The 57,541-nt window shown below is 65.2% G+C and carries 50 protein-coding genes (1 of these 50 cut by a window edge); 23 read left to right on the plus strand and 27 right to left on the minus strand.

Features of this window, described 5'->3' with window-relative positions; genetic code table 11:
- Together ACIBJI_RS16215 and ACIBJI_RS16220 are read right to left on the minus strand one after the other, a co-directional pair.
- A protein-coding gene (locus tag ACIBJI_RS16215) for a nuclear transport factor 2 family protein (RefSeq protein WP_364343358.1) crosses the window boundary here: on the minus strand, positions 1-165 show its beginning. Its footprint begins 312 nt before the window's first position; the window shows 165 of its 477 coding nt (coding positions 1-165); its start codon is at positions 163-165; the stop codon falls past the left edge of the window.
- Positions 166-209: 44 nt separating this feature from the next.
- Positions 210-542, minus strand: a complete 333-nt coding sequence (locus ACIBJI_RS16220) for a hypothetical protein (RefSeq protein ID WP_364343355.1) — start codon at positions 540-542, stop codon at positions 210-212.
- A gap of 160 nt (positions 543-702) precedes the next feature.
- Between ACIBJI_RS16220 and ACIBJI_RS16225 the strand changes: the two genes are divergently transcribed.
- Positions 703-954: a three-helix bundle dimerization domain-containing protein gene (locus tag ACIBJI_RS16225; protein ID WP_364343352.1), complete on the plus strand. Its 252-nt coding sequence runs from the start codon at positions 703-705 to the stop codon at positions 952-954.
- On the opposite strand, the gene ACIBJI_RS16230 is transcribed toward ACIBJI_RS16225, so the two are convergent.
- The 5 genes from ACIBJI_RS16230 to ACIBJI_RS16250 all read right to left on the minus strand — a co-directional run bounded on the left by ACIBJI_RS16230 (position 951) and on the right by ACIBJI_RS16250 (position 5,843).
- Positions 951-1,913: an NAD(P)H-dependent flavin oxidoreductase gene (locus ACIBJI_RS16230; protein WP_396955454.1), complete on the minus strand. Its 963-nt coding sequence runs from the start codon at positions 1,911-1,913 to the stop codon at positions 951-953. The genes ACIBJI_RS16225 and ACIBJI_RS16230 overlap by 4 nt on opposite strands.
- Positions 1,914-1,982: 69 nt before the next feature.
- A complete protein-coding gene (locus ACIBJI_RS16235; protein ID WP_364343346.1) occupies positions 1,983-2,870 on the minus strand; it encodes a VOC family protein in 888 nt (295 codons plus the stop codon).
- Between the two features lie 7 nt (positions 2,871-2,877).
- Positions 2,878-3,882 (minus strand): ferredoxin--NADP reductase, encoded by a 1,005-nt coding sequence (locus ACIBJI_RS16240; RefSeq protein WP_364343343.1) that lies wholly within the window; start codon positions 3,880-3,882, stop codon positions 2,878-2,880.
- A gap of 235 nt (positions 3,883-4,117) precedes the next feature.
- Entirely contained in the window at positions 4,118-5,251 is a 1,134-nt protein-coding gene (locus ACIBJI_RS16245) for a Rieske 2Fe-2S domain-containing protein (RefSeq protein ID WP_397084680.1), read from the minus strand.
- 115 nt (positions 5,252-5,366) lie between these two features.
- Complete coding sequence (locus tag ACIBJI_RS16250) at positions 5,367-5,843, minus strand: flavin reductase family protein (RefSeq protein ID WP_397084682.1); 477 nt, start codon at positions 5,841-5,843, stop codon at positions 5,367-5,369.
- A 241-nt stretch (positions 5,844-6,084) separates the two neighbouring features.
- Between ACIBJI_RS16250 and ACIBJI_RS16255 the strand changes: the two genes are divergently transcribed.
- Complete coding sequence (locus tag ACIBJI_RS16255) at positions 6,085-6,927, plus strand: IclR family transcriptional regulator (protein ID WP_364343335.1); 843 nt, start codon at positions 6,085-6,087, stop codon at positions 6,925-6,927.
- Between the two features lie 142 nt (positions 6,928-7,069).
- Here ACIBJI_RS16255 and hemC read toward each other — a convergent pair whose 3' ends face one another.
- Positions 7,070-7,999, minus strand: coding sequence for a hydroxymethylbilane synthase (gene hemC, locus ACIBJI_RS16260; RefSeq protein WP_364343332.1), 930 nt, complete (start codon positions 7,997-7,999; stop codon positions 7,070-7,072).
- A 100-nt stretch (positions 8,000-8,099) separates the two neighbouring features.
- Between hemC and ACIBJI_RS16265 the strand changes: the two genes are divergently transcribed.
- The 3 genes from ACIBJI_RS16265 to ACIBJI_RS16275 all read left to right on the plus strand — a co-directional run bounded on the left by ACIBJI_RS16265 (position 8,100) and on the right by ACIBJI_RS16275 (position 11,145).
- Positions 8,100-8,732 (plus strand): PadR family transcriptional regulator, encoded by a 633-nt coding sequence (locus ACIBJI_RS16265; RefSeq protein ID WP_397084684.1) that lies wholly within the window; start codon positions 8,100-8,102, stop codon positions 8,730-8,732.
- Positions 8,733-8,792: 60 nt separating this feature from the next.
- Positions 8,793-10,046, plus strand: a complete 1,254-nt coding sequence (locus ACIBJI_RS16270; protein ID WP_397084686.1) for a bifunctional 3,4-dihydroxy-2-butanone-4-phosphate synthase/GTP cyclohydrolase II — start codon at positions 8,793-8,795, stop codon at positions 10,044-10,046.
- 157 nt (positions 10,047-10,203) lie between these two features.
- Positions 10,204-11,145: an expansin EXLX1 family cellulose-binding protein gene (locus tag ACIBJI_RS16275; RefSeq protein WP_397084688.1), complete on the plus strand. Its 942-nt coding sequence runs from the start codon at positions 10,204-10,206 to the stop codon at positions 11,143-11,145.
- On the opposite strand, the gene ACIBJI_RS16280 is transcribed toward ACIBJI_RS16275, so the two are convergent.
- The gene (locus ACIBJI_RS16280) at positions 11,142-12,833 is read right to left on the minus strand and encodes an FAD-binding dehydrogenase (protein ID WP_364343320.1); all 1,692 of its coding nucleotides are present in this window, start codon (positions 12,831-12,833) and stop codon (positions 11,142-11,144) included. The genes ACIBJI_RS16275 and ACIBJI_RS16280 overlap by 4 nt on opposite strands.
- Positions 12,830-13,498, minus strand: coding sequence for a TetR/AcrR family transcriptional regulator (locus ACIBJI_RS16285; RefSeq protein ID WP_364343317.1), 669 nt, complete (start codon positions 13,496-13,498; stop codon positions 12,830-12,832). The genes ACIBJI_RS16280 and ACIBJI_RS16285 overlap by 4 nt, the downstream gene beginning before the upstream one ends.
- 134 nt (positions 13,499-13,632) lie before the next feature.
- Between ACIBJI_RS16285 and ACIBJI_RS16290 the strand changes: the two genes are divergently transcribed.
- The 5 genes from ACIBJI_RS16290 (at position 13,633) to ACIBJI_RS16310 (ending at position 20,594) form a co-directional block, all read left to right on the plus strand.
- Positions 13,633-14,682 carry a zinc-binding alcohol dehydrogenase family protein gene (locus ACIBJI_RS16290; protein ID WP_397084690.1) on the plus strand — a complete coding sequence of 350 codons (1,050 nt, stop codon included), beginning with the start codon at positions 13,633-13,635 and terminating at the stop codon, positions 14,680-14,682.
- Positions 14,683-14,865: 183 nt separating this feature from the next.
- A complete protein-coding gene (locus ACIBJI_RS16295) occupies positions 14,866-15,525 on the plus strand; it encodes a cutinase family protein (RefSeq protein WP_364343312.1) in 660 nt (219 codons plus the stop codon).
- 98 nt (positions 15,526-15,623) lie between these two features.
- Entirely contained in the window at positions 15,624-17,324 is a 1,701-nt protein-coding gene (locus ACIBJI_RS16300; protein ID WP_364343309.1) for a 5'-nucleotidase C-terminal domain-containing protein, read from the plus strand.
- Positions 17,325-17,629: 305 nt separating this feature from the next.
- The gene (locus tag ACIBJI_RS16305) at positions 17,630-19,663 is read left to right on the plus strand and encodes an SDR family oxidoreductase (RefSeq protein WP_396955455.1); all 2,034 of its coding nucleotides are present in this window, start codon (positions 17,630-17,632) and stop codon (positions 19,661-19,663) included.
- 223 nt (positions 19,664-19,886) lie between these two features.
- Positions 19,887-20,594, plus strand: a complete 708-nt coding sequence (locus ACIBJI_RS16310) for a GAF and ANTAR domain-containing protein (RefSeq protein WP_364343303.1) — start codon at positions 19,887-19,889, stop codon at positions 20,592-20,594.
- A gap of 1 nt (position 20,595) precedes the next feature.
- Here ACIBJI_RS16310 and ACIBJI_RS16315 read toward each other — a convergent pair whose 3' ends face one another.
- Positions 20,596-21,357 (minus strand): GAF and ANTAR domain-containing protein, encoded by a 762-nt coding sequence (locus tag ACIBJI_RS16315; RefSeq protein ID WP_397084692.1) that lies wholly within the window; start codon positions 21,355-21,357, stop codon positions 20,596-20,598.
- Positions 21,358-21,684: 327 nt separating this feature from the next.
- Here ACIBJI_RS16315 and ACIBJI_RS16320 point away from each other — a divergent pair, with 327 nt between their 5' ends.
- Together ACIBJI_RS16320 and ACIBJI_RS16325 are read left to right on the plus strand one after the other, a co-directional pair.
- The gene (locus ACIBJI_RS16320; protein ID WP_396955457.1) at positions 21,685-22,404 is read left to right on the plus strand and encodes a GAF and ANTAR domain-containing protein; all 720 of its coding nucleotides are present in this window, start codon (positions 21,685-21,687) and stop codon (positions 22,402-22,404) included.
- Between the two features lie 198 nt (positions 22,405-22,602).
- Entirely contained in the window at positions 22,603-23,265 is a 663-nt protein-coding gene (locus ACIBJI_RS16325) for a sigma-70 family RNA polymerase sigma factor (RefSeq protein WP_364343295.1), read from the plus strand.
- A 322-nt stretch (positions 23,266-23,587) separates the two neighbouring features.
- Here the strand turns inward: ACIBJI_RS16325 and ACIBJI_RS16330 are convergent, their stop codons facing one another.
- Positions 23,588-25,396, minus strand: a complete 1,809-nt coding sequence (locus ACIBJI_RS16330; protein ID WP_397084694.1) for an FAD-dependent oxidoreductase — start codon at positions 25,394-25,396, stop codon at positions 23,588-23,590.
- Positions 25,397-25,472: 76 nt separating this feature from the next.
- Between ACIBJI_RS16330 and ACIBJI_RS16335 the strand changes: the two genes are divergently transcribed.
- From ACIBJI_RS16335 to ACIBJI_RS16355, 5 genes are all read left to right on the plus strand, one after another.
- On the plus strand, positions 25,473-26,132 hold the full coding sequence (locus ACIBJI_RS16335) for a TetR/AcrR family transcriptional regulator (protein ID WP_364343289.1): 660 nt from the start codon (positions 25,473-25,475) through the stop codon (positions 26,130-26,132).
- Between the two features lie 214 nt (positions 26,133-26,346).
- Positions 26,347-26,520, plus strand: a complete 174-nt coding sequence (locus tag ACIBJI_RS16340; protein WP_397084746.1) for a polysaccharide pyruvyl transferase family protein — start codon at positions 26,347-26,349, stop codon at positions 26,518-26,520.
- A 183-nt stretch (positions 26,521-26,703) separates the two neighbouring features.
- Positions 26,704-26,895: a hypothetical protein gene (locus ACIBJI_RS16345; RefSeq protein WP_397084696.1), complete on the plus strand. Its 192-nt coding sequence runs from the start codon at positions 26,704-26,706 to the stop codon at positions 26,893-26,895.
- A 153-nt stretch (positions 26,896-27,048) separates the two neighbouring features.
- Complete coding sequence (trpB, locus tag ACIBJI_RS16350; RefSeq protein WP_364343280.1) at positions 27,049-28,284, plus strand: tryptophan synthase subunit beta; 1,236 nt, start codon at positions 27,049-27,051, stop codon at positions 28,282-28,284.
- 39 nt (positions 28,285-28,323) lie between these two features.
- Entirely contained in the window at positions 28,324-29,490 is a 1,167-nt protein-coding gene (locus ACIBJI_RS16355; protein WP_364343277.1) for a hypothetical protein, read from the plus strand.
- Here the strand turns inward: ACIBJI_RS16355 and ACIBJI_RS16360 are convergent.
- From ACIBJI_RS16360 to ACIBJI_RS16370, 3 genes are read right to left on the minus strand one after another with little or no spacing between them, the layout of a single operon-like run.
- Complete coding sequence (locus ACIBJI_RS16360) at positions 29,449-33,708, minus strand: aminotransferase class I/II-fold pyridoxal phosphate-dependent enzyme (RefSeq protein ID WP_364343274.1); 4,260 nt, start codon at positions 33,706-33,708, stop codon at positions 29,449-29,451. The two genes, ACIBJI_RS16355 and ACIBJI_RS16360, sit on opposite strands and share 42 nt — an antisense overlap.
- Entirely contained in the window at positions 33,705-33,971 is a 267-nt protein-coding gene (locus tag ACIBJI_RS16365) for an acyl carrier protein (protein WP_364343271.1), read from the minus strand. Before ACIBJI_RS16365 ends, ACIBJI_RS16360 begins: the two co-directional genes overlap by 4 nt.
- Positions 33,972-33,998: 27 nt before the next feature.
- Positions 33,999-35,669, minus strand: coding sequence for a fatty acyl-AMP ligase (locus tag ACIBJI_RS16370; protein WP_364343268.1), 1,671 nt, complete (start codon positions 35,667-35,669; stop codon positions 33,999-34,001).
- Between the two features lie 251 nt (positions 35,670-35,920).
- On the opposite strand from ACIBJI_RS16370, the gene ACIBJI_RS16375 reads away from it, so the two are divergent.
- Positions 35,921-36,094 (plus strand): sugar transferase, encoded by a 174-nt coding sequence (locus ACIBJI_RS16375; RefSeq protein ID WP_397084748.1) that lies wholly within the window; start codon positions 35,921-35,923, stop codon positions 36,092-36,094.
- A gap of 149 nt (positions 36,095-36,243) precedes the next feature.
- Here ACIBJI_RS16375 and ACIBJI_RS16380 read toward each other — a convergent pair whose 3' ends face one another.
- Together ACIBJI_RS16380 and ACIBJI_RS16385 are read right to left on the minus strand one after the other, a co-directional pair.
- Positions 36,244-36,906 (minus strand): biliverdin-producing heme oxygenase, encoded by a 663-nt coding sequence (locus tag ACIBJI_RS16380; RefSeq protein ID WP_364343265.1) that lies wholly within the window; start codon positions 36,904-36,906, stop codon positions 36,244-36,246.
- Between the two features lie 91 nt (positions 36,907-36,997).
- Positions 36,998-38,542, minus strand: coding sequence for a threonine/serine exporter family protein (locus ACIBJI_RS16385; RefSeq protein ID WP_364343262.1), 1,545 nt, complete (start codon positions 38,540-38,542; stop codon positions 36,998-37,000).
- A 147-nt stretch (positions 38,543-38,689) separates the two neighbouring features.
- Here ACIBJI_RS16385 and ACIBJI_RS16390 point away from each other — a divergent pair, with 147 nt between their 5' ends.
- On the plus strand, positions 38,690-39,544 hold the full coding sequence (locus tag ACIBJI_RS16390) for a TIGR03619 family F420-dependent LLM class oxidoreductase (RefSeq protein WP_364343260.1): 855 nt from the start codon (positions 38,690-38,692) through the stop codon (positions 39,542-39,544).
- A 27-nt stretch (positions 39,545-39,571) separates the two neighbouring features.
- On the opposite strand, the gene ACIBJI_RS16395 is transcribed toward ACIBJI_RS16390, so the two are convergent.
- The 3 genes from ACIBJI_RS16395 to ACIBJI_RS16405 all read right to left on the minus strand — a co-directional run bounded on the left by ACIBJI_RS16395 (position 39,572) and on the right by ACIBJI_RS16405 (position 45,265).
- The gene (locus tag ACIBJI_RS16395) at positions 39,572-41,494 is read right to left on the minus strand and encodes a VWA domain-containing protein (RefSeq protein WP_397084698.1); all 1,923 of its coding nucleotides are present in this window, start codon (positions 41,492-41,494) and stop codon (positions 39,572-39,574) included.
- A gap of 112 nt (positions 41,495-41,606) precedes the next feature.
- Complete coding sequence (locus tag ACIBJI_RS16400; RefSeq protein WP_397084700.1) at positions 41,607-43,343, minus strand: ABC transporter ATP-binding protein; 1,737 nt, start codon at positions 43,341-43,343, stop codon at positions 41,607-41,609.
- Positions 43,340-45,265 carry an ABC transporter ATP-binding protein gene (locus tag ACIBJI_RS16405; protein WP_397084702.1) on the minus strand — a complete coding sequence of 642 codons (1,926 nt, stop codon included), beginning with the start codon at positions 45,263-45,265 and terminating at the stop codon, positions 43,340-43,342. The genes ACIBJI_RS16400 and ACIBJI_RS16405 overlap by 4 nt, the downstream gene beginning before the upstream one ends.
- Positions 45,266-45,342: 77 nt before the next feature.
- Here ACIBJI_RS16405 and ACIBJI_RS16410 point away from each other — a divergent pair, with 77 nt between their 5' ends.
- Positions 45,343-46,113 (plus strand): AraC family transcriptional regulator, encoded by a 771-nt coding sequence (locus tag ACIBJI_RS16410; protein WP_364343248.1) that lies wholly within the window; start codon positions 45,343-45,345, stop codon positions 46,111-46,113.
- Positions 46,114-46,225: 112 nt separating this feature from the next.
- Here ACIBJI_RS16410 and ACIBJI_RS16415 read toward each other — a convergent pair whose 3' ends face one another.
- The 3 genes from ACIBJI_RS16415 to ACIBJI_RS16425 are packed head-to-tail and all read right to left on the minus strand — an operon-like array spanning position 46,226 to position 49,427.
- Positions 46,226-47,863 carry an ABC transporter permease gene (locus ACIBJI_RS16415; protein ID WP_397084704.1) on the minus strand — a complete coding sequence of 546 codons (1,638 nt, stop codon included), beginning with the start codon at positions 47,861-47,863 and terminating at the stop codon, positions 46,226-46,228.
- A complete protein-coding gene (locus tag ACIBJI_RS16420) occupies positions 47,860-48,792 on the minus strand; it encodes an ATP-binding cassette domain-containing protein (RefSeq protein ID WP_397084706.1) in 933 nt (310 codons plus the stop codon). Before ACIBJI_RS16420 ends, ACIBJI_RS16415 begins: the two co-directional genes overlap by 4 nt.
- Positions 48,792-49,427, minus strand: coding sequence for a TetR family transcriptional regulator (locus tag ACIBJI_RS16425; RefSeq protein WP_364343239.1), 636 nt, complete (start codon positions 49,425-49,427; stop codon positions 48,792-48,794). Before ACIBJI_RS16425 ends, ACIBJI_RS16420 begins: the two co-directional genes overlap by 1 nt.
- Before the next feature lie 230 nt (positions 49,428-49,657).
- Between ACIBJI_RS16425 and ACIBJI_RS16430 the strand changes: the two genes are divergently transcribed.
- Positions 49,658-51,616 carry an acyl-CoA dehydrogenase gene (locus tag ACIBJI_RS16430; protein WP_364343236.1) on the plus strand — a complete coding sequence of 653 codons (1,959 nt, stop codon included), beginning with the start codon at positions 49,658-49,660 and terminating at the stop codon, positions 51,614-51,616.
- Here the strand turns inward: ACIBJI_RS16430 and ACIBJI_RS16435 are convergent.
- Positions 51,613-52,251, minus strand: a complete 639-nt coding sequence (locus ACIBJI_RS16435; RefSeq protein ID WP_397084708.1) for a phosphatase PAP2 family protein — start codon at positions 52,249-52,251, stop codon at positions 51,613-51,615. The two genes, ACIBJI_RS16430 and ACIBJI_RS16435, sit on opposite strands and share 4 nt — an antisense overlap.
- Positions 52,252-52,342: 91 nt before the next feature.
- Between ACIBJI_RS16435 and ACIBJI_RS16440 the strand changes: the two genes are divergently transcribed.
- Positions 52,343-52,570, plus strand: coding sequence for a LuxR C-terminal-related transcriptional regulator (locus tag ACIBJI_RS16440; protein WP_397084750.1), 228 nt, complete (start codon positions 52,343-52,345; stop codon positions 52,568-52,570).
- Here the strand turns inward: ACIBJI_RS16440 and ACIBJI_RS16445 are convergent.
- The 3 genes from ACIBJI_RS16445 to ACIBJI_RS16455 all read right to left on the minus strand — a co-directional run bounded on the left by ACIBJI_RS16445 (position 52,555) and on the right by ACIBJI_RS16455 (position 56,687).
- The gene (locus tag ACIBJI_RS16445) at positions 52,555-53,457 is read right to left on the minus strand and encodes a nuclease-related domain-containing protein (RefSeq protein ID WP_397084710.1); all 903 of its coding nucleotides are present in this window, start codon (positions 53,455-53,457) and stop codon (positions 52,555-52,557) included. The two genes, ACIBJI_RS16440 and ACIBJI_RS16445, sit on opposite strands and share 16 nt — an antisense overlap.
- A 90-nt stretch (positions 53,458-53,547) precedes the next feature.
- Positions 53,548-54,939: a DUF2252 domain-containing protein gene (locus ACIBJI_RS16450; RefSeq protein ID WP_397084712.1), complete on the minus strand. Its 1,392-nt coding sequence runs from the start codon at positions 54,937-54,939 to the stop codon at positions 53,548-53,550.
- 53 nt (positions 54,940-54,992) lie between these two features.
- On the minus strand, positions 54,993-56,687 hold the full coding sequence (locus tag ACIBJI_RS16455) for a GMC family oxidoreductase (RefSeq protein WP_364343224.1): 1,695 nt from the start codon (positions 56,685-56,687) through the stop codon (positions 54,993-54,995).
- 263 nt (positions 56,688-56,950) lie between these two features.
- Here ACIBJI_RS16455 and ACIBJI_RS16460 point away from each other — a divergent pair, with 263 nt between their 5' ends.
- On the plus strand, positions 56,951-57,520 hold the full coding sequence (locus ACIBJI_RS16460; protein WP_364343849.1) for a CDP-alcohol phosphatidyltransferase family protein: 570 nt from the start codon (positions 56,951-56,953) through the stop codon (positions 57,518-57,520).
- Positions 57,521-57,541: the final 21 nt, after the last annotated feature.

Raw genomic sequence — 57,541 nt, forward strand, 5'->3', positions numbered from 1 at the left:
GTCGCGGCCGTCGAGGGTGAGCGGTTCACCGAGGGCGTGGGTGCCGTAGCGACCGGCGACGTCGACGGCGAGGGTATCCCCGAAGTCGTCCCATTGTTTGAGATCGAGGGTCCGGAAATAGCGGTACTTGAGCTGGCGGACGGCTTCGATGGCGGCGAGATCCATCCGTTCAGCTTGGCATTTACCGAGCCCTCAGACAAGAACCTGTTCTACTTTGCTCGGGCTTCGGCGGCATGATTCGCCAACGCGTCGAGTACGGCGATCCGGCTGGCGGGTACCTCGATATCCATCGCAATCGCATCAGGGGCCGCGGCGACGAAGCTGAAGTCGAAGAATCCGCAACAGGAGCTCTCGCGGGCGGCGAGGTCGCGAGCTGTGTCTTCGTGGGCTGCGGCCAGTTCCAGCCGTAGGCGGGTCGGCGCGATGCGTTCGATTCGACGCAGTGCGGCCGCGAAGAGATCGGTGAATTCGGCCACGCGCAACGGCTGCTCGGTCGTGGGCAATGTGCACGCATCGGGCACCCAGAGCAGGTTCTCGCTCATTCCGGCCACCTTCGTAAGTCTGTTGGCATATATCGAAAGGGTAGTCCCGGGTGCGTCCAAAGTCCCGGGTGTTCGTCGCCGACGCATCGGGTACTCGATCGACTGGACACGGCTTTCGACCGCCGTCCTCGCACTGGAAGTCCCCGACCAGGAGTCCGCAATGACCGAAGGTCCAGTTACGCACCCGCCCCTCCACGAACCGTCCCTCGATCAACAGTTCGCACTGAGGGCCGCCGCGCGCCGCCTGGAACGCGAATTCGAAAGCACCCGCGACGAAGCCATCGAACGATGGCTGTACTCCGCTTATGACTACCTCGCGGACCACGCCACCATCGACAACTTCCTGCCCCTACTCGCCGAGCGCTACACCCGTGAACTGCTCCGCGCCTCGACCGAGGAACACGCGGACTAGTCGCATTGCGCCGCCGCTCGCCGCAAGACCTGTTCGGCGTCGGTGCTGATACGCCGCACCAGATCAGCGGCGGATTCGAGACTGTCGATGAGGTCGACATTCTCACCCGCCCAGATCGGCGCACAGTCGAGATCGGCCTGCTCGGCAGCCGCCCGATAGCGTTGCCGGGCAAGGGGATCAGCCGCGAGTTCGGCCTCCCGTCCGGCCCATTCGTCGAGGAAACGGTTGCGCAGTGTGCGTGCGGTGTATTCGGCGGGCCACGGGGATTCGCGGGCGATATCGATAATGCGATTGCGTTCGGTATCGCCGCCACGTGCGGCGATGATGGCCTTGGCCTCTTCGGCCGAGAGCAGGGATTCGTGTGTCGCCTCGAAGCGAGTGCCGATCAGCGCGCCCGCCGCACCGAGTACGAGTGCGGCCGCGAGTCCGCGTCCATCGGCTATCCCACCTGCGGCCAGCACCGGCGTACCCGCTGCCAGATCAACGACCGCGGGTACGAAGGGCAGCGTCGCACGCCCACCGCCGTGCCCGCCCGCCTCCGCACCCTGGGCGATCAGCACATCGGCCCCGGCCTCCAGGGCACGCGCTGCCTCGTCGGTGGTGGTGACCTGGACCAGCAGCGGAATCCCGGATTCCCGGACCACGGCGGCAAACGGAGTGGGATCGCCGAACGACAGCAGGATCGCATGCGGTCGGCGCTGCACCGTCCTGCGCACCGTATCGATATCGATGGCCCAGCTCAACAAGCCGATGCCCCAAGGCTTTTCGGTGCGAGCGGTAAGCAACGCACATTCCTGATCCAGCAGCTTCTCATCCCCGCCGCCGCCACCGATGAGGCCGAGTCCACCGGCCTCGGAGACCGCTGCGGCCAGTTCGCCGCCCGCGACGCCACCCATCGGTGCGAGGACTACGGGATGCTCGATGTCGAGCAGGTCGGTGAACTCGGTGCGCAATGCCATCGCCAAACCCCTTCCGTCGTTATCGACGATAGTCAGGGGTTTCAGGCCGCGAGTCGTCGCATGTGCTTGTCAGTCTCGATTCCAGTCGTGACCCCAATAGCTATCGGCGGTCATTTCCTCCGCGGTATAGGTGTTCTCGTCGACCAGCACGCCCTCAGTACCGAATTCGAGATCCCAGCCACCGGGGGTGCGGACATAGAAGGAGATCATCTTGTCGTTGGTATGGCGGCCCAGCGTCGAGGACAGGTGATAACCGGCCTTGTTCACCCGATCGAGTGCGCGGCCGACATCGTCGAGACTGTCGACCTCGACCATGACGTGCACCAGCCCCGAGCCCGCCTTACCGCCGGAGGGGATCAGCGCCAGGCTGTGGTGGCGCTGATTCACGCCGAGGAAGCGGATGCGCACCGGACCGTATTCGGGCGGTGCGGGGAGCCGGAACGCACCGCGCGGCAGGAATCCGAGCACGTCGGTATAGAAATGGAAGGCCCCGTCGAGATCGGGGACCGGCAGCACCGCGTGGCCGAGGCCGAGTCCCGTAGTGACGAAACGGTTTCCGTATTCGCCGACGACCGGGCTATGGTCCAGGACCGGGCCGTGGAAGATTTCGACGCTGGTGCCCGCGGGATCGCGGAAGGTGAATGCCGCCTCTACGCTGCGGGCATCTGCCTCCGTCACGGTTAGCGCGGTGACCTCGATTCCGGCCTTCTCCACAGCTTCGCGTGCCGCGGCGAGCGCGCGATGGTCGCGGACCTCCCAGCCGATGGCGAGCACCTGATCGGTGTCGCCGGGCACCAGGACCAATCGTGCGACGTGCTCATCCATGCGCAGATAGATGGCGTCCGGATCCGGACCCGCGCCCTCGGCGAAACCGATCACATCGAAAGCGAAGGTGCGCCAGGCGCCCGGATCGCTGACCGCCACCCGCACATAACCGAGCGAGCTGATGATTGCCATATTCTCCTCATTCATAGGTGACCCGGACCGCATCAGTGACCGGCACCGCCTGGCAGGCCAGTACATAACCGTCGGCCAGGTCTTCGCGTGCCAGAACTTCGTTACTCAGCAACTTCACTTCACCCTCGACGACACGACAGACACAGGCGCTGCAGGCGCCTTCGCGACAGGAGTACGGAGCTGCCATCCCGCGCGCTAGCAGCACGTCGAGTAGTACGGTATTGCGCGGCCAGGCGAATTCTCTTGTGGCGCCGTCGAGCTCGATTTCGACCAGGGCAGCGTCGTCGGTGTCCTCGACCTCGGTTTCGGCGAAGGGATCACCGCAGATCGAGACGAATTTCTCGACGTGCACCCGGGATATGCCCAGGTTGTCGGCGGCTGTGACGACAGCATCCATGAAAGGCGCGGGGCCGCAGATGAATAGCTCGCGACTGATCCACGGTGTGATCAGGGTGGTCAGTGTGGGCACCGACGGTAAGCCCTGAACAGCCTCCAACCAATGCAGCACAACGAGCCGGTTCGGGTGCTCGGCGGTCAATGACTTCAGTTCACCTGCGAAGATCACCGATTCCTCGTCGCGATTGGCGTAGATCAGCGTGCACCGTCCAGCGCCCTGCGCTAGTACCGATTTCAGGATGGACAGCATCGGCGTTATCCCACTGCCCGCAGCCAGCAGCAGCAGATCGGCGTCGAGTGAATCGGGTGTGAAAATTCCCGCGGGCGGCAAGCTGTCGATCGTCATGCCGGGAACAGCGTTGTCGCACAACCAGTTCGATGCGTATCCGCCCACCGTCCGCTTGACGGTGACCTCGAGTCGGCCCTCATGCGGCGCACTGGACAGTGAGTAGGAGCGCGCCACCGAACCCGTTTGTTCGCTGGGTATCCGCAGTGTCAGAAACTGGCCGGGCCGATAGGGAAATGGTCGCTCCGGTTCGGCGACCAACTCCAGTGCGACCGCATCCCGGGTTTCGGCGGTTACTCGAACAACTCGAAGCGTCACCGCCGCGCTCACAACAAATCCCCATCACGGGTAGTCAACCCGACTTCGCCTGCGGTGACCGCTTTTTCGATACTGTCGCGCAATGCCGCGCACCCGCGCACCGGACCGCCGCCCGTGTGGGTGAACTCGGCACACCCCGCGCGAGCGGCGGAACTCCACTGCACACTGATGTGCGCGGGGCTGAATTTGACCACCGACACCTGATTTCGGCAGGTATGGCAGGTGATGCAATCCATTACAGATCCGTTCAGGCGTCCGCGCGCTGCGCGGCCAGATTCTCGGCGACCTCGGACTCCCACGCCGTGACCGCACGCGTGGTGTCGACCTCGAATTCGAAACGGTCGGTCATCTTCGACTCCACTTCGGCGATATCGGTGTAGAACTGCTCGTACCAGCGCCGCAGCTGATAGACCGGCCCGTCCTCCTCGCACAGCAGCGGATTATCGATGCGGGTCTTGCGTTCCCAGATCGCCACATCCTGCTCGAAACCGCGCCCGAGACCATCGGCGAAGCGCACCGCCATCGCATCGGCCTCTTCCGGCGACAGGCCGGGCAGCTTCTTCACGATCGCGCCGTACTGCAGCACGAATTTGGTGGGCGAAACCGGGTAGTGGCAGTTGATGAGCACGGATTCGACCGTCTGCCCGCTGGATTCGTTGACGAGGTAATCGATCATGTAGGAGGGGCCGTAGTAGTGCGCCTCCGAATGCAGCGTGTTCTCCGCGCCCGCCTCCTTGGCCAATTCGCCCTGCACATCCGCGCGTCCGATCGAGGTCATGTACTGACTGGCGATATGGCCCTCGAAGACATTTTTGAAGTAGGTCGGAAAGGCGAAGTGCACGTAGAAGAAGTGCGCCATATCCACCACATTGTCGATGACCTCACGGCAGTTCGCGCCCTCGATGGTGATCTGGTTCCAGGTCCAGTCGCTCCACTGGTCACTGAACGCGCCCTCGATGCGGGGGATGGTGATATCCGCCGGCGGCGGGTTGCCTTCGGGATCGTTCCAGACGAACAGCTGCCGATTCTGCTCCAATGTAATCCACGATTTGGTGCGGGCCAGCGGAGGTACACGACGCGCGTAAGGGATTGCGGCACAACGACCATTGCCGCGCCATCGCCAATCGTGGAACGGGCAGGCGATGGTATCGCCCTTGATAATGCCGTCGCCGAGGTTGCCGCCCATATGCCGGCAATAGGCATCGAGCACATTGAGCGTGCCGTCCGCGCTCGCGAAGACGACCAGTTCGGTGCCGAAGATTTCGACGGTGTGCGGTTTGCCGTCGCGGAAGCTGTCGGCAAGGCCGACGCAGTGCCAACCGCGGGCATACCGGGTGGGCGGGGCGCCGGTGTCGATCACGCGCACCTGATCGTCGGTCATTGTTCCTCCACGTTCGTCGGGCTGTCATTTCGATGGTTCGGCGCGCCGATGAGCGCGCAAAGGTGTTGTCTCACTGGTCGGGAGACTGGGTTGATTGTTCGGTCGCTGCGCTCGCTCATGCAGTGGTGAGGCGCTCGAATCCGGAGCGATAGAACAGCAGCGGATCGGCATCGCGGCCCGCGCCGAGTGCGGTGACATGGCCGATGACGATGGTGTGATCGCCGCCGTCGAGCTCCCCGCCGAGCTCGCAATCGATCCATGCGATGGATCCGTCGAGCAGCGGTGAACCGTTGGGGGAGCGGCTCCAGTCGAGACCGTCGAATTTGTCGGGACCGCTGCGTCCGAGCTGTCTGCACACCTGCTCCTGATCGGCGGCGAGCACATTCACGCAGAACTTGCTCGCCGCGCGGATCCGCGGCCACGTGGTGGAGGTCCGCGCCGGGAACAGCGCTACCGCAGGCGGATCCAGCGACAGTGCGGAGAAGGACTGGCAGGCGAACCCGACGGGTTGCGCACCGTCCAGGGCGGTGATCGCGGTGACTCCGGTGGCGAATCGGCCGAGGACGGCCTTGAAGTCGAGCACGACGGCCATGGCGCTCCTAGTTTCTACTAGAAATATTCCGTTTCGCCATGAAGGTAAGCGGCGCGCGCGGTGCGCTGTCAATGACCGGTTCCGGCTACCGAGAAGATCCGTAGCGATCTCCGTAGTTTCCGGGATTCGACGTCGTGCGCCTGACGGCACTGTGATTGGGGACACAAGAAGGTATGCCGAAAACGGACATGCCTAATCGAAATACTTCTAAGCTGTATGGGCTACACAATGGAGGTGCGCCATGACGGTCGAGGTGCTGACCGGTCCGGGATCCGACGAGCTGTTATCGGGTCCGGGGCGTCCGACCGCCCGGCCCGCGCAGCCGCCGGTTTCGATGATCGAGCGAATGACGCTGATCCTAGACGCTTTCGACGGTTCGACGCCGACTCTGACGCTGCTCGGATTGGCCGAGCGAACCGGCCTGCCGCGGTCCACGGTGCACCGCATCCTGGACCAGATGATCCGGCTGCGCTGGTTGGCGCACGCACCCGGCGGCTACCGCCTCGGCCTGCGTCCGCTGGAACTCGGTGGACTCGCCGCCGATCATCATGAGATTCGCGACGCGGTGAGTCCGCTGCTGCACGAGCTGTGTCAGCGGACCGGCATGGTGGGCCACCTCGGCGTGCTCGACGGACGCGAGGTGCTGTACCTGGACAAGGCCGGTGGTCGCTATACCGCCAGCATTCCGACTCGCCTCGGCGGCCGGATGCCCGCGCACAGTACGGCCCTGGGCAAGGCGCTGCTGGCCTCGCTGGAGCCGAGCATTATCGAGACCTCCTACCGAGACCGGTTGCCGCAGTTGACGCCACGCACCATTTGCGACCGGGCGGAGCTGCACCGCGAGTTGACGCGGATCCGGCATCGGCAGGGAATCGCGGTGGACAACGAGGAGTCGGTGACCGGGATCTGCTGCGTCGCGGTGCCGATTCGCGGGCGCGGCGCAGCGGTGGGTGCCCTGTCGCTATCCGGTCAAATCGGCGGGGACCGAACGGCCTTGGATACCGCGCGTTTGGCGCGAGTGCTGGTCGAAGCCGCACACGAGGCGGCCCGCGCCCTCTTCCCCCGTCACGCTCGGTGGCGGTGATTCGAGTCTGCTGCGTGGCGTCGTGGTCGGGGCGAGACGGGGATTGCCGCGCACGGTTTTGCGCGCCACGCATGAATTGACCGGGCAAATTGGTGCGCGTCGTGTGAAGTTGTGCGCCGGGCCTGCCTGCTTCCGAGAAAGCTCAGTGGGGGATGGAGTCGATGATGGCGCGGGCGCCCTGGCGGAGTAGGTCCGCGCCGACGAAGAAGCCGAGGGCGCTCGGGTCCTCCGGGACGCCCCAGTGTTTGGCGTCCAGCCACTGGCTGCCGTCGAGGTTGAAGACCTTGCCGTGCAACGTGAGTCGACCGGTGGGGTCGGTCGTCGCGTGTCCGGCGATCGGGGAGTTGCAGTGGCCTTGCAGTGCGTGCAGCATTGCGCGTTCGGCGTCCGCATGACGATGGGTGGCCGGATCGTCCAGGCGCGCACCGAGATCGAGCAGTTGGGTGTCGTCGGCGCGGCACTGCAGTGCGATCACGCCAGCCCCGATCGGCGGGCACATGGTGTCCAGGTCGAGGGTTTCGGTGATCCGGTGCGCCTGGTCGACGCGGTGCAGACCGGACACGGCCGCGATCAGCACATCGATATGGCCCTCTTCGAGGCGCGCCAATCGGGTGTTGACGTTGCCGCGCAACGGTTTCACCGCAAGATGCGGATAGTGCAGCCGCAGCTGCGCGGTCCGGCGCACCGAGCTTGTGCCGACGACGGTGCCCTCGGGGAGTTCGGCGAGTGGTGCGCCGGTACGGGTGATCACCGCATCGTGCACATCCTCGCGCGGCAGATAACCGGCGAACGCGAGTCCTTCCGGCACCGGAATATCACCGGGAATGTCCTTGAGGCAGTGCACCGCCAGGTCGGCCTCGTCATCGAGCAGTGCCCGATCGATCTCCTTGACGAAGGCGCCCTTACCACCGAGCTTGGACAGATCGCCCATCCAACGATCGCCTGCCGTGGTTACCTTGACCAGCTCGCTCTCGACGCCGAGCCCGGCCAGCAGTCCGGCGACCTGTTCGGCCTGAGCCAAGGCCATCGGGCTGGATCGGGTGCCGATCCGAATAATGCGCGTGCGCGACATGCGGCGAGACTACTCCCGGCGCCCGCGCCCCGATAACCGGGGCGTGTCCTACTGAGCGGGACTTTGCACCCGAAATATGCCTAAGCGGTATAGTCCCATCGTGACCGAAGCGAAGTCTGCGGCGAGCGCCGAAGTCCCCGACCTGCCGACTACGAGTTGGGCCGTGCTCGGCATGCTCTCGCACGCCGATGAACTCTCCGGCTATGACCTGAAGAAATGGGCCGACTGGAGCCTGCAATTCTTCTATTGGAGTCCATCGTTCAGCCAGATCTACGCCGAGCTGAAACGCCTCGAGAAGCACGGTTACGCGACCTCGCGCACCGTGCTGCAGGACGACGGCGTGCGCGGTAAGCGCATGTACGCCATCACCGAGAGTGGTCGCGCGGCCGCGGCGCAGTGGGTGAACCACGCACCCGTGGAGGCGCCGATACTCAAACACAGCGTCATGCTGCGGGTCTGGCTGGGCCATCTCGCCGAACCGGACCGGTTGCGCGAAATTCTCTCCGAGCACATCGGATACGCGGAGCGGATGCGCAAACTGGCCGAGGTCGATGCCGAGGGCGCCGACAAGAACCCGAATTGGGCCTATCCGGGCGCGGTATTGCGCTGGTGCATACGGCATTACGAGGCCGAACGCGATTTCGCCGAGGAACTGCTCGCCGACGTGGACAGACTCGCGACCAAGACCGCTGCGAAGAAGTCCGCGAAGGGTAAAGGACGTCGCGCTTCCTAGTCCCGCTCACTGAGCGGGATGGCGCTTGCTATGACTAATAGTAATACTTCTACTAGTCGTATGCGCACCGAATTCGCACAGCAGCGTTCGCTGGACACGATCGAGACGGCGCTGGCCGCTCTCGCCGCGGGCGGCATGGTCGTGGTCGTAGATGATGAAGATCGGGAGAACGAGGGCGATCTGGTAATCGCCGCCGCACTGGCGACGCCCGAAGCCATCGCCTTCATGGTCCGGCATACAAGCGGCGTGCTGTGCGCGCCGCTGCCCGGCGCAGACCTGGATCGGCTCCAACTGCCACCGATGACACCGATCAACGAGGACCCCAAGGGCACCGCTTACACGGTGTCGGTGGATGCGGCTTCCGGTGTGACGACCGGGATTTCGGCTGCGGACCGCGCCCATACCGTGCGCACGCTGGCGGATCCGCGTACCACTCCGGGCGAGCTGACCAGGCCCGGCCACGTCTTCCCGCTGCGCGCACATCCCAGCGGTGTGCTCGGTCGCGCGGGCCACACCGAGGCCGCCGTCGACCTGACTCGGCTGGCCGGGCTGCGCCCGGCAGGTGTCATCGCCGAGGTCGTGAACGACGACGGCTCGATGGCCCGGCTGCCGCAACTGCTCGACTTCGCCGAAACTCATGGGCTACAGATCATCTCGATCGCCGATCTGATCGCCTACCGCCGCCGCGCCGAACACACCCTGACGAGGGTTGTGGAGACCCGCTTGCCGACCCGGTACGGCGAATTCCGGGTCATCGGCTACTGCGACGAGATCTCCGGAACCGAAACCCTCGCACTGGTTTTCGGTGCGCCCGGCGGCGAGTCCGTGCTGACGAGGCTGCATTCGGAATGCCTCACCGGTGACGCCCTCGGTTCGCTGCGCTGCGACTGCGGCGACCAACTCGACGCCGCATTGCGTGCCGTTGCCGAGGAGGGCAGTGGCGTGGTGGTCTACCTGCGCGGACAAGAGGGCCGGGGCATCGGATTATTGAACAAATTGCGTGCGTACGAATTACAGGATCGCGGCGCCGATACCGTTGAAGCGAATCTCGCACTCGGGTTGCCGGTCGATGCCCGCAGGTATGCGGCGGGTGCGCAGGTATTCGCCGATCTCGGTATCCGGTCGGTGCGGTTGCTCAGCAACAACCCCGCCAAACAGGCGGACCTCGAACAGTATGGGGTCACGGTGGTGCGGCGGCTGCCGCTGCAGGCGACGCCGACCGAACACAACATCCGCTACCTGCGCGCCAAGCGCGACCGGATGGATCATCAACTCTCGGGTGTGGACGCCGAACCGGCAAGGGCCACCTCGTAGTAACGGATCTTTTCCGATCTTCGTCGCCGAATGCTGGCTATTTGCCATGAGATTGCCGACACGTGCATGTTTCACTACGGAGATTTTTCGTTCGAGTCATACGTCGCGGGTCGGCCTGCTTTCCTGATGGGGTCAGGATGGAGAGTCCGCGAGTTGGGTGAGCCGGAAGTCGGGGACAGCGGTGCACCGAATACCGATCCAACAGCAGCACTTCCGCTCCGGGTGGCTGTGGTCGTCCGTCGGCGTAATAGTGACCGCGGTGGCGGTCGCGATCTGGGCCGCGAGACCCGAGCAGCAGTCGTCCTGCGAGGCGACACATGCGGTGCCGGATCCCGGAACCGGCACCTCGCGAATGATGGTGGCCAGCAGTAGTACCGGTATCGCCAACTGGCATACGGTGGACGCGTCGCCACCCACGCGCCCGGGCGAGGCACGGTACTACGCATTCGGCCCCGGCGTCGCGTGTTCATTCACCGGACTGCCGACGAACGGCTTCTACGTGGGCGTCTCTACTCAGGAGTATGGGCTGGCCGATCTGTGCGGTGCGTATCTCGATGTGCACGGCCCGCGCGGCGACGTCCGGGTGCTCATCGCCGACCGCTGCCCGGGATGTGCTCCGGGACAACTGGATTTGAGTACCACGGCCTTCGAACAGATCGCGAATCGGTCCGACGGCGTCGCACAGATCCGCTATACCGTGGTCCGTGATCCGCAGCCCGCACCCGAGCTGATCTACGAGCTGAAGCCCGACTCCTCGGCCTCCTGGCTGGCCATGCTGGTGACCGGATCGGGAAATCCCATCCAGCGCATCGCATTACGGTCCGCGGCGGGCGGCCCGTGGCATGAACTCGACCGCGGCATGGACAACTACTGGACAATCAGCGGCGCCGGGCCAGGACCGTTCTCGGCACAGGTGACCGATGTACACGGGAATCAGGTGAAGATCTCGGGGATCTCCCTGCAGCAGGGCCCGCGATACACCGGAATGCGCCTCTACGCCGAGCCTGCCCCGGAACCGCTGCCCACGCCGATGCCGGAGATCGCGACCACGACACCGCAGCCGCTGTCCCGCGTCGCCGCGACGGGCTGTGCGAACTAACTCGGTTTCGTCGCGATGGCCCGTCCCGCGGCACGGCCGGAGAAAATGCAGCCACCGAGGAAGGTGCCCTCCAGCGCGTTGTAGCCGTGCACGCCGCCGCCGCCGAATCCGGCGACCTCGCCCGCGGCATACAGTCCGGGCAGCGGTGTGCCGTCCGGCCGCATCACCTGCGAATCCAGATTGGTCTGCAGTCCGCCGAGCGTCTTGCGGGTCAAGATATTGAGCCGCACCGCGATCAGCGGCCCGTTCGCCGGATCCAGGATGCGATGCGGTTTGGCCACGCGACCCGCCTTATCGCCGAAGTACTGGCGCGCGTTGTTGATCGCCATCAGCTGCGCGTCCTTGGAGTACTTATTGGCGATATCCCGGTCGCGGGCGACGATCTGTCGCTCCAGCTCGTCGAAGTCCAGCTGCGGGCCGCGCGCGATCTTGTTCATGCCATCGACCAACTCACGCAAGGTATTCGCGACCACGAAGTCGACCCCGTGCTGTTTGAACGCCTCGACCGGACCGGGCGCACCCTTGGCCACCCGGCTCTTGAGGGTGAGCTTGAGATCCTTACCGGTGATATCCGGATTCTGCTCCGAGCCCGAGAGGGCGAACTCCTTCTCGATGATCGACTGGGTGAGTACGAACCAGGAGTAGTCGTAGCCGGTGGCCAGAATCTCCTTCATGGTCGAATTGGTGTCGAAGCCTGGGAAACACGGTGCCGGCAAACGCTTTCCATTGGCGTCGAACCACAGCGAGGACGGACCGGGAATGATCCGGATGGCATGATCGGGCCAGATCGGATTCCAGTTGTTGATGCCCTCGGTGTAGTGCCACATGCGATCGCGATTGACGATGGCGCCGCCCGCTGCCTCGGATATGCCGAGCATCCGCCCGTCCACATGCGCGGGCACACCGGAGATCATGGTCTCCGGTGCCGGACCGAGTCGCTCGGTAGGCCAGTTCCGGCGGATCAGCTCATGATTGTGGCCGATGCCACCGGAGGTGACGATCACCGCCTTGGCGCGAAATTCGAAGTCGCCGACCACATTTCGCGACGAAGCCCGACCGCGTTCCAGATCGGTCGGCTCGAGTACGCTGCCGCGCACGCCGACCACCGCGCCGTCCTCGACGATCAACTCGTCGACCCGATGCCGGAAACTGAAGCCGACCAGTCCGCGACGCTCACCCTCGAGCACCGGCTCCTGGAACACTCGCACCACCTCGGGCCCGGTACCCCAGGTGAGGTGGAAGCGCGGCACCGAATTGCCGTGCCCATCGGCGAAGGCGCCACCGCGCTCGGCCCAACCGACCAGCGGTGTCACCCGTAAACCCAACTCGCGCAAGTAATCCCGCTTCTCAGTGGTCGCGAAGCGCACATAGGCTCGCGCCCACTGGCGGGCCCAGTAGTCCTGGTCCTCGCGATCGAAGCCCGCCGAACCGAACCAATCCTGCAGTGCCAGTTCGTAGGAGTCCTTGATGCCGAGGCGGCGCTGCTCCGGACTGTCCACGAAGAACAGTCCGCCGAGCGACCAAAAGGCCTGGCCGCCGAGGTTATTGCGATTCTCCTGGTCGAGCACATGTACCTTGCGGCCCGCCTTGACCAATTCGTGGGTCGCCACGAGTCCGGCCAGGCCCGCACCGACGACGATGACATCTGCCTCTTGGGTGAATTCGCGGCTCGGGTCGGTCATGATCATCCTTCGGTTTCGGTGCTGTAGGCCAGCACGATGTGGCAGAAAAGGTCGGTGCGTCGGCTGCGCACTGTGCGGCTGCGGGGTTCCATCAGCACCTGAACGGCGGTGCCGTCGTGTGCCGCGACCAGCGCCTGACCCAGTGCGACGGGATCGGCCACCGTCCGGCCGACGCGGGCCAGTGCGTCGACGATCGTCGGCATCAGTGCAGCGACGATCGCTTCCTCACGTCCGGCCATCACCTGCCGCAGGCCGGGAGTGCGCAGCGCGTGTGAGGTGAATTCGGCGGTGATGCGGAACCAGTCCTCGTCGATCGGCACAGCGCGGTCCAAGCGCTCGATCACGGCGCGGATATCGGCGACGCCGTCGAACGAGAAGCCGTCGAGGGTCGCGCGGATACCGGCGATCATGGCGGCCGATCGCTGCTCCCACATGGCAAGAAACAACTCGTCTAGCGAGGTGAAGTTGGAGTAGAAGGCGCCACGGGTGAACCCGGCCCGCTCACAGACCCGTTCCACCGAGGCGCGGCCGAAGCCCTCCTCGGCGAACACCTGGTACGCGGCGGTGAGTAGGCGTTTGCGGGTCTCGGTGCGACGGCGGGTCACCCGGCGCACCGAGACCTCCGTATCGGTGGTCGATGCCAACGCGCACCTCCTCGTGCTCCCGGCCATTTCGATACAGCTATGTATTCAATACAGAAATGTATCAGAAGGGCCGACTCACCTTTGGCGGAACGGGTGAACGAGCGTGGTCGGCGGGGATAATCCGAAGAGACCGTTCTCCCTGTCGGTGAGGAGTGATCGGCATGAATGTGAGTGCGGCGACCACGGGCATGATCGGCTGGCGGGTGCGACGGCCTGGGTCGATCGATGGCGGACCGCTCGACTTCGTCCGCGAGGCGGTGCCCGAACCCCAGGCCGGTGAACTCCTGGTGCGAGTGCTGGCCTGCGGAGTCTGTCGCACCGACCTGCATGTTGCCGAAGGGGATCTGCCGGTGCATCGGCCCGGTGTGGTGCCGGGGCATGAGGTGGTGGGGGAGGTGGTAGCGCAAGGGTTGGGATCGGCTGGGGCACCGGACTCTTCGGCACCCGAGTTCGCGGTCGGTGATCGCGTCGGCATCGCCTGGTTGCGCCACACCTGCGGCAGCTGCCGGTACTGTCTGCGCGGCGCGGAGAATCTCTGCCCGAATTCGGAGTACACCGGCTGGGACGCGGACGGCGGCTACGCCGAATATGCCACTGTCCCAGCGGCTTACGCCCACCGGCTGCCCGATGGATACAGCGATATGGAAACCGCGCCGCTGCTGTGCGCCGGGATCATCGGCTATCGGGCGCTGCAGCGTGCCGATCTGCCAACGGGTGGACGGCTCGGGATCTACGGCTTCGGCGGCAGCGCGCACATCGCCGCGCAGGTGGCGCTCGCGCGCGGTGCCGAGGTGCATGTAATGACCAGGGATCCGGCCGCGCGCGAGTTGGCCGCGGACCTCGGCGCCGCCTCGGTGCAGGGTGCGGCGGATCGGCCTCCGGTGCAATTGGATTCGGCGATCTTGTTCGCGCCGATCGGCGAGCTGGTGCTACCCGCGCTGGAAGCGCTCGATCGCGGCGGCGTCCTCGCCATCGCGGGCATCCATCTCAGCGATATCCCGGTACTGAACTACCAGCGGCATCTGTTCCAGGAGCGCGAGATTCGCTCGGTGACTGCCAATACCCGCGCCGACGCGCGCGAATTCCTCGCGCTGGCGGGCGAACACCGTATACATGTGACCACAACGGGGTACTCCCTCGGTACGGCAGGTCGAGCCCTCGCGGATCTCGCACACGGACGTTTCACCGGCGCAGCGGTTCTCATCCCGTAGGCGCCCGAATCGTCGTGCGCTGGACCGGATTCCAGGACACGATTCAGCGCTGAACCGGTCTCGCTTCAGCTGAGTTGCTTGACGCAACTCTCTACCTTCCCTACCTTCGCGAATGTAGCCGAGTGACACTTGTCGCTGACAAGCGTCACTCGGCTTCTCACAACGGCGTGAGAGGTGATCACGATGGAAATCCGGAAGGTAAGAAAATTCGAGAAGTGGCGGCTGGCACCGGTATTCGCTGTGCTATTGCTCGTCGCTACGGCGGGGGTGGTGACCAGCATCGGCGCGCAGGCACGGGCGGACTGTGCCGCGGTCGATGTGGTGGTCGCCAGAGGCACCGGGGAACCCGGCTGGCTCGGCTCCGTCGTCGGCGACCCGCTGTATGACACGCTGCTCCAAGCACTTCCGGTGAGCAGCAGCGCTTACCGGGTGGACTATCCCGCGGACCTGCTCGACCCCACTTCGCTCAGCCGCGGCACCCAGGACATGACCGACCATGTCATTCGGCAGTCGCAAATGTGCCCGGATCAGCAGTTCATCCTGGTCGGCTACTCGCAGGGCGCGGCCGTAGTACACGGTGTCGTCGGCACCGGCATCGTGACCGCGCTGCCCGGGATCTACGTGCTCCCCGGCGATCTCGAATGGAAGGTGTCCGCAGTTCTGCTGTTCGGTGATCCCCTCCGCCTGATCGGCTGGGGGGTCCCCGGCAACTACGCCTGGAAGACCGCCGATTACTGCACCGGCGGTGATCCGATCTGTGGTGGCGGCATCGACCCGAGCCAGCACACGAACTACGGCTGGGCGTTCTGGCCGGCCGCGGATTTCGCGGCGGGCCGGGTGTAACCGGGAAATCCGCGCGGCGGGGTCGAGCACCGACCCCGCCGCCGGTGTGTTCGCACGAGATTCATGCCGATGGCACCCGGGCGTGGGACAGTCTGAATATGACAGCGCAGCGTCGCATCGGCATGATCATTGCGGGACTCATGAGCATCGCCCTGGTTGCGGGCTGCGGTAGCGCATCCGACAGCGGTCGACCGACCGCCTCGACGGCGCCGGGAGTGATCCCGCTCATCTCGACCGACGATCTGCGCGGCGCGCAGACGGATGAGGTACATCTGTTCGGGCTCAACGATTTACACGGCAATCTGCAGCCACCCGCGGGTTCCACCGGCAAGATCGCCGGATACGACGCGGGCGGCGCCGCCTACCTCGCCACCCATCTGGCACGGTTGAAGAAGGCGTATCCGGCCAGTGCCGTGGTGTCCGCCGGGGACAATATCGGCGCGAGCCCCCTGGTCTCCGGACTCTTCCACGACGAGCCGACCATTACCTTCTTGAATTCGATCGGACTGGCCGCTTCCTCGGTGGGCAATCACGAGTTCGATAACGGCGTCATCGAATTGGCGCGACTACAGCAGGGTGGGTGCTCGCCCGCCGGATGCTCGCCCGGCACGCCGTTCACCGGTGCGAAGTTCCCGTTCCTGGCCGCCAATGTCACCGATGCGGGCGGTAAATTGCCGCCGACGCTGCGGCCGTGGACGATACTCGAGCTCGGCGGACACAAGATCGGTGTCATCGGCACGGTGACACCCGAGACAGCGAGCATTGTTTTCCCGGAAGGCATTCGGGGCTACACCTTCGGCGATGAGGTCGCGGCGATCAATCGCTATGTCCCCGAGGTGAAGTCGGCGGGCGCGCAGACCGTGGTGGCGCTGCTACACGACGGCGGGGTGCAGCAGCCGGCCCAGAATGCGGTGGTCGACTACAACGGTTGCGCGAACATCTCCGCCGAGGTCACCGCCTTGGCGACGGGTGTCGATCCCGCGGTGCGGGTGCTGTTCACCGGACATTCGCACCAGCCGTATGTCTGCACCATCGACGGCAAGGTGGTCACCCAGGCCGCCTCCTACGGTCGGCTGATCACCGATGTCGCCCTGCGCTTCGGCGCCGACGGTGTGCAGGCATCGGCGGTCAACCGGGTGGTCACCAGGGAGGTCACGCCGGACGCGGCCACCACCTCGCTGATCGACTTCTATGCCGCGCAGGCCGAGCCACGCGCGCAGCGGCCGGTCGGCATCGCGGCGGCGTCGCTGCCGCACGAACCGGCGGGCTCCGGTGAATCGCCGCTCGGTGATGTCATTGCCGACTCGATGCTCTCGGTCACCGCGGTGGCGCCCGCTGCGGCGGTCGCGGCCTTCATGAATCCGGGCGGTGTGCGCACCGACCTGAAGGCCGGTCGGATCAGCTATGGCGATATCTACAGCGTGCAGCCGTTCGGCAATCAGGTCGTCACCCTCACCATGACCGGCAGTCAGATCCTGCGCCTGCTCGAACAGCAATGGAGCAATGGCAAGGCGACCGTGCTCTCACCAGCCGGGCTGACCTATACCTACGTCGAGTCGAGTCCGAAGGGTAGCAAGGTCGTCGCCGACAGCGTGCGCATCGGCGGCCAACCCCTCAACCCGGTCGCCACCTACCGCATCACCACCAACAGCTTCCTGGCTTCGGGCGGTGACGGTTTCACGGTCTTCACCGAGGGTGCCGACAAGACGGTCGGGCCCATCGATCTTGATGCTTTCGAGACCTATCTGAAGGGGCGCCCACCGCTGGAATCCCCGTCCGCCCGCACCGAGAAGCGCTGAGCCGGTGCGCAAACGCGGTGTCCTGATTAAGGTTTCGCGTTCGAGCATTATCTGAAAACTGTTGTAACACACAATATTAGCGGCACCCATTGGTGACCATTCACACATCGCTCTGGGCTGCCGTTCGCTTGCCCGCAACTAGCTGCGCCCATTAAAGTTACCGACCAGTAGGGCAATGGTGTTCCCTGCTTTGGCTCAGCAACTACTTGGCTGTAAGCCGAATCAATGATGTCCGCATTCACTGCTGCATGTCGGGCGCGCTTGTGTGACAACTCAATTCGAGTGCGACAGCAGGAGGAAATGCGATGACGACTTTCATCGTGACGGGTGGAACCGGATTCTTGGGCCGACGGGTGGTTCAGGAACTCCTGGCAGCCGATTCCGAAGCCATTGTGCATGTGCTGGTTCGCACCGCATCGGTGGCGAAATTCAGTGAACTCACCGCGGGCTGGGAGGGTGGCGCACGCGCCTTTCCGATGCTCGGTGATCTGACCGCCGAAGGCCTCGGTCTGATCGAGGACGCACCCAAGGCCGACCATGTGATCCACCTCGGTGCGGTCTACGACATGACCGCCGACGAGCAGACCGCGCACGCGGCCAATGTCGCTGGCACTCGCTCGGTGCTGGAGCTGGCCCGCGAATTGGGCGCGGTGCTGCACCACGTCTCCTCGGTGGCCGTCGCCGGTGACCACAAGGGCAAATTCTTCGAGGAGGATTTCGACCTGGGGCAGCAGCTGACTTCGCCGTACCACCGGACCAAATTCGCCGCGGAGAAGCTGGTCCGCGAATCCAAAGGGGTGCGCTGGCGGGTGTACCGGCCCGCGATCGTGGTCGGCGATTCGCGTACCGGTGAGATGGACAAGATCGATGGTCCGTACTACTTCTTCCCGGCCATCTCGCGCCTGGGCGCGCTGCCTGCCGAACTGCCGATGCTGCTGCCGGATCTCGGCGCGACCAATATCGTGCCGGTCGACTATGTGGCAGGTGCGATGGTCGAGCTGGTGCGCCGCAAGGGTCTCGACGGGCGCACATTCCACCTGGTCAACCCGGAACCGCAGCCGTTCGGCGAGATCTATGGTGCGCTCGCGGCCGCCGCGGGTGCGCCGACCGGAATCGGCACGGTGCCCGGCAGCGGGTTCGCGCTGAACGGTCTCGCCCACCTCCCGGGTGTCTCCACCGTTCGCGATTTCCTGTTGGAGCAGTTGGGAATTCCGGCCGAGGTCGCACCGCACACCTCGTTCGCCGCGGAATTCGTCTCCGACTCCACCCGGGCGCAGCTGCGCGGGACGGGTCTGGCGGTGCCGTCGTTCGACAGCTACGCCGAGCGCCTGTGGCGGTACTGGGCCGAGAACCTGGACCCGAACCGGGGTCGGCCCGGCGATAGCGGCGACCCGCTGGACGGCCGCGTCGTACTGATCACCGGGGCTTCCTCCGGTATCGGACTGGCCACCGCCCATGCCGTCGCGCAGCGCGGTGCGATCGTGCTGATGGTGGCGCGCGGTGTGGACGATTTGCAAGCCGCGGCGGAGTCGGTGCGGGCCGAAGGTGGTGTCGCTCATGCCTATCCGTGCGATATCACCGATTCCGACGGAGTCGAAGATTTGGTCGCCGCGGTGCTCGCCGATCACGGTCATGTCGATTATCTGGTGAACAATGCGGGACGGTCGATCCGTCGTTCGGTGGTCAATTCCACCGACCGCATGCACGATTTCGAGCGGACCATGGCGGTAAATTACTTCGGCGCGGTGCGACTCATTCTCGCACTGCTGCCATCGATGCGGGCACGGCGTTTCGGACATATCGTGAACATCTCCTCGATCGCCGTGCAGACCAAGGTGCCGCGCTTCGCGGCATATGTGGCGAGTAAATCCGCGCTGGACAACTTCAGCGAGATTGCTGCGGTCGAAAATCGGGATGCGGGAATCACTTTCACCTCGGTACGCATGCCATTGGTGCGCACCCCGATGATCGCGCCGACCGATCTCTACCGCTCGCTTCCGGTGCCGGATCCCGACCGCGCCGCCGGCATCGTGGTGCGCGCCATCGAGGATCGCCCGCACCGCATCGACACACCGGTCGGCACCTTCGCCCAGGCGGTCGAACTGCTGATGCCGTCGGTCAAGCGGACGATCATGCACCAGGGGTTCCGCTGGTTCGGTGAATCGCATGCGGCACAGGGGAAGCAGACCGTGGCGTCCGACGCGGTCGAGGAGGCGCAGGCGGATCAGGACTCCGGTCGCACCGCGCTGTCCTATCTCGCGCCTGTGGTCCTGCCGCTGATGGCATTGCCCAGCCCGGCCGCGCGGGTCACCCGGGTAATCCCCGGCCTGCACTGGTGATGGATCCCATGATGGGCTGACCCCCGCACCGACCTGGCTGCCGCGACTGTGGGACGTTCGGCCCTGGTGTGGACGATCGGTGTTTCGTATTCTTGCGGTGCCGACCCGCCGTATTTCCCGCGGCGTAGTTGCGGTCCAGTGCCGGGGTCGTGACGAATCCTTGGACAAGGGGACCGTCGACCTCATGGCGGGGATAACGGTCGTGAGAGTTCGTAGGAATGGTGTGGGGCAGTTCGATCAATTGACCGACGAATTTTTGTCGGCCCTCGAGTTTCTGACGAAGCTGTCGGCCGAAGGCGGTGGGATGACCGCCCTGTGCGGCGCCTGTGTGCGGGTGCTGCCGGTGCAGCGTGCCGCGATCCTGATCCAGGAGCGCGAAGCCGGGCTGCAGCTGTGGGCCACAAGTGATTCGGTGGCGGCGCGGGTGGAGGCGGTGCAGGTCACCGCGGGGCAGGGGCCGGCCGTGGACGCCGTCGTCGCCGGTGTACCGGTGCTGGTGGCCGATCTGGCCGAAACCGATGTGCGGTGGCCGGGTTTCGCCGATGAGTTGAACCGGGTCGCGGTGGCGGGTTCGATGGTCGCGGTGCCCTTGCAGTTGGGTGTGGTGCGGTTCGGCGTGCTCGATCTGTATCGGGCCGAACCGGGCAAGCCGGAACCGTATGTGATTTCGGCGGGACTGCATATCGCCGATCTGGTCATCGCGCAGTTGGTGGCCGGATCGGCGAAATCCGCGCATGCCGCCGCGCAATGGTGGGATCAGCCGCTGACCAGTCGCACGATCCACCAGGCGGCCGGAATCGTGCTCGCGCAGTTGGATATCGGGGCTCCCGACGCCTATGCGCGGCTGCGCGCCTATGCCTTCGCGCACGGGTTGTCGCTGGCCGAGGTCGCGGTGCTGGTCGTGGAAAATCGTATCCGCTTCGATACCTGACTCACTCCGCCGCATCGGCACGCAGATCGATCCGCCCCTCGACGATGTCACCGGCGATATCGGTGAGCCGCCGTCCGGTGGCGCGGGCGTATTCGCGCATGATTTGGAATGCGCGATCCATATCCTGGTCGCCGCGCTCGGCGAGCACACCCTTGGCCTGCTCAATGGCTACGCGCGTGTTCAGCGCGGTCGGCAACTGCGCCTGGATCGTCGCGTCCTGCGCGCGCAGCACGTGCTGCGCGATGCCGATGGCCGCGATATCGGCGAGGATCTGCCCGATGCGCAGATCCAGCTGTCCGAGCGCGGCTGCCGAGCCTGCAAGTCCGGTGAGCGCACCGATGCTGTCGCGGTGCAGCCGCAGCGGCACGGCATAGGTGCACAGATATCCCGCGGCCGCTGCCGCATGTGCGAACTCCGGCCACAGCGCCCCGTCGGCACGCAGATCGGGAGCCGATACGGCGGTCCTGCTCCGATAGGCATCCAGGCTCGGCCCCTCGTGCTGTAACAAACCGAGCAGTCGGGCCGACTCGTTTGTTGAGGCCAGTACCTGTAGCTCACCACGTTGGTCGGCTAGCAACAATCCGGCATCAGTCGCGCCAGTGACTTCGGTACAGGCCTCCAGTAGCTGCTGACATAGTTCGACAACGTCGAAATCGCTAGCCAGCGAGTCGACCGCGCGCACAAGTGATCGTAATAACTGGATCGAATCCGGCAGCGGCTCGGATGATCGGTCGCGCTGCCGATCGTCGAACGGAGGCACCATTGCAGTCTCCCGGTCGCGGTGATTGCTATCGCCGCAATGCGGCACATTTTGACGGCGAGCATTCAGCGAAAATAAGCCTCACCGGGTACATCTTTGTGGCACGGTCAGGTCGAGTCTGTCGTCCATCGTGGCATCCGAATAGTAGTCATGTCGACCACTATCGGATGGCGGCCAACGGAATCCGATGAGTAGCTGGACAATTCAAAGGAGCAAGGTGGTGTCGAAATTGTGGTGTGCGACTTCGCTTAGCCATACCATGGGAATGTCAGCAAGTGCGGCGCGGGACTTGAGGGGACGACCGACTTTCGCGCGTGCGGGGTGATGCGAGTGTCTGACAATGAGGTGCTGGTGGCCGCGGCAGCGCGGCTGGCCGAGCTGCTACCTGCGATCGGCGACACAGCAGAGATGGTGCGCCAACTGATGAACAGCGCGATTGTCGCGCTCGACTTGGTCGGCTGCACCGTCATGCTGATGCCGGACGAGGCGCTCACGCCCGATGAGCGCTCCCGGATGGCCGCCGCGGCTCCGGAGGAGCTGACGGCCATGGAACTCTGTCAGCATCGCAGTGAACGGGGTCCGAGCGTGGACGCGTTCCGGTCCGGCAAACCCATCGCGATCGACGATATCGGTCGATATGGCGAGCGCTGGCCGGAGTTCGCCGCCGAGGCGGTCCGGCACGGGCTGTCCTCGCTGGCCGAGATTCCGATGCGGGTCGGTGAGACCACGGTCGGCGCGCTGGGCCTGTACGGTCCGAGCCCACGGGTCTGGACCGATCAGGATCTTTCGGTGGGCGGACTGTTGGCGAGCATGGCGACCGGCCACATCGTCAATTCCAACGTGCTGCGCGAGCAGCAGCGTTTGACCGCGCAGCTGCAACATGCGCTGGATTCGCGGATCGTCATCGAACAGGCCAAGGGTGTTATCGCCAATGCCAGGCGCACCACGCCGGAGGTGGCGTTCGAACTGATCCGCACGCATGCACGCAAGAATCGGGTCGCGGTACATGCGGTGGCGAAGGGGATCGTCGAACTCGGCCTGCGGGTCTGAGTAAATCCATTACCGCGCGAAAGTACATGATCATTTGCGCGCGGCGCGGTAATGTGAAAGTTGGACTATCGGCCCCTGTCCCCGGCCGGATTCCGTTCTCCGCCAGTGCCGTCCATGCCCTCGACGGTCCGCTTCGACGCAGCTTCATACGTCCAAATCAACCTGCTTGTCGCATCACTTGTTTGTCTGGGGGCAATCGTGATCCTGCTCGTTTCATCTCGGTCCGAACGCATTCCACATCGGCCCGAACGAATTCCAACCACGCTGCGGCCCGTTCCGTGTCAGTTTCGTGATCCGATTGATATCGAATCCCATGATGTCGATGCCGAATTGGTACATCGCATAGCCGACGGCGATCAAGATGCGTTCGCGCAGTTCTATCGCCGCACCCGCGGTCTGGTCTACCAGCGCGTGCTGGCGATCGTCCGTGACCGTGGGTACGCCGAAGAGACCTGTCACGACGTCTACCTCGAGGTGTGGCGCTGCGCGATCCGGTTCGACGAGCACCGCGGTTCGGTGCTCACGTGGCTGCGCATGCTGGCCCATCGTCAGGCCGTGGACCGGGTCCGGCACGAACGCGCCACCGTGGACCACAATCACTCCTGGGGCAGTCGCGATTATCAGCCTCCCACCGATGTGGTGGCCGAGGAGGCGGTGCGTCACGACGAGAGGGACGCCCTGCGCCGCAGCCTCACCCATCTGACCGAACTCCAGCACGAATCCATCGCGCTCGCGTACTACTCCGGACTCAGCTATCCCGAGGTGGCGGCGCGTCTCGGCGTCGGTCTCCCCACGGTCAAATCCCGGATCCGGGCCGGACTCGAACACCTGAAGACCGACCTGTCCGAACCCCTCGACTAGCGCCTGGTCGGACCGCCCGTGCCGACGGTGGACGACGCCGTGCACGTCGGTACCCATCATGATCGAATCCTGCAGATGACCATCGCTGGCGATGGTCCAGGGCTGATCATGTGTTTGCCCGAGCGTCGGCAGGTCTGCGCGGGTCGGTCCACCTCGGCGGTGTCGCCGCGAGCCGGCAGCGTCCAACTGCCGCCGTCCTCGGTGCGTGCGGTGAGCCGATTGTCGTGGTCCGCGGATCGACCGAGCACGACGCGATCCAGCAGCTCCCGCAGAACGGGTCGAGATCAACCCCGTGCGGGGCGAATGACCAGGCTGTTGTCGGTCAGCCGAGGTCGAACAGATTGGGCTGACCGGCCTTATAGCGAGCGGCATCCATTCGCCGGAACGGTTCGAAAGCGGGAATCGAATCGCGCGTGAAGAGTTGGACGCGAGCGGCGGGGGAGTCGGATGCGTCGAGGAGTGCGTTCACCGCGGTGCGACCCGCCTCGTTCGCGCCCTCCATGGTCGCCAGATCGAAGTTGGTCCGCACGTAGTCGGCGGCCAGGAACAGGTTCGGGATCTGCGTGTGCGCGGTCGGTCGATCGGCCCACGATCCGATCGTATTCACAAGCAGCGGTTCGTCATTCGTATTCTGCCCGTCCGCCCATTCGACGCCCGGATCGAGCATCCACTCGCCGACGATGCCGTCCTTCAACTGGATTCGGCCGTCGTCGTTGAGCGCGGCGGTCATCTGCGCCCAGGTCTCCTGGTAGATCTCGTCGCGGGTGCATTCCTTGGCGGTCTTGCCGAAAAGAATGCCCGGGGTATCCCAGTCGGCGATATCGATGGTGAGGCCGTCGACGATCGATCCGTCACCGTATTTCGCGGCGTAATCCACATCCCAGAACGCGCGCTGGGTATAGGAGGTCAGCCGCCACGGTGCGTCGAGGTAGATGTTGTATCCCTTGCCGAGATCCAGCTTTTCGGTGACGAACATCTGCATGCCGTTCATCCAGTCGACGGTTAGCGCATCCATTCGACCGAGCGCCGGATCCAGCTCGCGGATCTCCGGTGACCACAGCCGTCGCGCGCGGTCGGTCGGCACCGCGCAGACATACCAATCCGCGTCGAACACCTCGCTGCTGCCATTGGGGCGCCGAATGCGCGCACCGCCGATGCGACCGTCGGCCACCACGAATTCCTCTAGCGCGTGGCCGGGCCGCAATTGCACACCCATGCCCTCGAGCAGCCCGATCCACGGATCCAGCCAGGCCTCATTGGTTGGTCCGTTGAGCACCTCGTAGACCTTCGGGCCGCCGGTCAGTTCCTGCAGCAGCGCGATGAAGAAGCCCTCCATCATATTGCCCATGGTCCTGGTGCTGGCCACATATTCCTTGGCGGCTACCAGAGCTCGGGTCAGGCCGGTGGCGGCCAGCGCCTGGAACTGTGCGGATCTGCTTGCCGCGCCGACATAATCCCACCAGCTGACATGCTCCCACTGGCCGAAGCGACGCTCCTCGCTCGAGGTCAGATACGTGACCACCCGTCCGGCCATATACATGGCCTCCGGCAGTGGAACGAGATTGTTCTTCATGAACACCTCGACCAGGATGCGCTGCAATCCTTCCGGTGTGAGCGCCTGGGTGGGGTCGAAATAGAACCCGAACATCAGCGGGAAGCCGTCGGGCAGATCGCCCGAGCGCGGATAGCGTGGATCGCTCACCGAGAATGGAATCAGGTTGTCGTACACCGACTTTCGGGTGCCCGGCAGTGGAATGCGACGCATCGTGTCGTGCACATGGCGATAGAACGAGGTGAAACCGCGCGCGCCGTGCTCGCCCGGCAGTGGTGCGCGGCCGCCGATCCCGGTGCCCGGCAGCGGAATCGTGCGGGATTTGCCGCCGAGTTCCTTGCGATCGAAAACGGTTACCGCGTAGCCGCGTTCGGCGAGTTCATGCGCTGCGGTAAGCCCACCGATGCCCGCGCCGAGCACCGCGACGGTATTGCGCGCCGGGCTATTTCGGCGTCGCGGCGTCGGCTGGGCCGCCGCGATTCCGGTCGGTGTCGCCCATCCCGCGGTGCTCGTCACCGCAGCCGCGCCACGTAGCAGCGAGCGTCTGCTGAGCTGGTTGTCCCGATGCTGAGTTGTCATTGCACGACCCCTAAATCTGACTATTTCGATCGTCATATTTATCAGATCGCCGGTCGGGATGGGAGACAATGCAAAGATGACGATGCAGCGGCGCCCGGTGCGGACCTATGGCGGTATCGGCGCGGAGGACCGAGTCGCGGCGCGGCGCGGCAAACTCCTGGACGCCGGGCTGGAGCTGTTCGGTACGCGCGGCTACTCGGCGACCGGCGTCAAGGATCTGTGTCGTGCGGCCGGATTGACCGACCGGTACTTCTACGAATCGTTCGCCGGAACAAAGGAGCTGTTCGCGGCGGTATTCGACCACGTCATCGATGAGTTGTTCGCATCCGTGGCCGCGGCGGTCGGGGCGAGCGAGCCGCGTGGGACGCGCAAACTGCGGGCCGGTATCGGCACGTATCTCACCGCATTGGCCGAGGATCCGCGCAAACTGCGCATCGTTTTCGTCGAACCCACCGCTGCCGGTGCCGAATATCGAATGCGCGAGGCACTGTGGCGCTTCGCCCGATTGGTCGCGGCCACGGCCACCGAGGCGCTGCCGGACGTTCAGCCGCCCGCGGAAATCATCGATATCTTCGCGCTGTCGGTGGTCGGGACGTTGGAGCGGGTGATCGTGGAGAAGCAGGGCGGTCGGTTGGACGTGCCGATGGACAATCTGATCGACTATTGCGCAGCCTTCGCCGCGGCGTCGTTGCGTGCGGTCCACAGCGGCCAGATCGCCGAGCGGACAACGGATTAGCCAGCTGGCCCGCCGCGGATCATGTACAGGTCAGCGTCGAAGCCCAGGAGATTGTCGGGCGGGTGGTGCGCACCCGCGCCACGGAATTGGACGCCGGGCTGGTGCCACTGATCATCTCCGAATACGCCTCCGAGGAACGGCTTTCGACGTTGCCGCTACTGGCGGGGTGGACAAGGTGCTACCGCCGGTCGGCCGCGGTGGCACGCCAGTGGATGTGTTCCGGCAGGTCGGGCGGTGTCGCGTATTGGTCACCAGTGCCTATCATCTGGCGGTTTTCGCACTGTCGCAGGGAATTCCGGCCGTCGGCATCACCGCCTCGGAGTATTACGACGACAATTCCACGGCCTGGCACAGATGTTCAGGAGCGGACTGCGCGTGGTGCATCTGAACGATCCCGAACTGGAACAGGAATTGACCATGGCGCTGGACGAGCTGTGGCAGGATGCACCTGCGCTCCTGGATCCGCTGCAGCGGCGAGCCGTCGAACAGATCGATGCCGGCCGGAGTGGTTTGGCGCGGTATTCGGATTGGTGGAAAACGGACCGCTTCGGCCGGTCCCACGATCAGGGGGATGATTGCCGTGACGCTGTCGGTCTACGTTCCGGCCTATCGCTTCCAGCGCCGCATCGCCAATGACTACCCGGACCTGGTTCACCGCGGCGATGTGCTGGCCGGTGATGCCCGCCTGGCCGAGCCCGCATTGCACCGCCTGCGCGTGCGCAGGGTAGCCACTGTCCGCAACCGCTCGGATTTGCTGGTCTGACAGCTGAACCGGCGGTTTCGCCGAGCTGCCGATGTGGTGAATCCCGAATCGGGAACCTAAAGAGACTGTTAACTAATCCGTTGCGGGTGCGCGCCGCGCGGCGAGTCGAAGTAGACAGGTGCTGGGGACTCGCGGCAGGAAGCGTTGGTGTGGATGGTTATTGATCATGTGTCGCGGGGCACGTTGCTAACGAGCACACTTCCGGACGAGCGCGGGCGGTTCGGCGAGTTCGGCGGCAGATATGTTCCCGAGGGTCTGATGGCGGCGCTGCTGGAGTTGGAACAGACCTATGCGCTGGCGCGGGCCGATGCCGGATTCCACGACGAACTACGCGAATTGTTGCGGAGCCGGGTCGGCCGTCCCACGCTGCTACATCAGGTGCCGCGCTTTGCCGAGTTGCTCGCGGTTCCCGGCGTACGGGTGTATCTGAAACGCGAGGATATGGCCCATACCGGTGCACACAAGATCAATAACGCACTGGGCCAGGGATTGCTGGCCAAGCGGATGGGAAAGACCCGGATCATCGCCGAGACCGGCGCCGGTCAGCACGGCGTCGCGGTGGCGACCGTTTGCGCGATGCTCGGCATGACGTGTGTCATCTATATGGGCGCGCACGATATGCGCCGCCAGGCCTCCAATGTCATGCGGATGACGCTGCTCGGCGCGCAGGTGCGTTCGGTGGAGACCGGCAGCCGCAGGCTCAAGGAGGCCATCAGCGAATCGGTCCGGGATTGGGTGTCGAATCTGGACACCACGCACTACCTGTTCGGCACCTCGGCGGGTCCTGCACCGTATCCGATGATCGTGCGCGATCTGCAAACCGTCATCGGCCGCGAGACTCGATTGCAGATCCTGAAATCCGAAGGCCGACTGCCGGATTATCTCGTGGCGTGTGTCGGCGGCGGCAGCAATGCCATCGGCTTGTTCCACCCCTTCGTCGATGAACCGGAGGTCCAGTTGATCGGTGTCGAGGCGGCGGGCCTCGGCGTCGAAACGGGTGATCACGCCGCCACCCTCAGTGCGGGCAGTCCCGGCGAAATGGACGGCGCCTACAGCTATCTGCTGCAGGACGACGACGGACAGGTCACGCCGACCCACAGCATCGCCGCCGGGCTCGACTATCCGGGCGTGGGCCCGGAACTCAGCTATCTCAAGGACATCGGTCGCGTCACCTACCGCACCGCCACCGACGCGGTGGCCCTGCGAGGTCTGCACGCCCTCACTCGAACCGAAGGCATCATTCCCGCCCTCGAATCCGCCCACGCCGTCGGCTATCTCCTCGAGCTGGCCGAGTGCGGTGAGCTCCCCGCCGATTCGATCGTGGTACTCGGTCTTTCCGGTCGCGGCGATAAGGATCTCGCCATCGCGGCGGAGGGGCTGGCCGGGTAGACAGTTCGCGGATCGGCTCCGCGATGCCAGGATGACCGAATGACAAACGGGGTGAACCGGATTGCCGAGCATACCGTCCAGCTGATGATGGATTACGGCCAGTTCTGCATAGACGGCGGTTTCGGCGATCCGGACAGCGAACTCGACCTACTCGATCAGGCATGTGCGCAGCGGCCGTGCGCGGGCGACGGCACCGCTCTGCTCGTGCTGAGTCCGCATCAGAACAACTTCGAGATGTCGATAACGGTGCAGGTGTGGGATGGCAGGCCGCCGAACGATCGCGACGACTGGCAGCAAGTTTGCGAGGGTAGGTTGAGCGTGGATTCCGATGGGACGCTGACTATCTCGTCGCCGCCGGGTACCTGGGCCGATCCGTGTCCGGTGCCGCCCGGTGATTATCTGATCGAAGTCAGCGGTCGCGGATTCGTGAGCTACGGATGGCCGGGGACCACGACGCCCGGTGATATCTGGCGGATTCGGTTGTGGCCCGACGACGGTGGTGATCTCCTGCCGCACCGGCAGTGGGATATGCCCGGCTACGGCATCCCGGAAGATGTGCCGATTTCCGAGCGAAACGCGGCGGAAGATTTCGTGGATGAGCAGTGGGTTCTCCTCATGGACTCCACGGGTTCGCGACGCATCCCGGCCGCTGACCTCGAGGCGGAGATGGCGCGCACGGAATGGAATGGCGAACCGATAGCGGAACTGAGCGAACACTTTTCGGCCGCGGAACTAGCGCGGTTCGACCGCCCGCTCGCCGAGGCGATCGCCGTCATGGATGAGCCGACCTTGCGGCGGCTGGCTCGACGGTGCGCGGTCAAGGCCTGCGAGTTGGCGGGTATCGCCGAAAGAGCTTGGGTGGCACCGGCATTGACGGCATTGAACGAGGGGCGACCGTTGCCCCCGCCATTCGATGACATGGCAACCGCCTTCGCGCGTCTGGATGAGGAGGAGTTCGGACCTGCCGAGGACAGGTCGCGCCAACTTGTCGCAACCCTCGGCGCGTCCAGGCGTTCGCAGACGAGTCCCTTCGATATCGGTCCCGTGCATCGCCCCCACTTCGCATTGAGCGTCATCGAGCACGCGATGGATCCGGACGCGTTGACCGCGGCGATAGAAGCGCTGCATACCGCCGCGGTCACCTTCGGTGCCGATGCCCCGGTGTTATTCGCCGAAATCGGTAGTGAGTTCGGCTCGGCCGGCTGACCGAAGCAGGGCCAGCTCCTCGGCGAGGATCTTGACCGTGTCGCGAATCTGGTCCTCGGTGTGACAGGCAGTAACGAAGAAGCGCAGGCGGGCAAGATTTTCCGGGACCGCTGGGTAGAGGATCGGGTTGACATTGATGCCGCGGCGCAACAGCGCGTTCGACAGTGTCAACGTCTGCATCGAGTCGCCGATGATGCACGGGATAATCGGGGTATCCGCGCTGTCGCCGGTGTCGATACCGGCATCGTGAGCGAGCCGCAGGAACAGTTGTGCGTTGTGCCGCAGGCGATTCAGCGGAGCCCGATCGGCGCGCAGCTGGCGGATCGCCGCCACCGACGCGGCCGCATTCATCGGGGTCATGCCGACGCTATAGACGAATCCCGGCGTGGTGTATTTGAGGAAGCGGATCAGTTCGGCGCTGCCCGCCACATAGCCGCCGCAGCCAGCCAGCGCCTTCGACATTGTGCCGGACCACAATTCCACGTCGTCGCGATCGACGCCGAAGTATTCGCCGATACCGCCACCACCAGCGCCGAGCACACCGATGCTATGGGCCTCATCGATCATCAACAGCGCCCGGTGCTTCCGCTTGACCTCGATGATCGCGGGCAGATCCGGAATATCGCCGTCCTGGCTGTAGACGCCCTCGATGAGAATCAGCACACGGCGGTACTGGTGCCGGATCTCGGTGAGCAGCCGGTCGAGCGCCGCGTGGTCGTTGTGCGGGAACGGCCGCCGCGTCGCGCCGGAGAGTTTGCAGCCCTGCAGGATGCTGTCGTGCGCGAGGCTGTCGTGGATCACCAGATCCTGCGGTCCGACGATATGTCCGATGATCGTGACATTCGTCGAATGGCCGCCGACGAGTGCGATCGCATCCTCGGTGCCGAGCAAACCGGCGAGTTCGGCCTCGAGCTCGCGGTGCACCGGCTTCTCGCCGGAGAGCACGCGGCTGGCCGAACACGAACTGCCATAGCGGGCGACCGAATCCTGCACGGCCGTCACGACCGCCGGATGACCGGACAGGCCCAGGTAGTTATAGCTGGAGAAATTGAGCACCGGTGCGCCGTCGATCACCGAGGTGTCCCGGGTGACGCCGTCATTGATCAGGAAGTACGGATTCGACAGCCCGAGTGCCTCGGCACCGGAGAGCCGATCGGCGATCGCCCGCACCTCGGTGAACTCCGAGATCCGATACTCCGGCGCGACGGCGACGCGCTCCGGTTCGGGTTCGGGCGCGGCGGGAGTGGGCGCACCGGTGACCTGATCCGCGACGTAGCCGATGACATCCCCCAGCGTCGTCGCCGCCGTGAACCAGCTCGGATCGATGGTCAGTCCGGGGAGTTTGCGGACGAGTCCGCCGAACAGGTCGGTGAGCATGATCGAATCGAGCCCGAGCCCATCGGTGATCGTCTGGTGGTCCCGCAATCGGTCGGCCGCGAAGCCGCTGACTCTGGCCATCTCCGCGCGCACGATGCCAGCGACCGTCTCCGGGCTGACGGACGACCGGTCGGTATCCGGCAGCGGCGTGCGTATCTCGGTGGATGCCGTTGCGACACTGGCCAATACGGCGGCCTGCTCGCGGAAAAGTGCGATCAATTGATCCATCGTGGTTGTTGCCTCAGGAGTCGTGGAAGTCGTTGTGGGGGTGGGGGGTTCGACCCAGAATCGGTGTGCGGTCGAGAACTCGTAGGTCGGTAGGCGGCGCCGGACACGCTGCGCCGGTCGGTAGAGCTGATCCCAATCGGGGGTGAAACCGTCGCGATACAGTGCGGCAACGGTTTGCGCGAATTCGGTGCCGGTCGCCGCCGGTCCGGGGCTCGGCACGAGGCAGCGCGGTGTCATCTCGGGCCGTATCCGGCTGACCAGGGCGGTCAGGATCCGGCGCGGTCCGATCTCGATGATATGGCTGGGCTCGGTGTCGAGCGCGGCCTCGACGGCGTCGGCGAAACGTACTGTCGCACGGATGTGTTCGGTCCAATACGCGGCATCCATTGCCTCGGACTCGTCGAGCAGTCGGCCGCGCACGGTCGAGTAGATGGGAATGCTCGGTGTCCGGTAGGTGCAGCGACGGGCGACAGCTTCGAACTCGGCCAGCATCGGTGCCATCAATGGACTGTGGAACGCATGGGAAACGTTGAGCGCCTTGGTGTTCACCCCGTGTGCCTCGAGTGTGCCCCGGATCCGGTCGAGCGCGGCGCCGGGACCGGAAAGCACGAGTTCCGTGCCCGCATTGACGGCGGCTATCGCGACCATGGGTTCGTCGGTGATCAGATCGGCAACCCGGTCCTCGTCCGCGCGAACGGCGAGCATCGCGCCGCCCTCGGGCAACCGCTGCATCAGCCGACCGCGCGCGACCACCAGTCGACACGCGTCGTCGAGGTCGAAAACGCCCGCGACGGCCGCGGCCGCGAATTCGCCGATGCTGTGGCCGATGAGCCATGTGGGCCGCACGCCCGCGTCGGCGAGTGAGCGGGCGAGTGCGTATTCCATCGCGAAGATGGCGGGTTGTGCGAGGTCGGTGCGGTCGATATCGGTGCTCTCATCGAGCAGCAGATCGCGCACCGAGCGATCCAGGTGGTCGAACATGCAATCATCGACTGCCCAGAGGGCGTGCTGGAACGATGGGTTCGTCGCCTCCAATGCCCGTGCCATCCCGGCGAACTGCGAGCCCTGACCGGTGAACATCCAACCGGTGCCGACCGCTTGTGCCACACCGATTTCGGGCTCGACCCGCAGGCGTGCGATAGCGTCGGCGCGATCGGTCGCGACGATCGCCAGTCGCGTGCGTCCGGAAGATTTGACCTGGTTACTGGTCCAGCACAGCTGTGCGAACCGATCCTCCGGCACCGTCGCCAATGCGTCGGCGAGCCGAAGCGCATTGCGACGCAACCCATCCAGGTCATTCGATGACAGCGTGAGCACGCCACCGCCGGACGCCGCCGGAGCTGACTTCGCGGGTGCGCTAGCCAGCACAATGTGCGCGTTCGTGCCACCGATCCCGAAGCTGCTGACCCCGCCGAGTGCCGGTCCGTGCAGCGGCATCGGTTCCGCGACCAAGCGCAGACCATGGTGACTCATCCGCAGCCGGGGGTTTTCCTGCGCGGCGAATCTCGTCGGCGCGACAATACCGTGGTGCAGACCGAGCGCGACCTTGATCAGTCCGGCGACACCGGCAGCGCCCTCGGTATGGCCGAGATTGCCCTTGATCGAACCGATACCGCAGGGTTCGGCTCGGTCGGTCCCGTGCAGTGCGCCGAGCGCCTTGACCTCGATCATGTCACCGAGAATCGTTCCGGTGCCGTGTGCTTCGACGAAGTCCACATCCTCGGCCCGTACTCCGGCCCGCTGATACGCCTCGGTGATCACCTGCTGCTGTGCCCACCGGTTCGGCGCGGTGATGCCGTTGCTGCGGCCGTCGGAGTTGACCGCGCTGCCCTTGATCACCGCGTAGACCGGCAGACCCTCGGCCACCGCATCGGCCAACCGTCGTAGAACGAGCACGGCGACACCCTCGCCGCGCACGATCCCATCGGCGTTGCCGCTGAACGGTTTACACCGGGCATCCGGTGCGGACAGACCCGCCTGGGTGTAGAACACGCCGACAGCCGGGGTGAGAACGAGGTTCACACCACCGGCGACCGCCTGATCGCATTCGCCGGAAGCCAGTGCGCCACAGGCGAGATGGATCGCGACCAGCGATGACGAACAAGCGGTATCGACCGCGATACTCGGACCGCGCAGATCGAGCTGATATGAAAGCCGGTTCGCGGTCATGAAATACCCGTTGCCCGAACCGTGCTGCGGTGTGATGGCGGCATAGTCGCTCATCTGCAGATTCGCCCACTCGTTGGCCATCACGCCGACGAAAACCCCGGTGCGCGTGCCGGACTGCGCCCGAGGGTCGAGTGCGGCATCTTCGAAGGCGCGCCAGGTGGACTGCAGTAGTAGGCGCTGTTGGGGATCCATCGCTTCGGCTTCCCGCGGTGCGATACCGAAGAATTCGTGGTCGAACGCGTCCGCGTCGGCGATGAATCCGCCGCTGCGGGTATTGATCGTGCCGGGCGCACCGGCCGGATCGTGGAAGTCGTCGGCATGCCAGCGGTTCGCGGGCACCTCCGAAATCGCGTCTCGTCCTTCGAGCAGCATCTGCCACAGTGCATTCGGATCGGGTGCTTGCGGGAATCGGCAGTCGAGGCCGACGATGGCGATATCGGTCATGCGGCGTGGGCGAATTCGGCGGCGAGGTGGGCGGCGATATCGGCGATGGTGGGGTAGTCGAAGACCAGGGTCGGGTCGACATCGAGTGACCACCGGTCCTCGATCTCACCGCACAGGGTCACCGCTGAAGCCGAGTCGAGACCGAGTTCGGCGAGCGGGACCGCCGGATCCACTTGGTGCGGTGCACGTTCGGTGTAATCCGCGACGCGCTGCACGAGCCAGCCCTGGATCGTTGTCGGGCAGGCGGCGACTGTGTCGAACATATTCGGCTCCTCGGCGATACGGGTCGGTCAGACGGTCAGTGATCGGCTCAGTGCCGGTTCGAGATCTTCGTGCAGGACACCCTCGACGCGATCGTCCAGGAACGCCGCCCGCATCGAGCTGCGTTGGACCTTGCCGCTGGTGGTGTGATGCACCGAACGGGTTTCTACGAGAACGACATTCGGCGCGGGCACATCGAATCCTCGGGCGACCGCGATTTTGATCGCCGAGGTCAGCTCGGTGAGTGTGGCCTCGCCGAGCAGTGCCTTCTTGATGCCATGCAGCACGACCAGTCGTTCCCGGCCACCCGCGTCGACGGATACGGCGACGCCGACGCTGCCGGCGAGTGCCGGATGCAGCGCGCCCACCAGTTCCTCGACGTCCTGGGGATACAGGTTGCGGCCGTTGATGATCAGGAGATCCTTGAGGCGGCCCGCGACGAACAGCTCCTCGTCGTGCAGCAGACCGAGATCCCCGGTGCGCAGGAACGGGCCCTCGGTACCGATGTGCGCGTCGAAGGTCTCGCGGGTCTCCTCGGGGCAGTTCCAATAGCCAGCGGCAACACTGTCGCCGCGAATCCAGATCTCGCCGACAGTGTTGTCCGGCACCTGTTTACGCGTGTGCGGGTCGACAATGCGGATGTCGAGACCGCGCGCCGCGCGTCCGCAGCTGACGAGCCGGGTATCGCGCCCGGCGTCGAGGTAGACCGGTGCCGCGTCGATCCGTCCGTAGCTGGCGAGCAGCGTCACCTCCGCCAGGCCGTAGGCCGGCAGGAATGCCGTGGGCTGCAATCCTGCGACCGAGAACCGCTCGTTTACCGCCGCCACGGTCCGTTCGCGAACCGGCTCGGCGCCGCACAACGCGGACCGCAGACCGCTGAGATCGAGATCGGCCAGCTGCTCGTCGGTTACTCGGCGCACGATCAGGTCGTATGCGAAGTTCGGCGCGCCGGTGTAGGTTGCTCGGTACTTGCTGATGGCCTGCAGCCAGCGCACCGGACGCTTGAGGAATGTCATCGGCGACATGAACACCAGATTCCCGCCGGAGTACACCGCCCCGAGCAGAAAGCCGATCAGGCCCATGTCGTGGAAGTGCGGGATCCAGGCGACACCGGTCGCGGTATCGTCCAGCCCGCCCCCGGCGGCGATGGCCGCCTCGTTGTGCATGAGATTGCCGTGCGTCACGACGACACCCTTCGGGGTGCCAGTCGATCCCGAGGTGTATTGCAGGAATGCGATCGTCCGGGAGTCGATATCGGGCATCTGCCAGGCGTCGGGGTCGCCGAGCGGGCCGTCGGTGGCGACGACGACCGCAGTTGTGGTCGCCGCGACCAGTGGCTGGAACTGGGTGGTCGTGAGCACCAACCGGGCGCCGGAATCCGCGATTATGCCCGCTAGCCGGTCGGCGCTGCGCTCGTAGTTCGGCAGCGGCGCGGGAACGGCCACGACACCGGCATACAGGCAGCCGAGAAATGCCCGCAGAAACGCCATACCGTCCTGGTAGAGGAGAACAACGGGCTGCGTCGACTCCGGACGATCGGCCAACCAACCGGCCACGGCCCTGGCGTCGCGATCGAGTTCGCGATAGCTGACAATCTCCTCGACGAGCTCGCGACCGGCCTCACGCAGGTATGTGTAGGACCTCGTATCCCCGTATTCGCATACTTGCTGCCGGACGTGGTGGACGTAACTCGGCTGCATAGTGCGTATTCCTCCGGGGGATGGACGTCATCGGGACTACATATGACTGTCGTCGCTCCGCCCCGCCGAAAGTAGGAACCTCAGGGATCGCCCAGCAAACCCGAGGGTGAGCGATTCTCACCCCAGGATGCCCACGCAGCAGTGGGGCGCCCGATGACCCGGCGCCCCGCCGGCACTGTCGCGGCGCTCATCGAGGCGACCGGCGGCAATCCGGTGTTCTTCAAGATGAAGGACGCTCCGCCGATCACCCGATCGGCAAGACCAATCGCAAGTTCAGCCGCGACGAGCTACCCCAGTTCCCCAACGTGCTGCGCGGTGAGATGGGCATGGTCGGCCCGCGTCCGGAGGTACTGCGCGAGGTCGACACCTACGACAGCAATATGCGGCGCAGGCTGCAGGTGAACCCAGGCATCACCGGTCTGTGACAGGTGATCGGACGCTCGGATCTGTCGTTCGAGGATGCGGTGCGTCCTGAGCTGTCCTCCGTCGAGAACTGGTCGATGATCGTGTATCTGCCGTTGATCGCCAAGACGATTGGTGCGGCGGTCGCGCGCGCGGAGAGGCGTACTGAGACTCAGCCGGGGCGCCGTGCCGGGAATTCGGCGGCGAGTTCGGCGAATACGGCGGTATTCAGTGCGAAGGCCCGCTGTCCCTCGTCGAGTACGCGGCGGCGTTCGAGATCGTCGAGCGGCAATTGGTCGAGCAGGCCGCGGTATTCGCGTTTGAAGGCCGCCGGATTGCCGAGGGCGTCGAAGACGTAGAACCGCACACCGTCGCCGCGATGCGGGAGGTTCCACAACTTCTCGGCGGTGCCACGGATGACCTGGCCGCCCGAGAGGTCGCCGATATATCGGGTGTAGTGGTGCGCGATATATCCGGCGGGCCACTCGCGGGCGCATTCGTCGATGCGCGCGGCGTAGGCGGCGGTGGCGGGCAGCGCTTCGAGGGCAGCACGCCAGTCGGGTCCGATGAGGTGGGCGAGGTCGCGTTCCAACTCCGCGGTCCTGGCCAGTTCCGGACGGATGAACGGACCCGCGATCGGATCGTCGGCCAGGGCGTCCCAGCGGTCTTCCAAGGCGCGGTAGATGAACCAGAGTTGGGCGGTGTAGCGGTGATAGGAGTCGATGCCGAGTTCGCCGCCGAGCATGTCACTGATGAACGAGGAGTTCTCCGCCGCTTCGTGCTGCTGTGCAGTGGCGGTGCGGATCGCCGTGGAGAACGGGACCGTATCCGACATATCCGAACCACCTCACCGATGCCGACGTTGGCTTTGGGCACCCTAACCATTCCGTATAACCATACCGGCCGCCCCTGCCGGCTCCGGTGCATCATGATCGACGGCCGGATTCGCGACGATGCGGATGGCGCGGAAGTCGGCGCCGGTGCACGATGACCGGTCGGCGGATCGAGCCGAATCGGCTCAGGATGCGCGGACGGCGCACGGTGCGGTCGAACCACTCGCCGAGGGTGACGCCCGCGGCCAGCGCACACCCGACGCCGACCGCGGCGAGAACCTGATTGCCTCCGATCAACAGCTCGTCGTTGAGCAGGGCAAACAGCCCGCGATACACCTTCAGACCCGGGAGCAGTGGCGTGATGCCCGCGAGCGCGACGACCAGCGGTGGAGTCAGCGCCCGCCGTGCCATCAGACCACCGGCCAGACCGACCAGCGTCGCGGCGACCGCGGAGGAGATCACCGGACCGAAGCCCAGATGCTGTACGAGCAGGAAACAGATCGTGCCCGCCGCACCACCGAAGGCGGCCGCGGCGAGTGCGCGGCGTTCGGCGTAGCAGGCGAGTGCGAACGCCAGCGCGGCCACCGCACCAGCCGCGATCTTGATCGGCAGATCGGTGATATCGCGGCTGGAGGTCAGATAGACCGGTGGGATCGTGGCGCCGAGCATATCGCCGATCCGCAGTGCCATCGCGATGCCCGCGATAATGCCGCCGGTCATCATCATGACCTCGAGCATGCGGGCGGTCGCGGTGATCGGCGCGCCGGTTATCGCGTCCTGCACCGCACCGACCAGCTGCAAACCACTGAGCAGCACGGTGATTCCGGCGGCGATGACCAGCGTCGGGTCGACATCGATATGCAGGGTTGCCGCCAGGGTGGCCAGCAGCAGCGCCGGTGTCGCCGCGACGGCGCCGCCCACCACATGCTGGAAGAAGAACGGCAGACCGTAGCGATTCAGCACGCGATTGACGCGGTCGATGGCCAGGGTGGTGCCGAAGCTGACCGCGGCGACCAGCCAGCCGCCGCCGAGTAGCGCCGCGATCGATGCGGCCAGCAGCGACCAGCCGAAGGTGGCGACCCAGCGATGGTACGGATGCGGCGCTGAGGTGATCGCATCCAAACGAGCGCGCGCGTCCACGGGTGGGACGACCTCATTGCGGATGCGGCGGGTGAGCCGGTCGACCGCGGCCAAACGGGTGAAGTCGAGGGATCGGTATTTGACCACCCGCATGCTGCTGGCGGGCGGCAGCAGTGGACCGCGGTCGGCCCAGATCCTGATCGCGTCATAGGTGACGTCGATATCGCAGCGCGCCAGTCCATAGGTGGCGGCGATGAAACGCACCTGGGTCATCGTGTCGTTGACACCCGTACCCGAGGCGAGCACCACCTCGCCCACCCGCACGGCCAGATCGAGCACCTCGGCGACGCGGGCATCGTCGGTGAGATCGATCGGCTGCAGCGGCGTGGGCGCGGCGACGATGTGATCGGCGGTGGCCGGACGGTCGGCGACCAGCAGATCGACCGCCTGTTTGACGACCGGAACGCGGGGCGCTCGCAGGAAGCGCAATCGCGGCCGCCTGGCCGCCTGATCGCCGGGGGCGGTGTCGTCTCCTCCTGGAAATATGTCCGGACCCATGAGCGCGACCGTAGTCAACCGAGGCCCGGGTTCGCATCCGCAGTGGTCCGAGGGACCGCCTCGAGGGCTGGACGGATGTCCGGACACTTGGTCGAAGCCGCCAAAAGTGATAGAACTTGTTCTAATTTGCAGATGGGAGCGTGCACGGTGCGGTACGGAATTGTGTTGTTCACCAGTGACCGGGGCATTACGCCCGCCGATGCGGCCGCGGCCGCCGAACAAGCCGGATTCGATGCCTTCTACGTGCCCGAACACACCCATATCCCGGTGGTTCGGGCGGCGGCCCATCCGCGCACCGGGGATGCGAGCCTGCCCGACGACCGGTATCTGCGCACGCTGGACCCATGGGTCGCGCTGGCCACCGCGGCGGCGGTCACCAGCCGGATCACGCTGTCCACCGCGGTCGCCCTACCCGCCGAACACCATCCGATCACCCTGGCCAAAACCCTCGCCTCACTGGATCATCTGTCCGGCGGCCGGGTCAGCCTCGGCGTCGGTTTCGGCTGGAATACCGATGAGATGGCGCATCATGGGGTCCCCGCGAATAAGCGCAGGACGGTATTGCGTGAACATCTGGATGCGATGCGCGCATTGTGGTCGGAGGAGGAGGCCAGCTTCGCGGGGCAATTCGTGAATTTCGGGCCGAGCTGGTCCTGGCCCAAGCCGGTGCAGAAACGGATTCCGGTGATTCTCGGCGCGGCCGGGACAGAACAGTCGTTCACCTGGCTGGCCAAGAATGCCGACGGCTGGCTGACCACCCCCACCGAGGAGGGCCTCGGGGAGAAGATCGCACTGCTGCACCGGGTTTGGCGCGAACACGAGCGCGAGGGCAGTCCGGAAGTCATTGCGCTGGCCGGACGTCACGATGCCACACAACTCGCGCGGTGGGCCGAATTGGGTATCACCGAAGCGGTTTTCGGTCTGCCGGATCGCGATGCCGATGACGTACGCGCATACTTGACCCGCCTCGCCGGGAAACTCGGTCTCGAAGCAGCCCGCTGACACCCGATGGTGCCAGCGGGCTTTCGGCTAACCGCGTCGCCTGCGTGTGACGAGCAATCCGATCAGCACACCGGCCACGCCGATGATCACAACGCAGATCACACCGGTCATGATCCAACCGGTCGGCGAATCCGATTCGGACGCCCGCGATTCCGCGACCGCGGGGGCCGCACCGGGCGTGCGGCTCGTCGGTGTCTTCACACCGGTGGAATTCTCACCGAAAACGCCCTCGCCGATCGTGCTCGCATACTGCGGGCCGTTCTCTTTGGTGTCGGTGACGGTGAGATCCAATTGCACCGATACCGGGCGGTTTTCACCCTGTTCGAAGGTCGAGCCGAGTTTGACGGCGATGTAGTACCAACCGGCCACCGCCTCCCGCCGTGACTCCAGCTGGTCGGCCTTGCGGTTGTTGTACCGAATCGGCACCGTGGCTATCGCCTTATTGGTCGGCAGGACACCCTCGGTGCCGGTATAGGAGGAGAAGTCCGAATCGATCTCCTCGCGGATCGGGCTGTAGAGGGTGGTTCGGATATTGGAGAGGTTGTCGAGTCCGCGAACGCCGTTGGCCCCGAACCGAACTCGATAGGCGAGGCCCTGACCCCAGTCCAATCTGACGCGATAGAACACGAATTCACCCGGCTGCAGCGCATCGGTGTAGCGACCGCTGCCCGGCAGCGTACCTGCCACGGTGAACGATGAGCCGCCGGATACCGGCGTACCCGCACCGCTCGCTTCAACGAAGGTCGTCGGCGGTGCGACCGCGACCGGACCGGCATCGGTCACCGCGGGTTCGATACCGACGATGAGTTCGATCGGAAGTCGTTCCGGCACACCGGCGGATACCTTCTCCCAGGTCAATTGGAAGTAGTAGCGGCCGCCGCCCTTGCATTTATCGGAGCCGCTGTTGCCCTTGCGTTCCTTGGTCGCACCGTCGAAGGCCTTCGCCACGGTGAGCGCGACACCGTCGCTGGATTTGGTGGAGCTCTCGAATTCGAAGACATTGCAGTCCTCGCCATCCGCACCGTAGATCCGCATTTGCAGCACGTTCAGATCGTCGGTCGGGGAGATATCACGCAGTCGCGGAAAGGACAGGGTGCCACTGAAATACGCGGTCGCACCCGCCGGAACATCGACTGCCCAGTAGCGCTTTTCCCGCTGCCCGATGGTGTCCAGATACTGGCCGGGGGCGGCGACCGGCGCGGCGGCGTAGGTCGGCGCGCCGGTGATCGGTATGCCGACGGCCTTGTAATTGCGCAGGGCGGCCGATGATACGCGCGGCAGCGTCCGTTCGAGTGCGGGACCGTCGGCGGCGTCGCTGTAGGTACCACCGGTGGCCTGCGCCATGCAGGTCAGCTGGGCGCGGGCCTTGGCGTCGACGGCGAATCCGATGGTGTGCACGATGAGATCGAGCCCCTGCTTTTTCAATTCGCGGGCGACTTCACAGGGCTCGGGTGGGGAGCAGGTGTCGTCCCCGTCGGAGACCAGGACGATCGAGCGCGGTCCCGATTTCGGCAGTGTCTCGGCGGCCTGGCGCAGTGCCGTGCCCATCGGTGTCCAGCCACTGGCTTTGATCCCGTCGACCGCGCTGGTCAATGCGGTCCGGTCCAGGGTTTCGGGTTTGTGCAGGACCCGGACGTCACGGCAGCCGGATGCCTTCTCCGCCTCGGTATTTCCGGTGCTCGTGCCGTAAACGGTCAGCCCCACTTTGGATTCCGCGGGTGCCGAACCGACGAAGTTTCGCACGGCGGTCTTGGCGGCATCCATCATGGTGCCTGCCGGATCGGGGCGCTGCATGGAACCGGACGCGTCCAGAATGAGCATTGTCGGCGCGTACTGCGGGTTGTCCGGACTCTGCTGTGCCTGCGCGGGCAACGCCGCCACGGCAAGTCCGATCAAACCCGCGGCAGCGCCCGCGGTCAGCCGGGTAAAGCTTCGGGTAATCCTCGACATATGCCTCGTCTGCTTATTTCGCTTTGATAACGGAGCAGACGTTACCCACAGCTGGTAGGTGTTCCCATTGGTGACACGAACACTTGCATACCCGAATGTCTGTATCGGCTGGTCAAGATGTCAGGGAGAGATTCCAGAACTCGGCGTAGCGGCCGGCGCGGTGCAGGAGTTCGTCGTGCGTGCCCTGTTCGACGATCCTGCCGCCGTCCAGGAAGACGATGCGATCGGCGCGTTGGACGGTACGCAGCCGATGCGCGACCAGCACGACCGTCCGCCCCGCCATCAAGCGCTCGATACCTTCGTGGACGGCTGCCTCGTTCACCGGATCCAGTGCCGAGGTCACCTCGTCCAGCAGCACGATGGGCGCATTCTTCAGCAGTGCTCGCGCGATCGAAACCCGCTGGCGTTCACCACCGGAAAGCAGTGCGCCGCCCTCGCCGACATGCGCTGCCCAGCCGCCGGGCAATCGCTCGATCACCTCGTCCAACCGCGCTGCGGTCGCTGCCGCCCGCACTTCGGCGTCCTCGGCGTCGGGACGGCCGAGGCGCACGTTTTCCTCGATGGTGCCGTCGAAGAGATAGACATCTTGGAAGACGATGGCGATCTGGTCCATCAGCACGTCGGTGGCGATCGCGCGTACATCCACGCCACCGACCCGGACTGCGCCCGCGTCCACGTCGTAGAACCGCCCGAGCAATTGCAGCAGGGTGGTTTTTCCCGCTCCCGACGGTCCGACGACGGCAAGCCGTTGGCCCGCTGGTACCGACAGCGACACATCGTCGAACACGGTGCGATCGCCCCGGCGGAAGGTGATGGATTCGAACTCCAGGTCACCACCCACCGGCTGGATAGGGTCGGGAGCTTGCGGTAGCGGTTCGGTGCGCAATACCGTCTCGAGTCGCGCGAGCACCGAACGCGCGCTGCGGAGTTTGCCGCCGATTTCCGATAGCGACAGCAGCGGCTCCGCGCAGCGGGCGGCCAGCACCAGGATCGCCAAAAGCTCTGCCGCGCCGATGGGAGCGGAGGTTGCGGAGCGACCGGGTAGCCCAGCTCCGCCGAGGGCGAGGTAGGCACCCAGGGTGAGTAGGGCGGTGAATGCCGCCTGCACCGTGATCGCCAGGCCCAAGATGCCCGGTAGCGCCGACAGCGTGGTGCGGCGGGATGTGCGCTGGACTTCGTGCAGTGAGTCGTCGAGCAACCGGAAGCGTTCGGCGGTCCGCCCGCCCGCCCGCAGCACCGGTTGGGCCTGGAGATATTCGATGACGCGTCCGGTGGCATCGTGGTCGCGTTCGTGGCGCTGCGCATCGTCGGCGGCCATTGAGCGTCCGGTCCAGATCTGGATCGCCGCAATGATCGGGGCGGCCAGCAATGCGGCCGACCCCAGTTGCCAGTTGAAGGCGAACATCACGGCGACGATTGTCAGAGGAGTCACCGCGGCGGAGATGAACGGGGCCAGCAGATGCGCGATCACGCTCATCGCCTGCAGCACACCGCGGCTGGCCAGGACGGACACCTCCCCGACTCGGCCCGGGCCGTACCAGCCCAGCGGCAATCGGGCCAGATGGTCGCCGAGCCGGTGATACATACCGCGCAACAGGGTGGTCCCGACCCGGAAGCCGGACAGATCGCTGCGATAGCGCAGCGCCGCGTAGACCGCGACGGCGGCCGCGAATGCGATCAGCCAGGGCCGGGCGGCTGCGGGTGTGCTCCCGAACAGTTCCCGCAGTACGGGAACCAGCAGTGCGTAGGACAAACCCTCGGCTATCGCGGTCGTCGTCATCAGGATCAAGGTGCGGCGCACCGGCTTGGCATACTCGGGTCCGAGCACGCGCAGTAGCATTCGAATCATCGCTCGTCTCCTTGTGCGGCGCCGTATTTGCCGGCCCCGCCGGTTGTCATTCCCGACGGGGTTTCGGTGTCGATTGCCGATCGTTGTGAATGCCAGAACGCCGCGAACTTTCCGCCCTGTGCGAGGAGTTCGGTGGGCCTGCCGTGCTCGACGATGGACCCGTGCTCCAGCATCACCACGGTGTCCGCGTCGGCGATCGTCTCCATGCGATGGGCGATGATCAGAATCGTCCGATCGCCCGCCAGCGTCGCCAAGGCCTGACGCACCGCCTGTTCGGTCTGCGGGTCGGCGAAAGCGGTCGCCTCGTCGAGCACCAGCACGGGTGTGTCGGCGAGCAGTGCGCGTGCGATCGAAATCCGCTGTGCCTCACCGCCGGACAGTCTCGCCTGCGCATCGATCACGGTGTCGTATCCGTGCGGCAGTTCGAGAATTCGATCGTGGATATTCGCCAGCCGGGCTGCGCGCACCACGTCATCGAGGTCGGCATGCGGTACCGCGAGCGCGATATTGTCCGCGACCGACGCGCGCAGCAGTCGAACATCCTGGAAGACGAAGGAGACCATCCGGTAGAGCTCCCGACTGCCGATTTCGCGCAGATCGACACCGCCGAGGGTGACCGACCCGTGCGTCGGATCGAAGAACCGCGGCAAAAGCTGAACCAGGGTGGACTTTCCACTGCCCGACGGCCCGACGATCGCGGTGACCGTCCCGGGCGCCAGCACCAGGTCGATCCCGCGCAGTACCTCGTGCTCGTCGTCGTAACCGAATCGAACCTCGCGCAGTTCCACCCGATGCCCCTGTGGTGCGACCGGGTGCGCGGGCTCCGGAAGTGACTGCACCGCAAGCACTTCCTGGATTCGTCCGAGCGCACGCCGGGCGGCCTGCATATCGTCGAAGCCGTGGCCGAGGGCCGCCACCGGAGCGGTCAGGCCGAGTCCGAGCAGCAGGAACGGCAGCAGATCGGCTGGGGCCATGCCGCCGTTGGTGATCAGAACCGCACCGCCGATCAGCACGACCAGCAGCACGAAAGGTGGTGACAGTGCCAGCTGCATGCCCGCGGCGATCGCGGAGACACCGTGCACCCACCGGTAGAAGGCGGCGACGAAATCGTCTGCGGCCGTGCGGAATTTACTGTGCGCGCGCCCGGATCCGCCGAACGCCTTGACCACCGAGATGCCCTGTACGAATTCGACGACGGAATTCGAAATCCGTCCCATGGCCGCATCGAACTCTTCCTGCTCGCGCTGCCGCGTCGGGGTCATCATCAGCGGGACCAGCGCCACCGCCAACACCACCGGTATCAGCGTGATCAGGGTGAGCCGCCAGTCGATGGTGAACAAATAGATCAGTGACGCCAGTGGCACCACGAAGGCGGCGATGAGCTCGCCCGGGGCGTGGGCGATGAACGGGTGCACGGCACTGACGTCCTCACCCACCACCTTTGCCAATTCGCCGGTCCGGCGCCGGGAGAACCAGCCGATAGGTACGTGCCCCAACCGTGCCGCCAATTGCCTGCGGAACGACAGCTGCACCCGGCCATCGACAATATGCCCGATTCCCGATGATGCGGCCGTGAACAACAGCCGGATCAACAACCCGACCGCACCCGCTATCACGACGATCCAGACGTGACCGTGATCGATCGGTAAGGGCGACAAAAAAATTCGACCCAATTCGACAACAGCCAGCAAAGGCGCCAGACCCGCGACAGCACCGATCGCCTGAAAGATGACAAGAGCGCCGAAACTCCCCAGATAAGGACGCGGCAACCCGGCCACGCTGTGGCCCGCCACGGCATCGGCATCAGGTGATGGTGGGGACTGCTCTCTCGTCTCGGCAACGTCGATGGTGGTCATTGCTGTCCCGTCTTCGACGAACTGTTCACCGACCGCTGCTCCAGCAAGGGGAACTTTGCCTCGCATGATGTGCCCTCCGGGCTGTTCGTGATGCTCTTCATCGGCCGCTGTGTTCCGAACGACGCAGCGATACCCTGGCAGCTGTGACGGTGGGTGCGCTTTCGGAAATATGCGGTCCGGCAATATCGCCGATGGTGTGGCTGCGGCCGGGGCATGTCGGGTACATCGGGCCAGAGCTGGGCGTAGACCCGCATTCGGTCTCGGTAGCGGTGCTCAGCGTGGGCCTGCATGGGCCGTTCATCCTCGAGACAGCCGCACACGGGGACGTACGCACCGGTAGTTCGTTCGCCCCCGCCCACTCGGTGCACCGCGTCCTCGCACCGGGAGAGTGGATCCTGCTGCTGTTCGTCGATCCCGCCGGCGCGCCGGCAACCGCCATCGCGGACGAGATGACGGTGACCACCGGGCCTTACGGTCTCGGCCACCGACGGGAACAGGAGCTCGTCGAGCTGTGCCGTGGCGATGACGTGGATCCGGACCAGATCTTCGCTCGGGCCAGTGCAGGTCGGGCGCCGATTGCCGATCCGCGGATCGAGCGGGTCGCCACCGCGATCCGCCGGGATCCGAATCGCACCTTCCGTGCCGATGCGGTCGCCGCGAACCTGGGCCTGTCCACCCCCCATTTTCTCCGCTTGTTCGCCCAGCGCAGCGGCACCACATTTCGCGGCTACCAGCGGTGGGCCCGGGTCATCCACGCACTGCGAGACGCCGCGGACGGCCGCGATCTCACCCGATGCGCCACAGATGCCGGTTTCGCCACCCCGTCGCACTTCAGCGAAACTTTCCACCGCATGTTCGGGCTGTCCGCCACCGCGCTGCTACGTTCCGGTATCCGCTTCGACCTCGGAACCTAGCCTGCGCCTCCGATTCTGGCCAGACACCGCGTGGCGGTTCCTCGACGACTCCGAACGCGCAACAGCGCCCCGCAACGAGCGGTGAACTCGTTGCGGGGCACTGGTCCGAATCTCAGCGCAGATCGCGGCGGCGGAAGCCCGCGATCCCGACCCCGAGCAGCACGACCACGATCCCGAGCAGCCACAGGATCGGCGTGGCCTCGAAGGATGAGCCGGGCAGCTTCGGCGGGTGGGTGAAGGGCACCAGATCGCGCGTCCACTGGGGGAGCCCGTCGAGCGCGCCGACGACGAAGATGATGATCATCGTGCTCAGCACGCCCCAGGCAGCTGGCGTATAGCGGGGCGCGAGACCGTAGACCGCCACAGTGATGGCGGTAAGCACCCACACCGCAGGCAGTTGCACTGCCGCCGCGCCGAGGCAGTCGCCCACCTTGCCCGCCAGATCGCCATCCGAGATGCCATAGATGACTCCGACCGCCGCACCCGCGAGGAACAGCAGCACCACCGGTCCGAGCAGCGCGATGCCGATGTGGCTCATCGCGTAGCGTTCACGGCTCACCGAACCGGCCAGCGTGGCCTCGGCGCGCTGGCTGGATTCCTCCTCGTGCAGCCGCAGCACGGCCGAGATCGAGTAGGCCGACGCCGCGATGGCCAGCATGCTGAGGGCGAACGTGATGAACGAATTCTGCAGCATATCGGTGCCGCCCATCCGGTTGATCACGTCGCGGACCTGCTTACTGTTGTCGAGCATATCGCCGACGCTGTTGATGGCGCCGCCCATCAGCGATCCGTAGAGCAGGAAACCGACGGACCAGGCCAGCAGCGAGCCCCGCTGCAGCCGCCAAGCCAGTCCGGATGGACCGGAGAGCGTGGGCGCCGCTACCGGCGCGCCGGGTCGCTCGGCGAGCAGGCCCGAGCCCGTATCACGTTGCCGCAGAAGCATATACGCGGCGACGGTGGTAACAATGGCGACGGTGAGCAGCAGAATCAACACCCACCAGCGCTCATTCGCATACGGCCGCAGATTGATACACCAGCCGAGCGGCGAAAACCACGACAGCACACCGTTTCCGGCGTCGCCGACCGCGCGCAGCGCGAAGGCCGTGCCGAGTGTCCCGAACGCCACCCCGCGCGCGACCCGTGCGCCCACGCTCACCTGCGCCGCGATCGCGGCGACCCCGGCCCAGACCAGACCGGAACAGCCGAGAGTTGCACCGTAGGCCAGCGAACCGGCGGCGGGTAGGTCACTGCCGGAGAGCGCGAGGGCACTCAGGATGGCGACGATCAGACAGCCGGTCGCCGTCATGATCATGGCGGCGGTCAACCCGGCATAGCGGCCGATGCTGGTGGCGCCGACCAATTCCGCGCGACCGGTCTCCTCCTCGACCCGGGTGTGCCGGATGACGGTGAGGATTGTCGCGATCGCGATCATCGCGTAGAACGGCCCGGCCTTCCACAGTCCGACCGAGCCGAGATCGGTGCTGAAGACCGGCCCGTACATGGCAACGAGCGCCGGGCTTTCCATGACCGACTTCGCGGCATGATCGAGGTCGGCCTGAGTGGTGTAGACGGCCTTGGCGCTGCCGACATAGGCGGCGGGCAGCAGTCCGAAAGCAAGTACCCACAGCGGCAACACAATTCGGTCGCGGCGCAGCAACAGTCGCAGTAATTGCCCGGTACCGGCGAAGTCGGCCGATCCGCGCACGGCGGGTGTGGCGTAATGCCTGCCGCCCGCGGTTGCGGTTGTCATGATCCCACCTTCTCCATGGTCGCCCTGGCCTGCTCGGATGTCGCGCCGTCGACGTGGTAGTGCCGCATGAACAGTTCCTCCAGCGTCGGCGGCGCACTGGTGAGGCTGCGCACTCCGACATCGCCGAGGATCCGGATCAACTCGCCGAGATGTTCGCCGTCCACCTGGCAGCGCAGCGTCGAACCATCGCGTTCGATGTCCTCGACACCCGTCATTCGGCTGAGATCGCCTGGGTCGCCGAGCAATTCGGCGGTAATGGAGGTACGCGAAAGGTGCCGCATATCCGACAGCGATCCGCTCTCGACGGTACGTCCGGCTCGGATAATGGTCACCCGGTCACACAGCACCTCCACCTCGGACAGGATGTGACTCGACAGCAGAACCGTGGTGCCGCGCTGATTGGCCTCCTCGACGCATTCGCGAAAAACCTGTTCCATCAACGGATCCAGACCTGAGGTCGGTTCGTCGAGCAGTAGCAGGCGCACATCGGAGGCGAGCGCGGAGATCAATGCGACCTTCTGCCGGTTGCCCTTGGAATAGGTGCGCGCCTTCTTGCGCGGATCCAGATCGAATCGCTCGATCAATTCGGCACGGCGCTGCGCATTGATTTCCCCGCGCATTCTGGCCAGTAGGTCGATGGTTTCCCCGCCGGATAACGACGGCCATAGTGTGACGTCCCCTGGTACATAAGCGATTTCACGGTGCAGCTCGACCGCATCGGTCCACGGATCGCGCCCGAGCAGGCGGACTTCGCCGGAGCTGGCCCGCAGGATGCCGAGCAGGATGCGGATGGTGGTCGACTTACCCGCGCCGTTCGGGCCGAGGAAGCCATGGATTTCGCCCTCGCGGACCGCGAGATCCAGCCCGTTCAGGGCGGCGAAGTGGCCGAAGTTCTTGTGCAGATCGCGAACTTCGATGATGTCGGACATCAGGTCTCCTTGGTAAGGGTGTCCAAAATCGTTGGGTCGGTTAGGAATCCCTGGGTGTAGAGCTCCGCGGCGGGCAGCACGAACTCCTCGGTCAAGGAGCGAACGAGCTTGCGGTAGTCGAGCTTTTCGCCGCGGTTTTGCAGCAGGGTGAAGTACAGGACGGTCGCGCCGACATTGAGTGTCGTCAGATATCTGGCCCGCGCGGCCGGGTCACGGCTCGGTTTGATGGTGCCCGCCTCGACGCCTGCCTGGATGTACTCCTCGGCATCGGAGATCATGTGCTCGAGCAGTGACTCGGCCAACGGCCCGCCCGCCTGCAGGCTGCGCACCATGTAGGCGACCAGCGGGCCGTATGTCTCGATCTCGGACATGGCCGCGAGCATGCTTTTCGCGACGTTCGTCTCGGTGGCGGTCTTCCACTTCTGGTCCCGGATCAACTCCAGCACCCGCTCGTCGCAGGCGGCCCGCAGGCCGTCCTTGGAGCCGAAGTGATGGTTGACCAGTCCGGGGGATACACCGGCCGCTGCGGCGATCGCGCGCACTCCGACCTGGAATCCGTTGTCACCGAACACCTCGATCGCGATGTCGCGAATGCGGGCTGCGGTGCTGAGATCCGAATTCGGGGCCGGCGTCACGCGGCGCCTCCTAGTTCGGCGGGTCCTTGCGATACGGCTCTCTGGTTGAACACATGTTTAGTATATTAAACACGCGTTCAATGGTAAAGCAAGAACTTTACGAAGATGTCGTGTCATGCTGTTTCTGCGGACTGAATCCGCTGGTCAAACCTCCGGCAGCGGTCGATGTCCGGAGCATCCGCTCGGTTCGAACGGCCCGCCGGATGCCCGCGAAACGCTACTGTCGGGGTATGCCTGACACCGAGAACGTCTCGACATCGGACCACCTCCGCGACGCACTCGACGGCCCATGGCGCGCGGTACGCGCCGAGGCCAGGGTGCAACTGGCCGGAGATCAGTTCACCGGCGATCCGTCTCTGGACTACCGCGCGGCACGGGCACGGGTGCTCGAGCAGATGCGGGCGATCGCATCGATGGGCTACGCGGAGCGTGGTTTCCGACGCGAGAACGGGGGCACGGGGGAACCGGGGGAGGCAGTGGTCGCACTGGAGATGTTGGCGTACGCCGACCTGTCGCTGTGGGTGAAATCGGGTGTGCAGTGGGGGTTGTTCGGCGGCGCCGTGGAAAACCTGGGGACCGAACGGCATCGCGATGTGGTCAAGCGGCTGATATCACTGGATCTGCTCGGTTGTTTCGCGATGACCGAATCCGGACACGGCAGCGATGTCGCGAATCTCGAGACGACCGCCACCTACGATCCGCAGACCCAGGAGTTCGTCGTCCATTCGCCGACACCGTCGGCGCGCAAGGACTACATCGGCGGTGCGGCCGAACATGCCAGGATGGCAGCGGTTTTCGCGCAGTTGATCACCGAGGGGAAGAGTCAGGGCGTGCACTGCTTCCTGGTGCCGATCCGGGATGAAAGCGGCGCCGATCTGCCGGGAGTGACCACCTACGACGACGGCCTCAAGGGCGGTCTGCTCGGTGTCGACAACGGACGGATCACCTTCGATCAGGTCCGCATTCCCCGGGAGAACCTGCTCAACCGGTATGCCGATGTCGCACCGGACGGCACCTACCGCTCCGATATCGAGAATCCGAGCCGCCGATTCTTCACCACCCTGGGCACTTTGGTGCGCGGGCGGGTCAGCGTCGGAGGTGCCGCCGCGGCCGGTGCCCGGGTCGCGTTGAGCATTGCCACGCGATATGCGCTGAAGCGTCGCCAATTCTCGGATCCGGACAGTGGCCAGGAGACCCTGCTGCTGGACTACCGCAGTCATCAGCGACGGCTGCTGCCCTTGATCGCCCGGTCGTACGCACTCGCGTTCGCACAGAACGACCTGGTCCGTCGCATGCATCTGGTGCAGACCGGTCAGGACCTCGATCCGGGTGCGCAGCGCGCCCTGGAGAAACGGGCCGCGGGACTCAAGGTCGCACAAACCCGATTCGCCACCCGCGCCATCCAGGAATGTCGCGAAGCCTGCGGCGGCGCAGGCTATCTCACCGAGAACCGCCTCGTCACGCTCAAGGGCGATACCGACGTGTTCACCACCTTCGAGGGCGACAATGTCGTGCTCACGCAATTGGTGGCCAAGGAAGTGCTCACCGCCTACTCCGATGAGATCCGCGATCTGGACGCGCTGGGCTGGGTGCGCTTCGCCGCCACCATGGCCGGTGATGTGGTGCGCAAGCGCTCCGGTGTGCGCCAACTTATTCAGACGCTGCGCGACCGCAGTGATGACACGGTCGACGACGGCGACCTGTCCCGCCGCTCGGTGCAGCTGCAGCTGTTCGCCGATCGCGAGGACTATCTGGTGCGCACCGCCGGACATCGGCTGCAGGCCCGCGCGAAGGACACCGCACCGTTCGAGGCGTTCAACAATGCGCAGGACCATATCCTCGCCGCGGGCGCCGCGCATATCGACCGGCTGGTCCTCGAGGCGTTCATCGAAGGCATTGCCGGGATTGCGGATCCGGCGGCTCGCGAACTCGCCGAGACCGTCTGCGATCTGTACGTCTACTCGATGCTCGAGGAGAACCAGGCGTGGTTCATCATGCACCGGTTCATGTCGGTCGAGCGTGCGAAGGCGGTGCGTCGCGGTGTCAATGAACTGGTCGACCGGCTGCGACCGGATGCGCTGACACTGGTCGAGGGCCTGGGGGTGCCGGAGAACATGCTGCGTGCGGCGCTGCTGGATGATGCGAGCGTGTTCGATCGGGTCGGCAGTCATACGACGGTGTCGATCTAGGAGTCGACGCGCAACCGCTGCGTGAGAAATCGTCCGGTGAGCTTCCAGCACACGACGACCAGCGCGATCGCTACCGCCGTACCGCCGAGAATGTCGGTCGGCAGATGATAGCCGAGGCCGATCATGCCGACCGCGGCACAGACCAGTGCGACGGTGGCGATCAAGCTGGTGACGACACGCGCCCGCATCGAGTCGGTCAGCACGACGAACGCGGCGGCGATCGCGACCAGATGCACGGTATGTCCGCTCGGATACGCGAGATAATCGTGCAGCGGTCGATCCCACAGCGGTTTGAGCACCCAGCTGTTGAGCCCGACCACGAGCTCGGGAATCACCACCATCGCCACGGCCCGCCGCCACTGCCGCCGAAAACCGAACCAGGCGGCGCCCGCGAGCAATAGCGGGATCAGGATGTAGCCGTTGCTCGGGATCACCAGCACTTCATAGCCACCGGAATGGTCGTCCATCGCCGAGTGGATCGGCCGGGCGAGTGCGCGATCCAGATCGGTGGCCGCGCCGTCGCGGGGAAAGGTCAGCGGCAGCGCGACCGCGACGCCGAGGCCGACGAGCACCACGCACAGCGCGACGAGGTTCGCCCGGACCCGGCCGAGCCACCCCTCCCATTTGACGATCACCGCTCGACGATAGGGCACTCGCGAACAGACCCCGTCGGTCGCTGGCGCACGGTCGGATGCCGGATCGGATCAGCAGCCCGTCGAATCGCCGCTGGACGCACTCACCAACCGACAGCGCGAAACCGCGGTACTGGTCGCGACCGGCATGACGAACCGAATGATCGCGACCCAGCTGCAGATCTCGGAATGGACCGTGGTCGATCACGTCCGGCAGGTGATGCAAAACTGCACTGTCGGTCGCGATTACACCTCGCACTCGTGGTCGAGCGCGGCCCCACAGTCCGGAGCAGTCGACCCCCGTCGTCACCCCGGCCCGTAAGTCAATATCGCGATGACCACAAACCAGATCACCCAGGCGAAGGCGATCAGCATGCCCACTGCCAGGGTGATCCGCATGAACGCCCGCCCGAGATCCATATCGCCCGCCTGCCGCGGATACAGCTTCCACGGGCTGTACCAGGGCGATTCGATGACCAGCCCCGATGCGTTGGCATCCCTTTCGGCCTGCGCCAACTCCTCGGCATATGCCTCCGCCTGCGCCTGGTTCGGGCCACCGTGCCACAGCGTGATATCGATCGGGCCGAGGAAGCCCTCGTTGATCAGCTCCTGCGGGGCGGGCAGATAGGGCAGGATGCCCAGGCTGCGGAATGCCACCGCGACATCGTTGGCCGTCCACAGGTGGATATTCTTCTCGGAATCGGCCAGCGTCTCGAAATAGTGCCGCAGCCGTTCCGGATCGCTGCCGAGGATCACATCGAAACTCGGATCGCTCCACTCCTGTTTGATCGATAGTTCGGCCCCGCGCAGCGGCACGATCAGTGCGACACCATGCACCGCGCGCTGGCCGAGACCGCGCGCGGCCAGCCAATTCTGCAGTGCGAGTGTATGTTCGCGCGATTTGTCCAGCGGCGTGCGCCGATCGCGGCCCTCCACGGCGACCGGTTCGCCGGAAATCATCCACGGCCCGCTGAGCGGTACCTCCAGCACGCCGTCCTGGCGCGCGACCAGCGCCTCGGCCTCGATCACCACGCAACTGGTCGGGGTCCAGACCACGGCGTCGAACTGATGCAGCCGATCATTATGGAACAGACTGCAATTCACCGTGGCGACACCGTGTGGGCTGGCCGGATCCTTCCAAGTGCGCAGCCAGTCGATCAGCGCCCGCTCGGCATTGGTGCCTGCCGGGTTCTGTACTCGCACGAGCATTCGCGACCGCCCTTCACGTCATCACTCGATGGTGGCAAGGATACGGACAACACGGCCCGATTCGCCGCGCCTACGACCAGACGCGGCGTGTTACTGCGGTTGTTCGGCGGCGATCTTTCCAGCCCGCACCGCATCTGCCAATTCGGCGTGGTCGGCCTCGGTCCGATCGGCATAGCGCACCGCGCAGCGCGCGACGGCATCCTCGAACGCCTCGTCACCGTCGAAATACCCGGCGAGCAGGCGCGGATCGAGCGAACGCGAATGTGCGCGGGCCAACAGCGCGCCGGCCAGCCTGCCGTAGTCGTCGAGATCGTCCGAGGACAGCTCCGCCGGATCGATGCTGCCCTTCATATTGCGGAACTGGCGCACCGTGAACGGCAGTTCGCCGGTCTCCGAGCGCAGTGTGGTCCAGCCGAGCAGAATATCGGTCTCGGACTGAACCAGCCTGGCGCCCTGCACGATTCGCTCGCCCTCGTGCGCTGGCGGCGGCGCGGGCAGGAACGGTGCAAGGGCCGACGGATTGGCCTGTTTCAACTGCAGCACCAGTGCCTCACCCGCATTACCGTGCAGCAGCGCCACATAGCTGTGCAGTCCGACGCTTCCGGTGCCGACAATGCGGAAGGCGGTGTCGGACACCGCGAATCGGGCCAGCAGGTTGCGCCGAGACTCGCGCAGGGTATCGCCGTAGCGCTCCAGACCGTCGATGATCTCCTCGGCGACCTTTGCGTCGACCGTCGTGAGAATCGGCGGGTCACTGACGAATCGGTGCTTGCTGATCCCGGTCTCGTGGTCCTCCAGATGTTCGGTCCACTTCTCGACCACCTTGGCGCTGGTATTCTTGCGCGCCTTCTTCGCGGCCTTCTTGAAGTCGTCGAGCAGATCATCTGCCCTTGCCCTACTGATGATCGACTCGTCCGGCAGCGCGCTCCACGATTCCATGAACGGTTGCTCGGCCAGATGATCGATGGCGAGGCGATAGGACCGGGCCGCATCCCGCGCGGCCCGCAGGCAATCGTCTTCGGCCGCACCGCCTTCGCGGCCCGCCAGCACCAGACTGGCCGCCAAGCGCTCCAGATCCCACTCCCACGGGCCGACGATCGTTTCGTCGAAATCATTGATGTCCATGACGATTTCGCCGCGCGGCGTGCCGTACAGGCCGAAATTCGCGGCGTGCGCGTCCCCGCAGATCTGCGCGGGCACCCCGGTGTCCGGACTGCCCGCGAGATCGGCGGCCATCAGCCCGGCAGCGCCGCGATAGAAAGTGAACGGCGAGGCGAGCATCCGACCGATCCGCAGCGGTATCAGATGCGGCAACCGACCAGCATTGCTCGCGGCGATGAAGTCGAGCACGTCCGGTCGCGTCGACGAGGTGACCGCTCGATCCCGGGCCGAGACCGGAACCCGTTGACGCAGCGTCCGCCCGCGGGCACGGACGTCCTCCGCAGGAACATATGAGCGAAGATCGATACCACTGTCCAGCACAACGGTCCAGGTTAGTCAGACGCGTGCGGGAGCGCCGAAGTCCGGGTTCGCGGTCAGGTTGCGGGCACCGCGGGATCGACCGGCGTGATCGGCAGTCGCAGCGCGCCGGGGGCGGAGGCGGGCACCGTGGGATGCTTCGGGGCGACGGGGGAGATCCGCCGGTACGCCGAACCCAGTTCCGGACGCGGGTCGGCCTCGTCCTTATTGGGCCAGAAGGCCATTGCGCGCTCGGCCTGGGCGGTGATTGTCAGCGACGGATTGACACCGAGGTTGGCCGTGACCGCCGAACCGTCCGCGACGTGCAGTCCAGGGTGGCCGAATACCCGCTGATATGGGTCGACCACACCGGCCTGCGGCCCCTCTCCGATCACGCAACCGCCGATGTAGTGCGCGGTGGCCGGGATATTCAGCACATCCATGATCAGGCCGTGGGTATCGCCGTTCACCTTGGCGCTGAACCGGCGTCCGATATCGTGCGCCATCGGAATCCAGGTCGGATTCGGTTCGCCGGTGCCCTGTTTGGTCTTCAACTGCCCGCGTTTGCGGTAGGAGGTCAGCGAATTGTCCAGTGACTGCATCACCAGCAGGATCACCGACTTCTCCGAGGCGCGGTGGGCATTGAGGCTGCGCAGGAATACCAACGGGTGCAACACGATTGCCAGCAGGAAGCGCAGGAATCGGAACGCGCCGCCGTCCACGATCGGCACCGACATCGGGAACAGCGCGTTCTGGCCTTTCCCGTAATGGCAGACCTCGATGTGGGTATCGGCCTCCGGATGGATCGAGGAGGTGATAGCGATGCCCTCGGCGAAATCGCTACGCGAGCGGCTGACCACATTGAGGATCGCCTCGGAATTGCTGCGGGTCAGTTCACCGAGGCGCGGTGACAGATTCGGCAGTATCGCCTCATCGCGCATTTTGTGCAGCAACTTCTGCGTGCCGAGCGCCGCACCGGCGAATACCACCTGTCCGGTGGTAAAGGTCTTGCGCTGCTTGCGGATCCAGCGATCCGAACGCTCGGTCTCGACCGCATATCCGCCGCCGGACAGCGGCCGAACAGCGGTCGCGGTGGTCAGCGGATGTACCTCGGCTCCGGCCTTTTCGGCCAGGTAGAGGTAATTCGTCGTGGTGGTGTTCTTGGCATTGTTCGGGCAGCCGGTGAAACATTGCGCGCAATGCACACAGCCGCGCCGGTGCGGACCCGCGCCGCCGAAGTACGGATCCTCGACCTCGGTGCCCGGATCGGCCTCGTTGAAGAAGACGCCCACATTGGTCGGGTGGAAGGTATCGCCGACGCCCAGATCGTCGGCGATCTCCTTGATCACCTCGTCGGCGGGCGTCATCCGCGGATTCGGGGCAACGCCGAGCATGCGCTGCGCCTGGTCGTAATACGGCGCCAGTTCGGCCTTCCAATCGGTGATATGGGCCCACTGCTTATCGGTGTAGAAGTTCGGCAGCGGCTCGTAGAGGGTATTGCCGTAAATGAGCGAACCGCCGCCCACACCCGCGCCGGAAAAGACCGCGCATTTGCCGAGCACACTGATCCGTTGCGGCCCGGTCAAACCGAGTCGCGGCGCCCAGATCGATTTGCGCACATTCCAATTCGTCTTCGGAATATCCTCGGTGGGCCAGCGCCGTCCGGCCTCGAGCACTCCGACCCGGTAGCCCTTCTCGGTCAGGCGCAGCGCACTGACGCTGCCGCCGAATCCGGAGCCGATCACTACCACGTCGTAGTCGAATGCTGGCATGCTTTCCCTCTCTGAACCGTGCGACAACTGTGTGAGATGGTTTTGCACTCATTCTGTCACTCGGGTCGGTGCGGCGTACCGCACAGCAGGTAAGTACCGAATATATGCGCGACGGCGTGCCCGGATGGCGTGAACCGGGGTCGGTGCGGTATGCACGGGCTGTGACAACCGAATCGGGGAAAACGGAACCGGGCGAACGCTCCGGCGCGGACAACCCGGGAAATGCGGGCGATCCGGCCGCGGGCGGCGTCTTCGCCGACCGCATCTTCACCGTCCCCAATGTCCTGAGCGTGTTGCGACTGGCTGGTGTGCCGCTGTTCCTGTGGTTGCTGCTGGTGGTGCGCGCCGACGGCTGGGCATTCGCGCTGCTGGTGCTCAGCGGCGTCACCGACTTCCTGGACGGCAAGTTGGCCCGCCTGCTCGACCAGTCCTCACGACTGGGCGCACTGCTCGACCCGTTCGTGGATCGGCTGTACCTGGTGACCACACTGGCCGCATTCGTGATCCGCGGTTTGCTGCCCTGGTGGGTTGCGGTGATCCTGATCAGCCGCGATGCCGTCCTGGCCTTGACGCTTTCGGTGTACAAACGCCGCGAACTGGATCCGCCCGAGGTCATCTACCTGGGTAAGGCGGCTACCTTCGCGCTGATGTCCGCGCTGCCGTGGTTGCTGGCCGGTCAGATGGATTGGGCGCTGGCAGGTTTCGGCCGTGCCTTCGGTGGGGCATTCCTGGTCTGGGGCACGGCGGTGTATGTGTGGACCGGCGTGCTCTACATCTGGAAGGCTTTCGCCGTCGCGCGAGCGATACCGGCTGTGCCACACCGCGGGGAGTAGCGATTAGAGTTGCGTCGAGTC

Origin of the sequence: Nocardia sp. NPDC050408, from assembly GCF_044458905.1 — a bacterium.
Classification (GTDB): Bacteria; Actinomycetota; Actinomycetes; order Mycobacteriales; family Mycobacteriaceae; genus Nocardia.

Bases quoted from the DNA above. Each gene is read 5' to 3' on its own strand.
- ACIBJI_RS16330 (WP_397084694.1), bottom strand. From the start codon at position 25,396: ATGACAACTCAGCATCGGGACAACCAGCTCAGCAGACGCTCGCTGCTA.
- ACIBJI_RS16405 (WP_397084702.1), bottom strand. From the start codon at position 45,265: ATGCGAGGCAAAGTTCCCCTTGCTGGAGCAGCGGTCGGTGAACAGTTC.
- ACIBJI_RS16380 (WP_364343265.1), bottom strand. From the start codon at position 36,906: ATGTCGGATACGGTCCCGTTCTCCACGGCGATCCGCACCGCCACTGCA.
- ACIBJI_RS16220 (WP_364343355.1), bottom strand. From the start codon at position 542: ATGAGCGAGAACCTGCTCTGGGTGCCCGATGCGTGCACATTGCCCACG.
- ACIBJI_RS16385 (WP_364343262.1), bottom strand. From the start codon at position 38,542: ATGGGTCCGGACATATTTCCAGGAGGAGACGACACCGCCCCCGGCGAT.
- ACIBJI_RS16430 (WP_364343236.1), top strand. From the start codon at position 49,658: ATGCCTGACACCGAGAACGTCTCGACATCGGACCACCTCCGCGACGCA.
- ACIBJI_RS16370 (WP_364343268.1), bottom strand. From the start codon at position 35,669: ATGCAGCCGAGTTACGTCCACCACGTCCGGCAGCAAGTATGCGAATAC.
- ACIBJI_RS16415 (WP_397084704.1), bottom strand. From the start codon at position 47,863: ATGACAACCGCAACCGCGGGCGGCAGGCATTACGCCACACCCGCCGTG.
- ACIBJI_RS16225 (WP_364343352.1), top strand. From the start codon at position 703: ATGACCGAAGGTCCAGTTACGCACCCGCCCCTCCACGAACCGTCCCTC.
- ACIBJI_RS16245 (WP_397084680.1), bottom strand. From the start codon at position 5,251: ATGACCGACGATCAGGTGCGCGTGATCGACACCGGCGCCCCGCCCACC.
- ACIBJI_RS16290 (WP_397084690.1), top strand. From the start codon at position 13,633: ATGAATGTGAGTGCGGCGACCACGGGCATGATCGGCTGGCGGGTGCGA.
- ACIBJI_RS16455 (WP_364343224.1), bottom strand. From the start codon at position 56,687: ATGCCAGCATTCGACTACGACGTGGTAGTGATCGGCTCCGGATTCGGC.
- trpB (WP_364343280.1), top strand. From the start codon at position 27,049: ATGGTTATTGATCATGTGTCGCGGGGCACGTTGCTAACGAGCACACTT.
- ACIBJI_RS16300 (WP_364343309.1), top strand. From the start codon at position 15,624: ATGACAGCGCAGCGTCGCATCGGCATGATCATTGCGGGACTCATGAGC.
- ACIBJI_RS16295 (WP_364343312.1), top strand. From the start codon at position 14,866: ATGGAAATCCGGAAGGTAAGAAAATTCGAGAAGTGGCGGCTGGCACCG.
- ACIBJI_RS16235 (WP_364343346.1), bottom strand. From the start codon at position 2,870: ATGGCAATCATCAGCTCGCTCGGTTATGTGCGGGTGGCGGTCAGCGAT.
- ACIBJI_RS16420 (WP_397084706.1), bottom strand. From the start codon at position 48,792: ATGTCCGACATCATCGAAGTTCGCGATCTGCACAAGAACTTCGGCCAC.
- ACIBJI_RS16360 (WP_364343274.1), bottom strand. From the start codon at position 33,708: ATGACCGATATCGCCATCGTCGGCCTCGACTGCCGATTCCCGCAAGCA.
- ACIBJI_RS16335 (WP_364343289.1), top strand. From the start codon at position 25,473: ATGACGATGCAGCGGCGCCCGGTGCGGACCTATGGCGGTATCGGCGCG.
- ACIBJI_RS16270 (WP_397084686.1), top strand. From the start codon at position 8,793: ATGCGCACCGAATTCGCACAGCAGCGTTCGCTGGACACGATCGAGACG.
- ACIBJI_RS16280 (WP_364343320.1), bottom strand. From the start codon at position 12,833: ATGATCATGACCGACCCGAGCCGCGAATTCACCCAAGAGGCAGATGTC.
- ACIBJI_RS16400 (WP_397084700.1), bottom strand. From the start codon at position 43,343: ATGATTCGAATGCTACTGCGCGTGCTCGGACCCGAGTATGCCAAGCCG.
- ACIBJI_RS16395 (WP_397084698.1), bottom strand. From the start codon at position 41,494: ATGTCGAGGATTACCCGAAGCTTTACCCGGCTGACCGCGGGCGCTGCC.
- ACIBJI_RS16315 (WP_397084692.1), bottom strand. From the start codon at position 21,357: ATGGTGCCTCCGTTCGACGATCGGCAGCGCGACCGATCATCCGAGCCG.
- ACIBJI_RS16345 (WP_397084696.1), top strand. From the start codon at position 26,704: ATGATTGCCGTGACGCTGTCGGTCTACGTTCCGGCCTATCGCTTCCAG.
- ACIBJI_RS16230 (WP_396955454.1), bottom strand. From the start codon at position 1,913: ATGGCATTGCGCACCGAGTTCACCGACCTGCTCGACATCGAGCATCCC.
- ACIBJI_RS16445 (WP_397084710.1), bottom strand. From the start codon at position 53,457: ATGCTCGTGCGAGTACAGAACCCGGCAGGCACCAATGCCGAGCGGGCG.
- ACIBJI_RS16305 (WP_396955455.1), top strand. From the start codon at position 17,630: ATGACGACTTTCATCGTGACGGGTGGAACCGGATTCTTGGGCCGACGG.
- ACIBJI_RS16250 (WP_397084682.1), bottom strand. From the start codon at position 5,843: ATGGCCGTCGTGCTCGACTTCAAGGCCGTCCTCGGCCGATTCGCCACC.
- hemC (WP_364343332.1), bottom strand. From the start codon at position 7,999: ATGTCGCGCACGCGCATTATTCGGATCGGCACCCGATCCAGCCCGATG.
- ACIBJI_RS16365 (WP_364343271.1), bottom strand. From the start codon at position 33,971: ATGTTCGACACAGTCGCCGCCTGCCCGACAACGATCCAGGGCTGGCTC.
- ACIBJI_RS16255 (WP_364343335.1), top strand. From the start codon at position 6,085: ATGACGGTCGAGGTGCTGACCGGTCCGGGATCCGACGAGCTGTTATCG.
- ACIBJI_RS16285 (WP_364343317.1), bottom strand. From the start codon at position 13,498: ATGGCCGGGAGCACGAGGAGGTGCGCGTTGGCATCGACCACCGATACG.
- ACIBJI_RS16355 (WP_364343277.1), top strand. From the start codon at position 28,324: ATGACAAACGGGGTGAACCGGATTGCCGAGCATACCGTCCAGCTGATG.